The sequence below is a fragment of the Actinospineispora acaciae DSM 45401 genome (genome assembly GCF_000620785.1).
Classification (GTDB): Bacteria; Actinomycetota; Actinomycetes; order Mycobacteriales; family Pseudonocardiaceae; genus Pseudonocardia; species Pseudonocardia acaciae.
Genome location: NZ_JIAI01000003.1, coordinates 565,395 through 623,065 on the forward strand (window position 1 = coordinate 565,395; position 57,671 = coordinate 623,065).

Annotated in this window: 50 protein-coding genes (2 of these 50 cut by a window edge); 30 read left to right on the top strand and 20 right to left on the bottom strand. The window is 72.6% G+C overall.

What is annotated here, in order from left to right:
• The 3 genes in view from N912_RS0119535 to N912_RS0119545 are tightly spaced (at most 24 nt apart) and all read left to right on the top strand, a layout consistent with a single transcriptional unit that may run on beyond the window.
• On the top strand, positions 1–739 hold the 3' portion of the coding sequence (locus tag N912_RS0119535; protein ID WP_028923734.1) for an inositol monophosphatase family protein. The gene continues 71 nt to the left of window position 1, outside the view; only the last 739 of its 810 coding nucleotides appear in the window; the start codon falls outside the window, past its left edge; the stop codon is at positions 737–739.
• Positions 736–1,827 carry an FAD-dependent oxidoreductase gene (locus N912_RS0119540; RefSeq protein ID WP_037065382.1) on the top strand — a complete coding sequence of 364 codons (1,092 nt, stop codon included), beginning with the start codon at positions 736–738 and terminating at the stop codon, positions 1,825–1,827. Before N912_RS0119535 ends, N912_RS0119540 begins: the two co-directional genes overlap by 4 nt.
• A gap of 24 nt (positions 1,828–1,851) precedes the next feature.
• The gene (locus tag N912_RS0119545) at positions 1,852–2,853 is read left to right on the top strand and encodes a phosphotransferase family protein (RefSeq protein WP_028923736.1); all 1,002 of its coding nucleotides are present in this window, start codon (positions 1,852–1,854) and stop codon (positions 2,851–2,853) included.
• 20 nt (positions 2,854–2,873) lie between these two features.
• Here N912_RS0119545 and N912_RS0119550 read toward each other — a convergent pair whose 3' ends face one another.
• Entirely contained in the window at positions 2,874–4,031 is a 1,158-nt protein-coding gene (locus N912_RS0119550) for an MFS transporter (RefSeq protein WP_051580436.1), read from the bottom strand.
• Positions 4,032–4,230: 199 nt separating this feature from the next.
• Between N912_RS0119550 and N912_RS0119555 the strand changes: the two genes are divergently transcribed.
• The 8 genes from N912_RS0119555 to N912_RS0119590 all read left to right on the top strand — a co-directional run bounded on the left by N912_RS0119555 (position 4,231) and on the right by N912_RS0119590 (position 14,720).
• Positions 4,231–7,935 carry a nitrate reductase subunit alpha gene (locus N912_RS0119555; RefSeq protein ID WP_037065384.1) on the top strand — a complete coding sequence of 1,235 codons (3,705 nt, stop codon included), beginning with the start codon at positions 4,231–4,233 and terminating at the stop codon, positions 7,933–7,935.
• Position 7,936: 1 nt separating this feature from the next.
• Positions 7,937–9,610, top strand: a complete 1,674-nt coding sequence (narH, locus tag N912_RS0119560; RefSeq protein ID WP_028923739.1) for a nitrate reductase subunit beta — start codon at positions 7,937–7,939, stop codon at positions 9,608–9,610.
• Entirely contained in the window at positions 9,607–10,338 is a 732-nt protein-coding gene (narJ, locus tag N912_RS53150; RefSeq protein WP_064745324.1) for a nitrate reductase molybdenum cofactor assembly chaperone, read from the top strand. Before narH ends, narJ begins: the two co-directional genes overlap by 4 nt.
• A complete protein-coding gene (gene narI / locus N912_RS0119570) occupies positions 10,335–11,051 on the top strand; it encodes a respiratory nitrate reductase subunit gamma (RefSeq protein WP_028923740.1) in 717 nt (238 codons plus the stop codon). The genes narJ and narI overlap by 4 nt, the downstream gene beginning before the upstream one ends.
• Before the next feature lie 435 nt (positions 11,052–11,486).
• Entirely contained in the window at positions 11,487–12,704 is a 1,218-nt protein-coding gene (locus N912_RS0119575) for an MFS transporter (protein ID WP_051580437.1), read from the top strand.
• 14 nt (positions 12,705–12,718) lie between these two features.
• Positions 12,719–13,510, top strand: a complete 792-nt coding sequence (locus tag N912_RS0119580) for a DUF899 domain-containing protein (RefSeq protein ID WP_028923742.1) — start codon at positions 12,719–12,721, stop codon at positions 13,508–13,510.
• Between the two features lie 121 nt (positions 13,511–13,631).
• Positions 13,632–13,823, top strand: a complete 192-nt coding sequence (locus N912_RS53155) for a hypothetical protein (RefSeq protein ID WP_037065387.1) — start codon at positions 13,632–13,634, stop codon at positions 13,821–13,823.
• 177 nt (positions 13,824–14,000) lie between these two features.
• Positions 14,001–14,720, top strand: a complete 720-nt coding sequence (locus N912_RS0119590; RefSeq protein WP_245645337.1) for a VC0807 family protein — start codon at positions 14,001–14,003, stop codon at positions 14,718–14,720.
• A 6-nt stretch (positions 14,721–14,726) separates the two neighbouring features.
• Here the strand turns inward: N912_RS0119590 and N912_RS0119595 are convergent, their stop codons facing one another.
• The 5 genes from N912_RS0119595 to N912_RS53165 form a co-directional block, all read right to left on the bottom strand.
• Positions 14,727–15,224 carry a winged helix-turn-helix transcriptional regulator gene (locus tag N912_RS0119595; RefSeq protein WP_028923744.1) on the bottom strand — a complete coding sequence of 166 codons (498 nt, stop codon included), beginning with the start codon at positions 15,222–15,224 and terminating at the stop codon, positions 14,727–14,729.
• A 90-nt stretch (positions 15,225–15,314) separates the two neighbouring features.
• Positions 15,315–16,052: an SDR family NAD(P)-dependent oxidoreductase gene (locus N912_RS0119600; RefSeq protein WP_028923745.1), complete on the bottom strand. Its 738-nt coding sequence runs from the start codon at positions 16,050–16,052 to the stop codon at positions 15,315–15,317.
• Positions 16,049–16,993 carry a DMT family transporter gene (locus N912_RS53160; protein ID WP_245645338.1) on the bottom strand — a complete coding sequence of 315 codons (945 nt, stop codon included), beginning with the start codon at positions 16,991–16,993 and terminating at the stop codon, positions 16,049–16,051. Before N912_RS53160 ends, N912_RS0119600 begins: the two co-directional genes overlap by 4 nt.
• Positions 16,983–19,469 carry a wax ester/triacylglycerol synthase domain-containing protein gene (locus N912_RS0119610; RefSeq protein WP_084211011.1) on the bottom strand — a complete coding sequence of 829 codons (2,487 nt, stop codon included), beginning with the start codon at positions 19,467–19,469 and terminating at the stop codon, positions 16,983–16,985. Before N912_RS0119610 ends, N912_RS53160 begins: the two co-directional genes overlap by 11 nt.
• A complete protein-coding gene (locus N912_RS53165) occupies positions 19,466–20,806 on the bottom strand; it encodes a PucR family transcriptional regulator (protein ID WP_245645339.1) in 1,341 nt (446 codons plus the stop codon). The genes N912_RS0119610 and N912_RS53165 overlap by 4 nt, the downstream gene beginning before the upstream one ends.
• Positions 20,807–21,162: 356 nt before the next feature.
• Here N912_RS53165 and hpnC point away from each other — a divergent pair, with 356 nt between their 5' ends.
• The 10 genes from hpnC to N912_RS0119665 all read left to right on the top strand — a co-directional run bounded on the left by hpnC (position 21,163) and on the right by N912_RS0119665 (position 32,074).
• Positions 21,163–22,035, top strand: coding sequence for a squalene synthase HpnC (gene hpnC, locus N912_RS53170; protein WP_245645340.1), 873 nt, complete (start codon positions 21,163–21,165; stop codon positions 22,033–22,035).
• Positions 22,032–22,910: a presqualene diphosphate synthase HpnD gene (hpnD, locus tag N912_RS0119625; protein ID WP_028923747.1), complete on the top strand. Its 879-nt coding sequence runs from the start codon at positions 22,032–22,034 to the stop codon at positions 22,908–22,910. The genes hpnC and hpnD overlap by 4 nt, the downstream gene beginning before the upstream one ends.
• On the top strand, positions 22,907–24,292 hold the full coding sequence (hpnE, locus tag N912_RS0119630) for a hydroxysqualene dehydroxylase HpnE (RefSeq protein WP_051580438.1): 1,386 nt from the start codon (positions 22,907–22,909) through the stop codon (positions 24,290–24,292). Before hpnD ends, hpnE begins: the two co-directional genes overlap by 4 nt.
• A complete protein-coding gene (locus N912_RS0119635; RefSeq protein ID WP_028923749.1) occupies positions 24,289–25,323 on the top strand; it encodes a polyprenyl synthetase family protein in 1,035 nt (344 codons plus the stop codon). Before hpnE ends, N912_RS0119635 begins: the two co-directional genes overlap by 4 nt.
• A complete protein-coding gene (gene shc / locus N912_RS0119640) occupies positions 25,323–27,245 on the top strand; it encodes a squalene--hopene cyclase (protein WP_028923750.1) in 1,923 nt (640 codons plus the stop codon). The genes N912_RS0119635 and shc overlap by 1 nt, the downstream gene beginning before the upstream one ends.
• Before the next feature lie 32 nt (positions 27,246–27,277).
• Entirely contained in the window at positions 27,278–28,768 is a 1,491-nt protein-coding gene (ispH, locus tag N912_RS0119645) for a 4-hydroxy-3-methylbut-2-enyl diphosphate reductase (RefSeq protein ID WP_342670866.1), read from the top strand.
• 2 nt (positions 28,769–28,770) lie between these two features.
• Positions 28,771–29,775 (top strand): adenosyl-hopene transferase HpnH, encoded by a 1,005-nt coding sequence (gene hpnH, locus N912_RS0119650; protein ID WP_028923752.1) that lies wholly within the window; start codon positions 28,771–28,773, stop codon positions 29,773–29,775.
• A 91-nt stretch (positions 29,776–29,866) separates the two neighbouring features.
• Positions 29,867–30,370 (top strand): winged helix-turn-helix transcriptional regulator, encoded by a 504-nt coding sequence (locus tag N912_RS0119655; RefSeq protein ID WP_028923753.1) that lies wholly within the window; start codon positions 29,867–29,869, stop codon positions 30,368–30,370.
• 130 nt (positions 30,371–30,500) lie between these two features.
• Positions 30,501–31,010 (top strand): SRPBCC family protein, encoded by a 510-nt coding sequence (locus N912_RS0119660; protein WP_028923754.1) that lies wholly within the window; start codon positions 30,501–30,503, stop codon positions 31,008–31,010.
• Positions 31,010–32,074: an LLM class flavin-dependent oxidoreductase gene (locus N912_RS0119665; protein ID WP_037065390.1), complete on the top strand. Its 1,065-nt coding sequence runs from the start codon at positions 31,010–31,012 to the stop codon at positions 32,072–32,074. Before N912_RS0119660 ends, N912_RS0119665 begins: the two co-directional genes overlap by 1 nt.
• Positions 32,075–32,137: 63 nt before the next feature.
• Here the strand turns inward: N912_RS0119665 and N912_RS0119670 are convergent, their stop codons facing one another.
• Entirely contained in the window at positions 32,138–32,695 is a 558-nt protein-coding gene (locus N912_RS0119670; RefSeq protein WP_028923756.1) for a TetR/AcrR family transcriptional regulator, read from the bottom strand.
• Between the two features lie 68 nt (positions 32,696–32,763).
• Here N912_RS0119670 and N912_RS0119675 point away from each other — a divergent pair, with 68 nt between their 5' ends.
• The gene (locus tag N912_RS0119675) at positions 32,764–33,672 is read left to right on the top strand and encodes an SDR family oxidoreductase (protein WP_028923757.1); all 909 of its coding nucleotides are present in this window, start codon (positions 32,764–32,766) and stop codon (positions 33,670–33,672) included.
• On the opposite strand, the gene N912_RS0119680 is transcribed toward N912_RS0119675, so the two are convergent.
• Complete coding sequence (locus tag N912_RS0119680; RefSeq protein WP_245645341.1) at positions 33,663–34,409, bottom strand: TetR/AcrR family transcriptional regulator; 747 nt, start codon at positions 34,407–34,409, stop codon at positions 33,663–33,665. The genes N912_RS0119675 and N912_RS0119680 overlap by 10 nt on opposite strands.
• A gap of 142 nt (positions 34,410–34,551) precedes the next feature.
• Here N912_RS0119680 and N912_RS0119685 point away from each other — a divergent pair, with 142 nt between their 5' ends.
• On the top strand, positions 34,552–36,876 hold the full coding sequence (locus tag N912_RS0119685) for a molybdopterin-dependent oxidoreductase (RefSeq protein WP_028923759.1): 2,325 nt from the start codon (positions 34,552–34,554) through the stop codon (positions 36,874–36,876).
• A 43-nt stretch (positions 36,877–36,919) separates the two neighbouring features.
• Here the strand turns inward: N912_RS0119685 and hutH are convergent, their stop codons facing one another.
• A complete protein-coding gene (gene hutH / locus N912_RS0119690; protein WP_245645353.1) occupies positions 36,920–38,449 on the bottom strand; it encodes a histidine ammonia-lyase in 1,530 nt (509 codons plus the stop codon).
• A 281-nt stretch (positions 38,450–38,730) separates the two neighbouring features.
• Here hutH and N912_RS53175 point away from each other — a divergent pair, with 281 nt between their 5' ends.
• The 4 genes from N912_RS53175 to N912_RS0119710 all read left to right on the top strand — a co-directional run bounded on the left by N912_RS53175 (position 38,731) and on the right by N912_RS0119710 (position 42,460).
• Positions 38,731–39,777, top strand: a complete 1,047-nt coding sequence (locus N912_RS53175) for a class I SAM-dependent methyltransferase (RefSeq protein WP_037065407.1) — start codon at positions 38,731–38,733, stop codon at positions 39,775–39,777.
• Between the two features lie 71 nt (positions 39,778–39,848).
• Positions 39,849–40,223, top strand: coding sequence for a MerR family transcriptional regulator (locus tag N912_RS0119700; RefSeq protein ID WP_211261297.1), 375 nt, complete (start codon positions 39,849–39,851; stop codon positions 40,221–40,223).
• Positions 40,224–40,403: 180 nt separating this feature from the next.
• Entirely contained in the window at positions 40,404–41,606 is a 1,203-nt protein-coding gene (locus tag N912_RS0119705) for a Tm-1-like ATP-binding domain-containing protein (RefSeq protein WP_028923762.1), read from the top strand.
• Entirely contained in the window at positions 41,603–42,460 is an 858-nt protein-coding gene (locus N912_RS0119710) for a phosphoenolpyruvate hydrolase family protein (protein WP_028923763.1), read from the top strand. Before N912_RS0119705 ends, N912_RS0119710 begins: the two co-directional genes overlap by 4 nt.
• A gap of 53 nt (positions 42,461–42,513) precedes the next feature.
• On the opposite strand, the gene N912_RS53180 is transcribed toward N912_RS0119710, so the two are convergent.
• Both N912_RS53180 and N912_RS0119720 read right to left on the bottom strand, forming a co-directional pair.
• Positions 42,514–43,206, bottom strand: a complete 693-nt coding sequence (locus N912_RS53180; protein WP_084211017.1) for a sugar transferase — start codon at positions 43,204–43,206, stop codon at positions 42,514–42,516.
• Between the two features lie 58 nt (positions 43,207–43,264).
• Entirely contained in the window at positions 43,265–43,972 is a 708-nt protein-coding gene (locus N912_RS0119720) for a cytidylate kinase-like family protein (RefSeq protein ID WP_342670867.1), read from the bottom strand.
• Positions 43,973–44,059: 87 nt separating this feature from the next.
• On the opposite strand from N912_RS0119720, the gene N912_RS53185 reads away from it, so the two are divergent.
• Together N912_RS53185 and N912_RS0119730 are read left to right on the top strand one after the other, a co-directional pair.
• Positions 44,060–44,917, top strand: coding sequence for a helix-turn-helix domain-containing protein (locus tag N912_RS53185; RefSeq protein WP_084211018.1), 858 nt, complete (start codon positions 44,060–44,062; stop codon positions 44,915–44,917).
• Positions 44,914–45,345, top strand: coding sequence for an acyl-CoA thioesterase (locus N912_RS0119730; protein WP_028923765.1), 432 nt, complete (start codon positions 44,914–44,916; stop codon positions 45,343–45,345). Before N912_RS53185 ends, N912_RS0119730 begins: the two co-directional genes overlap by 4 nt.
• Here N912_RS0119730 and N912_RS0119735 read toward each other — a convergent pair.
• Positions 45,340–45,690 (bottom strand): nuclear transport factor 2 family protein, encoded by a 351-nt coding sequence (locus N912_RS0119735; RefSeq protein ID WP_028923766.1) that lies wholly within the window; start codon positions 45,688–45,690, stop codon positions 45,340–45,342. The genes N912_RS0119730 and N912_RS0119735 overlap by 6 nt on opposite strands.
• 119 nt (positions 45,691–45,809) lie before the next feature.
• Between N912_RS0119735 and N912_RS0119740 the strand changes: the two genes are divergently transcribed.
• Complete coding sequence (locus N912_RS0119740) at positions 45,810–46,376, top strand: hypothetical protein (protein WP_028923767.1); 567 nt, start codon at positions 45,810–45,812, stop codon at positions 46,374–46,376.
• 7 nt (positions 46,377–46,383) lie between these two features.
• Here N912_RS0119740 and N912_RS60515 read toward each other — a convergent pair whose 3' ends face one another.
• The 8 genes from N912_RS60515 to N912_RS0119780 form a co-directional block, all read right to left on the bottom strand.
• Positions 46,384–48,342, bottom strand: a complete 1,959-nt coding sequence (locus N912_RS60515) for a serine/threonine-protein kinase (RefSeq protein WP_051580443.1) — start codon at positions 48,340–48,342, stop codon at positions 46,384–46,386.
• Positions 48,343–48,379: 37 nt separating this feature from the next.
• The gene (locus tag N912_RS0119750) at positions 48,380–49,165 is read right to left on the bottom strand and encodes an FHA domain-containing protein (protein ID WP_028923768.1); all 786 of its coding nucleotides are present in this window, start codon (positions 49,163–49,165) and stop codon (positions 48,380–48,382) included.
• 76 nt (positions 49,166–49,241) lie between these two features.
• Positions 49,242–51,182, bottom strand: a complete 1,941-nt coding sequence (locus tag N912_RS0119755) for a protein kinase (protein WP_084211019.1) — start codon at positions 51,180–51,182, stop codon at positions 49,242–49,244.
• A 41-nt stretch (positions 51,183–51,223) separates the two neighbouring features.
• Positions 51,224–53,128: a serine/threonine-protein kinase gene (locus N912_RS60520; RefSeq protein ID WP_084211020.1), complete on the bottom strand. Its 1,905-nt coding sequence runs from the start codon at positions 53,126–53,128 to the stop codon at positions 51,224–51,226.
• A 36-nt stretch (positions 53,129–53,164) separates the two neighbouring features.
• Positions 53,165–53,974, bottom strand: a complete 810-nt coding sequence (locus N912_RS0119765; RefSeq protein ID WP_037065409.1) for an FHA domain-containing protein — start codon at positions 53,972–53,974, stop codon at positions 53,165–53,167.
• A 21-nt stretch (positions 53,975–53,995) separates the two neighbouring features.
• A complete protein-coding gene (locus tag N912_RS53200) occupies positions 53,996–56,068 on the bottom strand; it encodes a serine/threonine-protein kinase (RefSeq protein WP_156993772.1) in 2,073 nt (690 codons plus the stop codon).
• 123 nt (positions 56,069–56,191) lie between these two features.
• Positions 56,192–57,238 (bottom strand): NAD(P)-dependent oxidoreductase, encoded by a 1,047-nt coding sequence (locus tag N912_RS0119775; RefSeq protein ID WP_028923771.1) that lies wholly within the window; start codon positions 57,236–57,238, stop codon positions 56,192–56,194.
• Positions 57,235–57,671, bottom strand: partial view of an ABC transporter ATP-binding protein gene (locus N912_RS0119780; protein WP_028923772.1) — the 3' end only. 673 nt of this gene lie beyond the right edge of the window; 437 of the gene's 1,110 nt are visible here — the last part of the coding sequence; its start codon lies beyond the right edge, outside the window — the gene reads right to left on this strand; it ends in the stop codon at positions 57,235–57,237. The genes N912_RS0119775 and N912_RS0119780 overlap by 4 nt, the downstream gene beginning before the upstream one ends.

Consider the following 57,671-nt stretch of genomic DNA (forward strand, 5'->3'; position numbering starts at 1 on the left):
CCAGCGCTTCACCCGCGACGCCCGCCCGAACTCCCTCGAGGATGTCCTCGCCGCGCTGCGCGCCAACGACGAGGCGTCCCTGTCGCTGCTGCGCGAGCCGTTGCGCACCGCCCGCCCCGCCGCCGGCTGGATCGACGACGAACTGGAGACCGGCGCGCTCCCGGACGGCGAGTGGTGGGTGGCCGACCCGGTGGAGGGCAACATCAACCACGTGCACGGCCTGACCGACTGGTCGGTGACCGCCACCCTGGTCCGCGACAACCGCCCCGTCCTGACCGCCGTGCACCTCCCGCTCGCCGGCGACACCTACACCGCGTCCGCCGGCGGCGGAGCGTTCCTCAACGGCGCCCCGCTGCGCCCGTCGGCCAAGACCCGGCTGGACGGCGCGTACGTCGGCACCGGCCAGGCCCGCCCCGGCGACGACCCCGCCACCCTGCGGCGCCTGACCCGCTCGCTGTCCGCGATGCTCGACGCCGCCCTGGTCACCCGCTCATCGGTGCCGGCCACGCTGCAGCTCATCGAGGTCGCCGCCGGCCGGATGGACGTGTTCTGGCAGCACAGCGACGTACGCTCCGGCCTGCTCGCCGGCGCCCTGCTGGTCGCCGAGGCCGGCGGCACGGTCACCGACACCCGAGGCAACCCCTGGACCCCCGCCAGCCCCGACCTCCTGGCCGCCGCCCCCGGCCTGCACCGCGCCGCCGTCGACGTCCTCTCCGCCGCGAACGGAGCGGGCGAATGACCCGGGCGCTGGTCGCCGGCGGCGGCATCGTCGGCCTGACCACCGCGCTGGCCCTTCGCCGCGTCGGCCTGGACGTGACGGTCGTCGAACAGGCCCCCGAGATCCGGTCCACCGGAACCTCCCTGGGCCTGTGGCGCAACGCCCTGGCCGTCTTCTCCGACCTCGGCATCGCCGACCGGATCCGCGCCGTCGGCCGCCCCGCCTCGATGTACTTCCACGACGCCGCCGGCCGCCTCCTGGAGACCCCCGAGCACGGCCCCGCCGACCACGACTACTTCCTGGCCAACCGCCCCCTGCTCAACGACGTGCTGGCCGACGCCGTGGGCCGCGCCCACATCCGCCTGTCCACCCGCGTCGCCGCCTACACCGAGACCGCCGACTCCGTGACCGTCCACTTCTCCGACGGCTCCGCCGACACCTTCGACCTGCTCGTAGGCGCCGACGGCCTGCACTCCGCCGTCCGCACCCACCTGATCCCCTCCGCGATGCCCCGCCCGCACCCCGGCCACCACACCTGGCGGGGACTCCTCCCACCCGGCGCCGCCGATGTGACCGGCGCCGCCATGACCGTCGGCCACCACCGCTGCCGAGGCGGCTACGCCCGCACCCACGACGGCGGCGCCTACTGGCTGGTCTCCCAGCTCGGCTCCCCCACCCCCACCGCCGGCGCCAAGTCCGAAGCCCTCACCCGCGCCGAGCACCTCAACGACAACGGCTGGAACGACCAGCTCCTCACCGTGATCGCCGCCACCCCCGACGACCAGGTCCTGCACAACCCGATCACCATCGTCCCGCCCCTACCCCGCTGGACCTCCCACCGCGTCGCCCTGGCCGGAGACGCCGCCCACGCCATGTCCCCCCACATCACCGCCGGCGCCTCCCTGGGCATCCAGGACGCCGCCGCCCTGTCGCACCACCTCGCCGCCCACCCCGACATGCCCCAAGCCCTGGCCGCCTACGAATCCGACCGCATCCCCCACTACGCCCGCGTCCGCACCCTCTCCGACGCCGTCGAGCACTACCGCACCCCCGCCGAGTTCGCCCACCGCTACGCCGCCTTCACCCACTGGATGATCAACTCGACGTGACGCCCTCGGTGCGAGACTCGGTACGTGTGCGACCAACCAGCACAGTTCGCCGACCAGCCGGCAACCGATCCGGCGCTGCGCAGGACGCTGGCGGCCGCCGGGTTGCCGGCAACAGGGCGCTTTCTTCCCAAGGCCGGCTGGGTGAGCCGCGTGTGGGTCGGTGACGAGTACGTCGTACGGCTGAACAACAACGGACAGTTCCGCGGGGCGTATCGCCACGAGGCAACTGTCGTCAACCTGCTCGTCGGCAGCGAGGTCCCACATGCCCGGATGCTTGCCCACGGCGACGGCCCGGACGGGCCGTGGTACATCTCCGAACGCCTGCCCGGCCGAACCCTGTACGAGGCATGGCCGGCGGCGGACTCGCACACGCGCCGATCAATCATCGAGAGCCTCGGCCGTGCGTTGCGCGCACTTCACCGCGTTCCTGCCCCGGCCGACCTGCTGCCGCCCTGGCTGGCCGACGCGCTCCGCGGCACACCGTGGCCCGCGTTCCACCCACCCGTGGTGAGTGCGGCGCTCCAGCAGGTCGAGGCCGCGCGGCGACTGCCCAATCACGACTCACGTCTGCTCGCGAACGTCGCCGACTGGATCCAGGAGCGGTTGGCGTTGTTCGCTGCCGACGAACCCGTCCTCGTCCATGGTGATGTGCACGGATCCAACGTGATCGTCGACCAAGGACGCGTCACCGGTCTCATCGACTTCGCGGAGGCGTTGGCTCAACCAGCGGATGTCGAGCTCGACACCATCCTGCGCTGGTGCGCGAAAGCGCGAGAGTACCCACCCACACCCGACGAACGAGGGCTCGACGAAACCACACTCACAGAGGTCCCCGGATGGCTGCGCGGCGCGTATCCGGAGCTGTTCGAGCGCGAGCAGCTGCGCGAACGGTTGAACTTCTATGACATGTATGTGGAGCTCGCGCTGTACGCACACCACCCCCTGCCCGACACACGCGAAGCGGCGCGGGACCGCATCGCCCTCCTGCTTTCCGGCCATAACCATCTGGATGGACTCGCCTGGTAGGTCCGCCGCCGGTGCGGGGCTCAGCGCGAGCCGGCCGGAACCCGCCCCCGGACCGTGACCAACGTAAACGCGGCCGCACCCGCGGCGGTCGCGGCGAGCAGCAGGTAACCGAGCGCATACCCGCCGAGCGCGCCGTACACCAAACCCATGACCAGCGGCGGAAAGAACCCACCCAGCCCGCCGGCGGCCCCGACCACGCCGGTCACCGCACCCACCCGCTCCGGCTCCACCAGCTGCGCGACCAGGGCGAACACCGCCCCGGTGCCCGCACCCAAAGCGGCCGCCATACCCAAGAACACCAGCGTCCCGACCGGAATCAGCGGTAACCGGAACGCCGCGACCACCGCCAACCCCGCCACCGCCAGGTACGAGTACCCGAGCACCCGCACCGGCCCGAACCGATCGGACAGCCACCCTCCGGTCGGCCGCATCACCACGGCCAGCAGCACGAACCCCGCGGTGCGCAACGCGGCATCGCCTCGCGCCAGGTGATAAGCGATCACCAGATACGTCGGCAGGTACACGCTGAACGCCACGAACCCGCCGAAGGACACCGCGTACAGGAACGACATCTGCCAGGTGACCCGCATCCGCACGGTCGCGGCCAGCCCGCCGAGCACGCCGCCGGACGCCACCGCGCGCCCCGGCCGGTCCCGCAGCAACCCGGCCGCCACCCCCGCGTACACCAACAGCACGACCGCCACCAGGTCGAACGGGAAGCTCGGCGCCACCGCCGCCGCGAGCTGCACGGTGGAGAACGCCGAGATCGCCGTGCCACCCATGCCGGCGCCGAAGATGCCCAGCGCGAGCCCGCGCCGCTCCGGCGGGTACCAGGAGTTCACGAACGGCACCCCGATGGCGAACGTGGTGCCGCCCAGGCCGAGGAAGAACCCGCCGACCAGGTACCCGGCCAGTGACTGGGCGAAGTGGCCGAGGTAGAGCACCGGCAGCACGGTCAGCAGCGCCACGATCGGGAACATCCGGCGAGCACCCAGCCGGTCGGTGAGCGCGCCGACGGGTATCCGGCCCAACGACCCGACGATCACCGGGACGGCCACCACCAGCGACTGCTCGAACGCGCTGAGCGAGAGCTGCTGGCGCAGCGCCTCACCCAGCGGGGACAGCAGCGCCCACGCCCAGAACGTCAGGGCGAACCCGACGGTCGCCAGCGCGAGCATCGGCGCCGGCCCGGCGGCCCCTCGTCGACTGTCCCCGGCCACGTTCCCTCCCAGGTCACCAGTGTTATACCGCGAGCATGCGACAGGGAGGGCAAAGGTGACTCGGCCGTGTGGACCTTGGTCATCAGTGTGGACGGCAGGTCTTGCCCGGACGGGACGGGCGGAGTAACTCTGGCGGCGGTCAGAGACGGGAGCCCTGATGCCCAAGCACCGGCAGCGACATCGGCACACCGGTGGGCGGCTGGACGGGCCCGCGGCCGACGCCCTGCTCCAGACCGGGCGTTTCTTCACCCGCCGGGAGACCAGCGAAGACCTGCGCGCGGAGTTCCTGAGCGGCGGCCGGGACGGCGACGTGTTCTATCGGGACCGGTGGAGCCACGACAAGGTGGTGCGGTCCACGCACGGGGTGAACTGCACGGGCTCGTGCTCGTGGAAGGTCTACGTCAAGGACGGGATCATCACCTGGGAGACGCAGCAGACCGACTACCCGTCGGCCGGCCCGGACTCCCCGGAGTACGAGCCGCGCGGCTGCCCGCGCGGGGCGGCGTTCTCCTGGTACACCTACTCGCCCACCCGGGTGCGCTACCCGTACGCCCGGGGCGTGCTGCTGGACATGTACCGGGACGCCCGCAAGCGGCTCGGTGACCCGGTCGCGGCCTGGGCGGAGGTCACCGGCGACCAGGAGAAGCGCCGCCGCTACCAGCAGGCGCGCGGCAAGGGCGGGCACGTGCGGGTGTCCTGGGACGAGGCCGTGGAGATCGTCGCCGCCGCGCACGTGCACACGATCAAGGAGTACGGGCCGGACCGGATCGCCGGGTTCTCCCCGATCCCGGCCATGTCGATGGTGTCGCACGCGGTCGGGTCGCGGTTCATCGAGCTGGTCGGCGGCGCGATGACGTCGTTCTACGACTGGTACGCAGACCTGCCGGTGGCGTCCCCGCAGGTGTTCGGCGACCAGACCGACGTGCCGGAGTCCGGCGACTGGTGGAACGCCACCTACCTGCTCATGTGGGGCTCGAACGTGCCGATCACCCGCACCCCGGACGCGCACTGGATGGCCGAGGCCCGCTACCGGGGGCAGAAGGTCGTGGTGGTGTCCCCCGACTACGCGGACAACACCAAGTTCGCCGACACCTGGCTGCCGGCGCAGCCGGGTACGGACGGCGCGCTCGCGATGGCGATGGGCCACGTGATCCTGAAGGAGTTCTTCGTCGAGCGCACCGTGCCGTTCTTCGTCGACTTCGTCCGGCGCTACACCGACCTGCCGTTCCTGGTGAGCCTGGAGGAGAAGGACGGGGCGTACGTCCCCGGCAGGTTCCTCACCGCCGTCGACCTCGGCGACACCTCCGAGGGCGCCGCCTTCCAGACAGTGCTCATCGACGAGCATTCCGGCGAACCCGTCGTCCCGAACGGCTCGCTGGGCTTCCGGCACACCGAGACCGGGGCCGGCCGGTGGAACCTCGAGCTGGGCGAGGTGACACCGCGGCTCACCCTGCACGGGAGCGACGAGGCCGTCGAGGTGCTGCTGCCCCGGTTCGACGCCGCCGACGGCCACGGCGAGGTGCTGCGCAGGGGCGTCCCGGTCCGCCGGATCAGGAGCACGCCGGTGACCACCGTGTTCGACCTGATGCTGGCCCAGTACGGGGTTCACCGCGACGGCCTGCCGGGCGACTGGCCGACGGGCTACGACGACCCGTCCGAGCCGTACACCCCGGCCTGGCAGGAGCCGATCACCTCGGTCCCGGCCGGGCTGGCCGCGAAGGTGGCGCGCGAGCTGGCCGCCAACGCCGAGGAGTCTCGCGGCCGCAGCATGATCATCATGGGCGCGGGCATCTGCCAGTGGTTCCACGGCGACGCCACCTACCGCGCGGTGCTGGCGCTGCTCATGCTCACCGGCTCGATGGGACGCAACGGCGGCGGCTGGGCGCACTACGTGGGCCAGGAGAAGTGCCGCCCGCTCACCGGCTGGACGACCATGGCGATGGCCACCGACTGGCAGCGCCCGCCCCGGCAGATGATCGGCACCGCGTACTGGTACACCCACACCGACCAGTGGCGATACGACGGCTACCGCGCCGACGCGCTGGCCTCACCGCTCGGCGCCGGCCACCTGGCGGGCATGCACACCATGGACACGATCGCGCTGTCCACGCGGTTGGGCTGGATGCCGTCCTACCCGCAGTTCGACCGCAACCCGCTGAACGTGGCCGACGAGGCGACGGTGGCCGGCCGCGACGGCGCCGAGTACACCGCCGAACAGCTCCGGGACGGCAAGCTGAAGTTCGCCATCGAGGACCCGGACGCCCCGGAGAACTGGCCGCGCTGCCTGACGCTGTGGCGGGCGAACCTGCTCGGCTCCTCGGCCAAGGGCGACGAGTACTTCCTCAAGCACCTGCTCGGCACCCACCACAACCTGCGCGCCGAGCAGACCCCGGAGGACCGCCGCCCCCGCGACGTGACCTGGCGCGAGGGCGACCCGCCGATCGGGAAGCTGGACCTGCTGCTGTCCCTGGACTTCCGGATGACCAGCTCCACGCTGCTGTCCGACGTGGTGCTCCCGGCCGCCACCTGGTACGAGAAACACGACCTGAACACCACCGACATGCACCCGTTCGTGCACGCCTTCAACCCGGCGATCGACCCGCCGTTCCAGGCCCGCACCGACTTCGACGCCTTCCACGCCATCGCGCGGCGGTTCTCCGAGCTGGCCCGCATCCACCTCGGTAAGCGCCATGACGTGGTCGCCGTGCCGCTGCAGCACGACACCCCCGGCGAGACCGCCCAACCCGGCGGCCGCGTCCGGGACTGGAGGGCCGGCGAAGTACCGCCCGTACCGGGCAGGACGATGCCGAACTTCGTGGTCGTCGAGCGCGACTACCCCGCCGTGGCGGAGAAGATGGCCGCCATCGGCCCGCTGCTGGACACGCTCGGGATGACCACCAAGGCCGTCACCTACCGCCCCGACCGGGAGCTCATCGAGCTGGGCGCCCGCAACGGCGTGATGCTCGGCGGCGCCTCGGACGGCCGGCCCGCCATCGACACCGACGCCAAGCTCGCCGAGGCCATCCTCGCGCTGTCGGCCACGACGAACGGGCGGCTGGCCGTCCAGGGTTTCCGCGAGCTGGAGCGGCGTACCGGCGTGCGCCTCGCCGACCTGGCCGAGGGCAGCGAGGAGCGGCGGATCACCTTCGCCGACACCCAGGCCAGGCCGGTGCCCGTGATCACCAGCCCGGAGTGGTCCGGCTCGGAGACCGGCGGGCGCCGCTACGCCCCGTTCACGGTGAACGTCGAGCGTGGCAAGCCGTGGCACACCCTGACCGGGCGGATGCACTTCCTGCTCGACCACGACTGGATGCACGAGCTGGGCGAGGCGCTGCCCACCTACCGCGCCCCGCTGGACATGCACCGGCTGTTCGGCGAGCCGGTGCTGGGCGACACGGCCGCCTCCGTCACCGTGCGGTACCTGACGCCGCACTCCAAGTGGTCGATCCACTCGGAGTACCAGGACAACCTGTTCATGCTCTCGCTGTCCAGGGGCGGGCCGGTGGTGTGGATCAGCGAACCGGATGCGATCACGATCGGGGTGGCGGACAACGACTGGGTGGAGGCGGTCAACCGCAACGGCGTGCTGGTCGCCCGCGCCGTCGTCACCCACCGGCTGCCGGCCGGCACGGTGTTCGTCTACCACGCCCAGGAGCGGGTGGTGAACGTGCCGAAGTCCGAGACCACCGGCCGCCGGGGCGGCATCCACAACTCGCTGACCCGGATCCTGGTCAAGCCCACGCACCTGATCGGCGGCTACGCGCAGCTGTCGTTCGCGTTCAACTACCTCGGCCCGACCGGCAACCAGCGTGACGAGGTCACCGTGATCCGCCGCCGCGCCAACCAGCGGGTGGAGTACTGACATGAGAGTCATGGCGCAGATGGCCATGGTGATGAACCTGGACAAGTGCATCGGCTGCCACACCTGCTCGGTGACCTGCAAGCAGGCGTGGACCAACCGGGCGGGCGTGGAGTACGTCTGGTTCAACAACGTGGAGACCCGGCCCGGCCAGGGCTACCCCCGGCGCTACCAGGACCAGGAACGCTGGCGCGGCGGCTGGGTGCGCAACCGGCGCGGCCGGCTGTCGCTGCGCGCCGGGGGCCGCCTCCGCAAGCTGTTGTCGATCTTCGCGAACCCGGTGCTGCCGAACATCCGGGACTACTACGAGCCGTGGACCTACGACTACGAGACGCTCACCGAGGCCCCGCTCGGCGACGACTTCCCGGTCGCGCAGCCGAAGTCGCTGCTCACCGGCGAGCCGATGGACGTGCGCTGGAGCGCGAACTGGGACGACGACCTGGGGGGCGCGCCCGAGCACGGACCGAGCGACCCCATCGTGGAGCGCATCCGCCGCGAGTCCGAGGACAAGGTCAGGTTCGAGTACGAGCGGGCGTTCATGTTCTTCCTGCCGCGCATCTGCGAGCACTGCCTCAACCCGTCGTGCGTGGCGTCCTGCCCGTCCGGGGCGATGTACAAGCGTTCCGAGGACGGCATCGTGCTGGTCGACCAGGACCGCTGCCGGGGCTGGCGGATGTGCGTGACCGGATGCCCGTACAAGAAGGTCTACTTCAACCACCGCACCGGCAAGGCCGAGAAGTGCACGTTCTGCTACCCCCGGGTGGAGGTCGGCCTGCCCACCGTCTGCTCGGAGACCTGCGTGGGCCGGCTGCGCTACCTCGGGCTGGTGCTCTACGACGCCGACCGGGTCACCGAGGCCGCCTCGGTGGAGTCCGAGCGCGACCTGTACCGGGCACAGCTGGACCTGCTGCTCGACCCGTCGGACCCCGCCGTGGCCCAGGCCGCCCGCCGCGACGGCATCAGCGAGGACTGGCTGGACGCCGCCCGCCGCTCCCCGGTCTACACCCTGGCCAAGCGGTACCGGGTGGCCCTGCCGCTGCATCCGGAGTTCCGCACCATGCCGATGGTCTGGTACATCCCGCCGCTGTCCCCGGTGGTCGAGCGGCTCACCGAGACCGGTCACGACGGCGAGCGCGCCGGCAACCTGTTCGGCGCCATCGACGCGCTGCGCATCCCGGTGGAGTACCTGGCCGAGCTGTTCACCGCCGGCGACCCGGTCCCGGTGCGCGACGTGCTGCGCAAGCTGGCCGCGATGCGCTCGTACATGCGGGACGTGACCCTGGACCGGCCGCGTGACGAGTCGATCGCGGCGGCCGTGGGGATGACCGGCGGCGAGCTGGTCGAGATGTACCGGCTGCTGGCGATCGCGAAGTACGAACAGCGGTACGTGATCCCGACCGCTCATGCCGGGGAGGCGCACGAGCTGGAGGAGCTGGGCTGCAGCCTGGACGTCGACGGCGGGCCGGGGATGCTCGGCAGTGGGCCGTTCGGGGAGGCGTCCGGGCGGCCGGCACCGGTCTCGGTTGAAACGTTTCATGCGCTGCGGGAGCGGCAGACGGGCGAGCACGTCGCCGATCCTGGTGAGCCGGGTGCCAGGGTCAACCTGCTCAACTGGGACGGCAAGGGCCGCCCGCCCGGCCTGTTCCCGCCTCGGCGGGCGCCGGAGGCAGACCGGTGACCGGGGTGCCGGGCGAGGCCGTCGTGCTCCAGGCCGCCTCGGTGTGCCTGCGCTACCCCGACGAGTCCGTGTTCGACGCCTTGCCGCTGGTCAGCGCGGCCGTCGAGGCGTTGCCGGCCGGGGCGTCACGGGAGCGGCTCGCGGGCTTCCTGGCGTGGGTCGCGGCCATGGCGCCCGGGGAGTTGGCCCGCCACTACGTCGAGGTGTTCGACCTGCGGCGGCGATGCTGCCTCTACCTGACCTGGTGGACCGACGGCGAGACCCGGCGCCGCGGTGGATCGCTGGCCGCGCTCAAGGCCCGCTACCGGGCGGCCGGGGCTCGGTTCGACGACGCCGAGCTGCCCGACTTCCTGCCCGCCATCCTGGAGTTCGCCGCCACCGTGGACCTCGCCGACGGGCTCGCGCTGCTGGCGGAGCACCGTCCCGCGCTGGAGCGCCTGCACGACGCCCTGCTCACCGCTCGTACCCCGTACGCCGCGCCGGTCGACGCGGTCCGCGCGCTGCTGGGACCGCCGCCCGCCCGCGGGGTGGCCGGCCAGAAGTCCGAGCCACCACCGCCCGAGCTGGTCGGCCTCGAACTGAGTCCGTACCCCCTCCCACCGCTCGCACCCCAACCGCCCGCACCCAAGCCCACCGCGCACCCCAAACAGACCGACCGTCGGTCTATCTCCCGAACGACGGCGGCGACGACCGGGACGGACCTCGGCATGCCCGGAGTACGCACATGAGCTGGTTGCTCTGGGGCGCGCTGCCCTACGTCATGGTCGTGATCCTGATCGGCGGCACGATCTGGCGGTACCGCTACGACAGGTTCGGCTGGACCACCCGCTCCTCACAGCTCCACGAGTCGCGGCTGCTGCGGGTCGGAAGCCCACTGTTCCACTTCGGGCTGCTCGTCGTGATCATCGGCCACGTCATCGGCCTGGTCATCCCGAAGTCCTGGACCGACGCCGTCGGGCTGAGCCAGCACGCCTACCACCTGCAGGCACTGGTGCTCGGCGCCATCGCGGGGGCGGCCACCCTGGTCGGGGTCGGCATCCTGATCTACCGTCGGCGCACCACCGGCCCGGTGTTCACCGCCACCACCCGCAACGACAAGCTGATGTACGTCGTCCTGGTCGCGGCCATCGTCGCCGGCCTGGCCACCACGCTGCTCGGCGCGACCGGCGGCGACGAGCACAACTACCGGCTCACCGTCTCGCCATGGTTCCGCTCGCTGTTCGTGCTCCAGCCCGACGTCGCGGCGATGAGCGCGGCCGGCCCGGCGTTCCAGCTGCACACCCTGATCGGCATGCTGCTGTTCGCGATCTGGCCGTTCACCCGGCTGGTACACGCCTTCACCGCGCCGCTGGGCTACCTGTTCCGCCCGTACATCGTCTACCGCTCACGAACCGAGACGCCCGCCACCCGACCGGCCAGGCGCGGCTGGGAACGAACCTGACCGCCGCCGACATGTACCCGAAGTCCGCGCCCCAGGACGCCTCGGAGCTCGCCGGGCCACCCTGACCGCCAGATCCCAAACCCCCCGCCCGCACCCCCGCCCCAAACTGACCAGACCGACCGTCGGTCTAGCGGAAGTACAACATCATCAGGTCACCACGGTTGCTATAACACTCGCGAAACAACCATAACGCCCTGATGATCTTCAGAGCGGCGACGGCCCTCGAACGGTCACCTTCCGTACGACACGCTCACGGCGCCCCGACCGCGGACCCCCACACTCCCGCGGTCGCCCAAGATCCACCGCCGCGCCGATCGAACGTCCACTACATCGCCCTCCTTGTCGAACCAGTTGCATTTTCGATCCAGTCTCCGTACGCTCCGACAGTAGTTCGAAAACAAGAGCAGTCTCGAACACGAAGTAGAGGAGAATCCGATGTCGCCGGCGACCGACCGGCCCCACCCACCGAGCACGGCGACCCGACCGACGGATCTCCGAGCGAACCTGACCCTCGCCGCGCTGTTCCTCGCGATGTTCGTGATGGGCACCGCCGAGCTGATCGTGGTCGGGGTGCTGGACCTGATCGCCGCGGACTTCCAGGTGTCCATTCCCTCGGCCGGCGCCTTGGTGACCGTGAACGCGCTGGGGCTGGCCCTCGGCGGTCCGGCCCTGACGGCACTGACGCTCCGGCTGGACAAGCGGACGATCCTGGTCGGCGCGCTCGCGCTGTTCGTCCTGGCCAACCTGGTAGCGGTGGTGACGGCCAGCTACGGACTGTTCCTGGCCGCGCGCACGGTCGCCGGCGCGGTCCAGGGGCTGTCCATCGCCGCGGCGTTCGGGGCCGGCATCTCCGTCGTCCCGCCCGAGCGGATGGGCCGGGCCATGTCGGCGGTCATCTCCGGCGTCTCGGTCTCGGCCGCGCTCGGCGTGCCGGCGGGAACACTGGTCGGCCAGACGCTCGGCTGGCGGGGCGCGTTCGTGGCGGTGGTCGCGCTGGCGGTGGTCTCGCTGGTCGCCGCGTTGGTGCTGGTCCCTTCGGTTCCCGCCACCGGCAGGGGAGTCGGCGACCAGGCCAGGTACGCGTTCGCCCCGAGGGTGCTCGCCGCGCTGGGCCTGAGCTTCCTGGTGTTCGCGGCGCTGTTCGCGGCCGTGACGTACATCGTGCCGTTCCTGCGCGATGTCACGGGCGTCTCCGGCGCGCTGGTCAGCGTGTTCCTACTGGCCTACGGGGTGGCCACCGCGATCGGCTCGTTCGGCGGCGGGCGGTTCGCCGACAGGAACGCCGCCCGGACGCTGACCCTCGGCACGATCGGCGTGGCGGCGTCCCTGCTCGCGCTCGAGCTGTTCGGCACCGTCGCCGCGCTGGTGGCGCCTGCGCTGCTCGCGCTGGGCCTGTTCGGCATGGGCATGGCACCCTCGTTGCAGTACCGCGTGGTCAGCCTGGCCGGGCCCGGCGGCCAGCTGGCGCAGTCGCTGCCCGCCTCCGCGATCAACGTCGGCATCGCGGCCGGATCCGCCGCCGGCGGCGTCGCGGTCGGCGCCTACTCACCCGCCGCCGCGGTGGTCACCGGCATCGGCATCGCGGTCCTCGCTGTCGCGGCCGCCTTGGCCACCGGCCGACTCCGGCCGCCCGCGCCCGAACCGGCACAGTAAGGAAGGAGAAGACGATGGAGAACCTGCCCGAGGTGGTCTCGCGCGAGGAATGGCTGGCCGCCCGGCTGGAGCTGCTGGCCACCGAGAAGGAGCTCACCCGCGCCCGCGACCGGGCCAATGCCGCGCGCCGCCGGCTGCCGATGGTCCGCATCGACAAGCGGTACGAGTTCGAGGGGCCGAACGGGACGGTCGGCCTGCTCGACCTGTTCGAAGGCCGGCCCCAGCTGGTCATGCACCACTTCATGTGGATGAACGACGTGGACGCCGACGGCGTCAAGCGCCCGCGCGACACCGGATGCACGAGCTGTTCCTCGGCGGCCGACCAGATCCCGGCCAGGTTGCGCCAGCTGCACGTCCGCAACACCACGCTGGTCGCCGTGACGCGGGCGCCTTACGAGAAGCTCGCCGCGTACCGCGAGCGCATGGGGTGGACGTTCCCCTGGTACTCCTCGGCGGGCAGCGACTTCAACTACGACTTCCACGCCACCGTCGACGACCGCGTCGCGCCCGTACAGATCTTCTACAAGGACAAGGCGGGGCTCGCCGAGGCCGGGATGCCGTGGCAGGACTGGATGAACTGCGACTGGCCGGGGATCAGCGCCTTCCTCCGGGTCGGCGACGAGGTCTTCCACACCTACTCCACGTTCGGCCGCGGCATCGAGGAGTTCACCAGCGGCAACAACTACCTCGACCTCACCGCGCTCGGCCGCCAGGAGGCGTGGGAGGAGCCGAAGGGCCGGGCGACCCCGCTCGGGCTGCAGGCCGGCGGCCCCAACCTGCGCCTGCCCGACGAGTACGACACCTGAGCCAGGCCGCGCAAGCAACAAGCACTTGCATATGCACGTGCAAATGCAAGGACGGCAGGCGATACCCTTGCGCTCCGTTGAGACAAGCCCGCACGAGAGGCCTTGGCACGGAAGGCGCGAGATGCAGGACCCACCGCATGAGCCGTCCGGGATGGACCCCTACCGGCAGCAACGGCAGCCGAGCTCGGCCGCCGTGTTCCTCCAGATGTGTTCGAGCACCCTCCATCAGCGGAGCTGGATCCCCTGGCTCCGCCTCGTCGGCCTGTTGGCGCTGGTCGCGGCCGCGGTGGTGATCGTCAAAACGTATGCCTGAGGGTTCGCCTCAGCGGATGCTCAGGAACACGGCGGGAACGGCCGTCGGTCGGCGTGTCGCGAGCGCGTGTCGACCTTCGGCCCCGGTCGGGTCACTCGATCGTTCCAGCGCCGGCTGCCTGCAAAAGTAACGATTTCACACGCTGCGAGCGAAGCACCGGATAGCATCCCGTTTCGAATGTCGCCCGCAAGGGGTCCTCCCGACCCGCCCAGCTACCTCCCGCTACTCTTCGCCGCCATGCAGGAACGCCAGACCATCCATCTCGGGGAGCTCTCGAAGCACCTGGGACGCGCTGTGCTGCACCTGTTCGAGACGGTTTTCGCCCCGCTCGGGCTGTTCTACCTGCTGTTTTCCCTGACGAACCTGACCGGTGGGCTGATCGCCGCCGTGGCGTGGGCGCTGTGCGCGATCGGGTGGCGACTGGTCAAGGGCATCTCGATCCCGATGGTCCTGGTGCTGACCACGGCCCTGCTGGTGGCCCGCACCGTGATCGGCTTCGCGACCGGAAGTGTGTTCCTCTATTTCCTCCAGCCCACCCTGCAGAACTTCCTCTACGCGCTGGTCCTGGTGGCCACCGTGCCGCTGCGCCGGCCGCTGATCGCCAGGCTGGCCGACGACTTCTGCGCGTTCCCCAGCACGGTGACCAGCCGACCCGGGGTGCAGCGGTTCTTCCGGCGGGTGTCGCTGCTGTGGGCGATGGTGTTCCTGACCAACGGCGTGACCACGCTGTGGGCGCTGGCCCAGGCCTCGCTCGGCGACTTCATGGTGGTGACAACGGCGGGTTCGTACACGCTGGTCACCGTGGCGGCGCTGGCCTCGCTGGTCTGGTTCAAGCGCGAGCTGCACGGCGAGGGCATCCGGCTGCGGTTCGGCCGCGCCGCGGTCACCGTGACCTGAGGTTTCTCAGCCGACGACCGCGGTGTAGGCGTCGCGCATCTGGTCCGCGACGGTGGGGCCGTTCGGCGCCGGTGCCTGACGGGCGTGCGGGCCGAGGTGCGTCTCGCGGAGCTCGTCCATGAAGACCTCCCAGAGCGGCGGGCCACCGGCGCCGAGCACCTCGCCCCGGGCCACGAACTCCTCGCCCACCGGCAGGTAGCGGACGCCCCAGTCGCTGAGCTGGACGAACAGCGGGACCAGCTCGATGGCCCGCTCGGTCAGGCTGTAGACGACCTTCTGCTTGTGCGAGGGATCCCCGGACCTGGTGAGCAGGCCGTGATCGACCAGCACGGCGAGCCGGTCGGCCAGAATGTTCGACGAGATCCGCTCCGGGCCGGCGAGCAGCTCACGGAAGTGCCGGGCGCCGGTGAAGATGATGTCGCGCAGCACCAGCAGCGTCCACCGGTCGCCGAAGATCTCCAGCGACAGGCTGATCGGGCACCCCGACCGGACGTCCTTCCGCACCACACTCACCTCCGCACCGGTTGCACCTTGATACCAGTATGCCGCGGCGCGGGCCGGGGTGGTCCTGCCAGGGGCGGATCGGGGCAGGGTTCAGCCGAAGCGGGCGGCCATGCGGTGGAACAGCTCGGGCACCCCGCCGGCCAGCCGGGCGGGCACGGTCAGCCACCGGGGCACGAACACCTCGGGGCGGTCCCGGCGGACGGCGGCCAGCAGCGCCCGAGCCACCGCCGACGGCTCGAGCTGGCGGGGGAAGCCCCGGTCGTAGGCACGGCCGCGGCGGTCGAAGAACGGCGTGTTCACCGCGCCGGGGAACACGGTGGTCACCCCGACGCGGCCGGCGCCGATCTCGTAGCGCAGGCTGGCCGCGAACGCCCGCAGGCCGGCCTTGGTCGCGGCGTACACCGCCTCGTCGCGGACCCCGACGGTGGCGATCGAGGACAGGAACACCAGGTGGCCGCCGCCGCGGGCGAGCATCGCGGGCAGCGCGGCGCGGGCCATCCGCATCGGGGCGACCAGGTTCAGGGTGGCCAGCTCGGCGACCCGCTCGGCCGGCATCGCGGCGAACTCACCGGCGTACCCGCGCCCCGCCGAGCACACCAGCAGGTCCGTCTCGGCGGCCGCCTCGCAGCCCGCGCGCAAGCCGGACTCCGTACCCAGGTCGGCCACCAAAGGGGTGCCGCCGGTCCGGTCGGCCACCGCGTCCAGCCGGCCACCGTCCGTGCCGAGCAGGACCAGCTTGACGCCGGCGGCGGCGAGCGCATCCGCGGTGGCCGCGCCAATCCCGGAGGACGCGCCGGTGACCAGCGCGGTCCGGCCGGCCAGCCTCACCCCCACCTCACGTTGGACCGCGCGCCGGCACCGGAACCGATCGCGAACTCCAACTGGTGGCGAATCTGCGTACCGCGCCTGGCCAGCAACACGATCCCGGCGATCACCACGGCCGCCGCCATCGCCTCCCCCGCCAGCACCGGCACGGTGGTGGTGACCTCCTCGCCGAGCCACAGCACGCCGATCGCGAACGACACCAGCGGGTCCACGATCGAGATGATGGCCAGCGCGGGCGCGATGAGCACCCCCTGCTGGAAGGTGTTCTGGCTGAGCAGGAACCCCATCGGGCCAAGGAGGCAGATGATGTACAGCGACGGGTGGGTCAGCACGGACGCCAGCCCGCCGGTGCGCAGCTCCCCGGTGACCACCTTCAGCAGCCCGGCGGTCATCCCGTAGAGCACGCCGGTGGCGATCGCCAGCGCGGTGACGTGTGCGCTGCCGGAGAACCGCGAGCCGACCGCCACCACCATGCAGCCCACGATGATCACGCTCAGGCCGATGGCCAGCGGCATCATCCCGGCCAGGTTCACCATCTCGCCGCCGGTGCCGGTCGGCCGCGACAGCGTCAGGAACGCGGACAGCCCCACCACGCAGGCGGTGGCGCCGAGCAGGATCTGGCCGTCCAGCGGCCGGCGGGCCAGCATCGCGGAGAACACCGTCCCGAACAGCACCCCGGTCACCAGCAACGGCTGGACCAGCACCAACGGCCCGAACGCCAGCGCCACCACCTGTAGCGAGAAGCCCACCGCCACGGTGCCCACGCCGAGCACCCAGGTCGGCTGGCGCACCAGCGTCCAGAACAGCCTGGGATCCATCGCGGTGGTCGTCGGCACCCGTTTGGTGGCGCGCTGCTGCATGGCGCTGGCCAGCCCGAAGCTCGCCGCCCCCAGCACGGCGGCCGGCACCGCGATGACCAGCATCTCGGCCTGTTCACTCGCCATCGGTGACACCCCCGTTCACGTTTGGCCCGGCCAGCTCATGAAACACCCCGACCAGCGTTTCGGCGAACCGATTCGGATCACCGAACAGCGCGCGATCCGCGGTCACGCCCACCCCGACCACCTCACCCCAACTCAGGAACCCCACCGCGAGCCCCACCCCGTCGGCCAGCGGCAGCACCGGATACGCCGAGCCGATCCGCCCGCCCAGCGCCCGCAGCTCACGGCGCCGCCCCGGCATCACCGAGGCGATCATGCTGAAGAACCGTCCGCCGTAGACCAGCCTGGCCACCCGCCCGTGCAGCACTCCGGGCAGCGCGCCCAGCGCGCGCACCGCGAACCCGGCCGCCGCGCTCTGGCCGGAGCGCTCCAACCTGGCCAGCTCGCCGGCCACGCTCGCGATCCGCGTCCGGACGCCGGCCGGCCCGACCGGCAGGTCGAGCATGACCGCCGCGGTGTCGTTGCCGGCGGCCGCGGTCACCCCGCCCCGGCGCACCCGCCGGGTGGTCAGCGGAACGGCGGTGCGCAGCCGCCCGTTCGCCGTGGCCACCGGCGCGCCGTGCCGGTAGAGCGCCTCGCCGAGCAGGCCGAGCAGCAGCGCGGTGGTGCTGGTCCGCAACGACCTGGCCACCGCACGGACCTGGCGCGCGGGCAGCGAGGCCGCCACGAACCGCCGCGCCGGTCCGCTCGCGCCCGCCGCCACACGCACCGGACCACGCCCCGCGGTAGCCAGCCCGACCAGCCCCCTGACCAGCCGCAACGCCCTGCCCACTCGCGCCCGCCCGGCACCGGGCTCCGGCGCGCGCACCGGCGGCACCGGGCGCAGCACCGGCGCCGGGTTGTCGTCCAACAGTTCCACCAGGGTGGCCGTCACCGCCAGCCCGTCGCCGAGCGCGTGGTGCAGCGCGGCCAGCACGGCGGTGCGCCCGCTCGCCCGGTCGGCCAGCACCCGCAGCCGCCACGGCGGCCGGTCCGTCGGCAGGGCCGTGCCGAAGAACTCCTCCACGGCGTCGTCCCACTCCGTCCCGTCCAGGACGACGGCGTCGACGTGCCGGGCGGGGTCCACCTCGTTCTCGGCCAGCCAGCGCGGCCACCGGCCCGGCGTCGTCCACAGCCGCCGACGCAGCATCGGCAGCGCATAGACACGCTGGGCGACGTGCTCGCGCAGCGCGTCGACGACCCGCGCCGGGTCCAGCGGCGCCGCCACCGGCTCGAGCATGATCACCACGCCCAGTTGCTGCGGCACGGCGGCGGTCGCGGCGCCCACGAACAGCGCGTCCCCGGGGGCCAGCGGGCGCGAGCCGTGGTGGCGGGGCAGCGCGGGCATGGCGGCCACCTCGGCGCCGAAGTCCAGCGGCCGGGTGTGCTCGGTGGCCCGCCGCTCCGCGTCGGCGAGCTGCTCGGGGGCGGAGAGCAGCGCGCGCAGCGCGGCGGTCAGCGCCGGTCCGTCCGGGCACACCCGGCCCAGCCCGGCCTGCTCCATCAGCGCGGCGTTGGCCTTGCCGTGCCCGGCGATCGGCTCGAACAGCAGCACGGTGCGCCCGGTGGCCAGCGCCTCCAGCGCGGTGGCCCCGCCGGCGTTGGTGACCACGGCGTCGGCGGCGGCGGTCAGCTCGGGCATCCGGTCCGTCCAGCCCATCGGCACCAGCCGGGCCGCCGGCTCGCCGCGCGCGACCAGCCGTTCCCGCAGCGGCTCGTTGCGCCCGCAGGTGACCACCACGCACAGCGCCGGGTCGGCGGCCAGCGCCGCGGTCACCGCCCGCTCCACCGACCCGAACCCGAGCGAGCCGCAGGACACCAGCGCCACCGGCGCGTTCACCGGCAGGCCCAGCGCCGCCCGCGCCGCCTTGCGGTCCGCCGGCGCGAACGCGGACACCACCGGCGGCGCGCCGACCACGCCCTTGGCGTCCGGCTGCGCCCGGAACATCGCCCGCAGGCTCGCCTCGCTGGCCACGTAGTGCAGGTCGACCTCGGGGTAGACCCAGAACGGGTGCGGCGCGAAGTCCGAGATGATCGCGGTCAGCGGCGCGCCGAGGCCGCCGTGGCGGCGCAGCCAGTCCAGCCCGCCGGTGCCCAGCGGGTAGGTGGACACCACCAGGTCCGGCCGGTACTCCGCGACCACCGGGCGCAGCGCGCGGCCGGCCCAGGCGCCGGTGAACCGGCTGGACGCGGCGGCGAACCAGGGCCGGCGCCACAGCTCGCGGTAAAAGTAGTCGTACAGCCAGGGGGTGCGGTCCACGTTCGTCCGGTAGATCCAGCGGAACGCCGGCCCGGTGGCCCTGCCCATCAGCTCCAGGGTGTCCACCCGGCGGATCTCGCAGCCCGGCCACAGCTCGCGGGCCCGCTCCTCCACGGCGGCGGCCGTCGCGTTGTGGCCCTCGCCGATCGTCGCGCTCACCACCAGCAGCCGGCGCGGCACCTCGGAGGCCGGGCCGGCCACCGGGACGGCCGAGCCGGACTCCGAGACGTCCGCGCTCATCGCTCGCTCCGTGCGGACACGCCGGCCCCACAGTCCGGCCGGCGCGGGGACCGGATCCGACCGCCGCCGTGCGGCGCCGAGCCGTTGGTGGTCTCCGGTACGGCGTCGGCCGGCTCGGACTCGTCCGCGGCCGGCCCCCAGGCCAGCGCCAGCAGCAGGGTGGCCCGGATCGACGGGTCGTCCAGCGCCGGCCCGAACAGCTCGCGCAGCTGGGCCATCCGGTACCGGACGGTCTGCGGGTGCACGTGCAGCTCGCCGGCCATCGCCTGCCGGTTGCCCATGTGCAGCAGCCAGGAGGTCAGCGTGGTGGCCAGCCGGTCGCGGGTGGGCGCGGGCAGGTCGTCCAGCGGGGCCAGGTACTGCCGGCGCAGCGCGGCCAGCAGCCGCTCGTCGTGGTGCACGATCAGCGCGTCCAGGTGCTCGCCGACGAACAGCGGGTCGTCGGTGAGCACATGGGTGCGGCGCAGCCGGACGGCGATCTCGGCGACCCGCAGGCTGGCCGGCAGCCGGTCCAGCGGCACCGTGGACCCGACCACCGCGTCCGCCCCGCGCAGCAGGTTCGCCAGCCGCGCCCGCCGCCGAGGGCCGGACGGGTCGGGCACGATCGCGCCCACCAGCCCTGGCGCCCCGTCAGCGCTCGCACCGAGCGAACCCGCGCGCGGCCCGCGTATCCGCAGGCAGGCCGGCTCCAGCCGGGCCAGCGCCGCCCTGGCCGCCTGGTTGTCCGGGTCGACGAGGACCACGGCGGCGTCGTGCGGCAGCGGCCACTCCGCGCGGGCGGCCACGGCCCGGATCGTCGCGGTGTCCGACCTGTCCGAGAGCAGCAGCTCGGCCAGCTCCTCGCGCAGCCGGTCGCGGGCCAGCACCGACTCGGACTGCTCCTGGGCGTACCCGCGCAGCGACGCGGTGGACAGCCTGTCCACGGCGGTGAACACGGTCGAGGCCAGCCCGGCCAGCGCCTCGCTGGACGCGTCCAGCGACAGCGCCACCTGGGCCACGTGCCGCCAGGCCACGGCGGCGCCGGCCCGGTACGCGGCGAGCAGCCCGCCGAGGTCCTGGCCCTGCCGGAAGTGCTCCCTGCCGATCTCCTCGAACAGCGTCTGCTCCAGGACGTCCTCGCTGGGCGCACCGTCCGGCGCGTTCTCGGCGACACCCACCAGCCGGCTGGCGAACCCCCGCGCCGAGGCAACCACGTCGTCGAACTCCTCGGCCAGGAAGCTCGCGTAGTCGGGATGCTCGTCCGCGAGCAGGTCACGGACCTCGGCCAGGATCACCGGCAGCCGGTCGGTGATCGCGGGAACGATGTCGGCTAACCCCGAGCTAACCCGTGGATACACCGTTTTCATCCCTCCGAACACGCTCCGTACCCGGATCCCCAGCAGTATTACCTGCTACCCCGAACGGGCACCGGCGACTCGCACGCGCCCGCCCCGTTCGTGGGAACGCGCGACGGGCCGTCGCTATGCCCGCGCCCCGCACACCGACCGCCTCCCCCGCTTGCCCGTCCGCCTGCCAGCCTGCCACCCCAACGGCAGTTGAGGTCAACGTCGGAAAGGAGTTATCACACGTTCACCCATCGATTGGGGTCGTTGTGACGGTGAGGCCCGGCTGTTCGGGCATGACAACCCCGGCGACACAAAACTGACAGCTGGGCAGCAGACAGGATCGCGGCCGCGATCAGACGATGAACTGCGTGTGCGCATCCGGCTCGGCTCCGTCACCGGCCCAGTCATCGGCGGGGTCGCCGGGCCTTCGCGAGCAGCGCCACGCGGAGAACTTCCCGGTTGCGCTGCGGGTGTTGCCCCGCCGGCACCGCCGCGGCCTGATCGCCATCTACGACGTGGCCAGGACGATCGACGACCTCGGTGACGAGGCGGACGGCGACCGGCCGGCCCGGCTGGCGGAGTTCGGCCGCGACCTGGCGAGCATCTGGGACGGACGCCGGCCCGCGCACCCGGTGCTGCGCCGGCTGGCGCCCACGGTGGCGCGCCACGACCTGTCACCGGCGCCGTTCCAGGACCTGATCAGGGCGAACCAGGTGGACCAGCGGGTGCACCGCTACGCCGACTACGCCGCGCTACGCGGCTACTGCGCGCTGTCCGCGCACCCGGTGGGCCGCCTCGTGCTGGCCGTGTTCGACGCCTCCACCCCCGATCGGGAGGAGCTGTCCGACCGGGTGTGCGCGGCGCTGCAGCTGGTCGAGCACTGGCAGGACGTCGGCGAGGACCGCGCGGCCGGGCGGGTGTACCTGCCGGCCGAGGACATGGCCGCGTTCGAGGTGACCGAGGCCGACCTGGACGCGCCGGCCGCGAGCCCGCCGCTGCGCCGGCTGATGGCGTTCCAGACCGACCGGGCCGCCGAGCTGCTGGCCTCCGGCGCGCCGCTGGTCGGCGAGCTGCGCGGCTGGGCGCGGCTGGCGGTGGCCGGCTACGTCGCCGGCGGGATGGCCGCGGTGGACGCGCTGCGGCGGGTGGACGGCGACGTGCTCGGACGGGTGGCCCGCACCCGCCGCCGGGACGTGGCCCGCCACCTGCCCGGGCTGATGGCAGGGGGTGGCACGCGATGACCGAGGTGGCGCAGGGCACCGTCGGCGACGCCTACCGGCTGTGCGAGACGATCACCAGGACCGAGGCCAGGAACTTCTACTACGGCATCAGGCTGCTGCGGCCGGGGCGGCGGGCCGCGATGTGCGCGATCTACGCGCTGGCCCGCCGGGTCGACGACATCGGTGACGACGTCGACGGGGCGAGCCCGGCGGAGCGCCTCGATGCGCTGGACGCCGTGCACCGCTCGCTGGCCGACATCGCGCACTCCTCGGACCCCGTGCTGGTCGCCGTCGCCGACGCCGCGCGCCGGCTGCCCATCCCGCTGGCCGCGTTCGAGGAGCTCATCGAGGGCGTCCGGATGGACGTCACCGGACGCCGGTACGTGCACTTCGACGAGCTGGTGGAGTACTGCCGCTGCGTCGCCGGCTCGATCGGGCGGCTGTGCCTGTCCGTGTTCGACCACCAGCCGGACCCGCGCGCGCCGCTCTACGCCGACCACCTGGGCATCGCGCTGCAGCAGACGAACATCCTGCGCGACATCCGCGAGGACCTCACCAACGGCCGGATTTACCTGCCCGCCGAGGACCTGGACCGCTTCGGCGTGACGCTGGCCCTGGACGAGCACACCGCCCTGGCCGACCCCGACGGCGGCCTGGCCAAGCTCATCGGCGACGCCGCCACCCGCGCCCGCCAGTGGTACGGCGACGGCCTGCGCCTGCTGCCGCTGCTGGACCGGCGCAGCGCGGCCTGCTGCGGCGCCATGTCCGGCATCTACCACCGGCTGCTCGACCGCATCGCCGAGCACCCGGAGCGGGTCTACGACCGGCGCCTGTCCCTGTCCGGCCGCGAGAAGGCCGCCGTGGCCGCCCGCGCGCTGCTGGGACGTACCCCGTGAGTGGCAAGGGTCGCTATGACGGCCCCAGCCACTCACGGGTTGCGGTGGTCGGGGGCGGGCTGGCCGGGATCACGGCGGCGTTGCGGTGTGCGGACGCCGGCGCGTCGGTGGTGGTGTACGAGGCGCGGCGCAAGCTGGGCGGGCTGACGCACTCGTTCCGCCGGGGCGAGCTGGCGGTGGACAACGGGCAGCACGTTTTCCTGCGGTGTTGCACCGCGTACCGCGAGCTGCTGGAGCGGCTCGGGGTGGCCGCCGACGCGACGCTGCAGGACCGGATGCGGATCGCGGTGCGGACTCCGGGCGATCCGCGCACCGCCGTGCTCCGCCGGGGCATGGGGCCTGCGCCGCTGCATCTGGCCGGCTCGGTGCTGGGCTACCACCCGCTGTCGGTGGCCGAGCGGCTGCGGTTCGGCGGGGCCGGGCTGGCGCTGCGCGGCCTGGATCCGGGTTCGGCGGTCACGGACGCGCGCGACTTCGGCGGTTGGCTGCGCGAGCACGGCCAGACGGACCGGGCCATCGACGCGCTGTGGGACCTGGTCGGGATCGCGACCCTGAACGCGCGCGCGGACGACGCCTCGCTGGCGCTGGCCGCGATGGTGTTCCAGCGCGGGCTGCTCACCGAGGCGTCGGCCGCCGACATCGGCTGGTCACGGGTGCCGCTGGGCCGGTTGCACGGCGAGGCGGCGACGGCGGCGCTGGGCGAGGCCGGGGTCGAGGTGCGGATGGCCACGCCGGTGCGGCGGCTGGCCCCGGACGGCTCCGGCTGGCGGGTCGGTACGGACGGCCCGGCAGGCGACGCGTTCGACGCCGTGGTGCTGGCCGCGCCGCCGCCGGTCACCGAGAAGCTGCTCCCGCCGGGCGCGGTGGACCTGCCCGCCGGGTGGTCGGAGCGGCTGGGCGCGACGCCGATCGTGAACGTGCACGTGGTCCTGGACCGGCGGGTCACCGACGAGCCGTTCCTGGCCGGCGTGGGAGGCACCGAGGTGCAGTGGGTGTTCGACCGCACCGAACCGTCCGGCCTGCCCGGCACCGGTCAGTACCTCGCCCTGTCCCTCTCCGCCGCCGACGAGCTGATCGACCTGCCCACCGAACGGCTGCGCGAGCGGTTCCTCCCGGCGCTGGCCGAGCTGCTGCCGGCGGTCAACCACGCCGAGGTGCGCGACTTCTTCGTCACCAGGGAGCGCACCGCCACCTTCCGCCAGGCCCCCGGGTCCGCCGCCCACCGCCCGCCCGCCCCCACCGGCGCGGACGGCGTCTACCTGGCCGGCGCGTGGACCGCCACCGGCTGGCCGGCGACCATGGAAGGCGCCGTGCGCAGCGGCGTCACCGCTGCCTCCCTCGTCATGGACAAGTCCCGAGTCCGCCAAGGGGTGGTGGCATGACCACGGTATTCAGTGCAGCACCTGACATTCTGACCCGCGCCAGGGACCTGGTGGCGCCTGCCATGCGGGCCGCCGTCGGACGGCTGGACCCGGCCAACGAGCGGATCGTGTCCTACCACCTGGGCTGGACCGAGCTGGACGGCAGTCCCAGCGAGTCCGGCGGCGGGAAGGGCGTGCGCCCGGCGCTGGCCACGCTGTCCGCCTCGGCGGCCGGCGCGGACCCTCGGGTCGCGGTGCCCGGCGCCATCGCCGTGGAGCTGGTGCACAACTTCTCGCTGCTGCACGACGACGTGATGGACGGCGACACCCAGCGCCGGCACCGGGGCACCGTCTGGGCGGTCTGGGGCACCCCGAGCGCGATCCTGTCCGGCGACGGGCTGCTCGCGCTGGCCGTGGAGGTGCTGCTGGACGAGCCGACCCCGGCCGCCGCAAGAGCCGCCCGCCTCATCGCGGAGACCACCCGCGAGCTGGTCCGTGGCCAGACCGAGGACCTCGCGTTCGAGCGCCGCTCGGACGTTCCGCTGTCCGAGTGCCTGGCCATGGCCGGCGGCAAGACCGGCGCGCTGCTGTCCGCCAGCGCGGCCATCGGCGCGGTCCTGGCCGGCGCCCCCGACCAGCTGGTCCGCGCGCTGGCCCGCTACGGCACCGAGCTGGGCCTGGCGTTCCAGCTGGTGGACGACCTGCTGGGCATCTGGGGCGACCCGGTCCGCACCGGCAAGCCGGTGTACGCCGACCTGCGGGCCGGCAAGAAGTCGCTGCCGGTGACCTACGCGCTGACCCACGGCCGCGCGCCGGGCCGCGAGCTGGCCGCCTGGTTGGCCACCGTCGGGGAGAACGAGGACATCGACGAAGCGGCCGTGCTGCGCGCCGCCGAGCTGGTGGAGGCCGCCGGCGGCCGCCGCTGGGCCGCCGACGAGGCGCGGCGCCGGCTGGCCACCGCCGAGCGCGCGCTGAACAGCGTCCGGATGGACCCCACCGCCCGCGCCGAACTGCTGGACATCGCCCACTTCGTCGTGGCCAGGGAGGCCTGATGACCCAGACCGTGCCCACCCCGGCGTCCGTGACCGAGCCGACCCCGGCGCGACCACGCACCGCCGAGCAGACGCTGGACGCCGCCGTCGCCCACCTGCGCGGCCTGCAGAGCCCGAAGGGCTGGTGGAAGGGCGAGCTGCAGACCAACGTCACGATGGACGCCGAGGACCTGCTGCTGCGCGAGTTCCTGGGCATCCGCCGGGCCGACCAGACGGAGGAGGCCGCCCGCTGGATCCGCTCCCAGCAGCGCGCCGACGGCAGCTGGGCCACGTTCGAGGGCGGTCCGCCCGAGCTGTCCACCACCGTGGAGGCCTGGGTGGCGCTGCGGCTGGCCGGCGACGACCCGGAGGCGCCGCACATGCGCGCGACCGCCGAGTACGTGCTCGCCGAGGGCGGCCTGGAGCGCGCCAGGGTGTTCACCCGCATCTGGCTGGCGCTGTTCGGCCTGTGGTCCTGGGACGAGCTGCCGGACCTGCCGCCCGAGCTGATCTTCCTGCCGTCCTGGTTCCCGCTCAACGTCTACGACTGGGCGTGCTGGGCGCGCCAGACCGTCGTCCCGCTGACCGTGGTCGCCTCGCTGCGCCCGTGCCGGCCACTGCCCTTCGGCGTGGACGAGCTGCGCACCTACGCCCCGCCCCCGCCGATGGACGGCCCACTGACCTGGAGCGGGGCGTTCCAACGCCTGGACAAGGTGCTGCACGGCTACTCCAACCTGCCGGTGCACCCGCTGCGCAAGCTGGCGCGCCGCCGCGCCGTCGAGTGGATCCTGGCCCGCCAGGAGGCGGACGGCTGCTGGGGCGGCATCCAGCCGCCGTGGGTGTACTCGATCCTGGCGCTGCACCTGATGGGCTACCCGATGGACCACCCGTCGCTGCGCGCCGCCATCGCCGGCCTGGACGGCTTCGCGATCCGCGAGCGGACCCCGGACGGCTGGGTACGCCGCATGGAGGCCTGCCAGTCGCCGCTGTGGGACACCGGCCTGGCGCTGACCGCGCTGCTCGACGCCGGGGTGCCCGCCAACGACCCGGCGATCGTGAACGCCACCACCTGGCTGCTCGACGAGGAGATCCGGGTGCCCGGCGACTGGGCGGTGCGCCGGCCGGGCCTGGCCCCCGGCGGCTGGGCGTTCGAGTTCGAGAACGACGGCTACCCGGACACCGACGACACCGCCGAGATCGTGCTCGCGCTGCGCCGCGTCGACCACCCCGACCCGGCCCGGCTGCGCGCCGCCATCGACAGGGGCATGACCTGGATGGCCGGCATGCAGTCGAAAGACGGCGGCTGGGGCGCGTTCGACGCCGACAACACCCAGGTGCTGTGCACCAAGCTGCCGTTCTGCGACTTCGGCGCGGTGATCGACCCGCCGTCCGCCGACGTCACCGCCCACATAGTCGAGGCCCTCGCCGCCGAAGGCAAGGCCGACACCGTGACCTGCCGCCGAGGCGTGGCCTGGCTGCTGCGCCACCAGGAGAAGGACGGCTCCTGGTTCGGCCGCTGGGGCGCCAACCACGTCTACGGCACCGGCGCCGCCGTCCCCGCCCTGATCGCCGTAGGCACCCCCACCGACGCCCCGGTGATCCGCCGAGCCGTCCGCTGGCTGCGCGACCACCAGAACCCCGACGGCGGCTGGGGCGAGGACCTCCGCTCGTACACCGACCCCGCCTGGATCGGCCGAGGCCCCTCCACCGCCTCCCAAACCGCCTGGGCCCTCCTCGCCCTCCTGTCCGCCGGCCACCGCAACACCGACCCAGTCACCAGAGGCGTCGCGTACCTGTCAAAAACCCAACGAGAAGACGGAACCTGGGACGAGCCCTACTTCACCGGCACCGGCTTCCCCGGCGACTTCTACCTCAACTACCACCTGTACCGCCTCGTCTTCCCCACCACCGCCCTGGCCCGCTACGTCCGGACCCCCTCATGAAAACGCCACCGCGAGTCGGGGATTTTGTCAGGGTGAGTCGCGGATTTCGTCAGAAGCCCGTGCTCTACACCCCGCTACGGATCGAACACGCCGCGCTCAAAACCGCCGCCGAGTCGATGCGCCTGGTCCGCACCGGCATGGGCCCGAAACGCGCAGCCCGTGCACGGGTGGACGAAAGCTCCGCGCTGGTCGCCGGCCTCGGCGGGGCCCGCCACACCGGCATCCAACCCGGCGACCTGGTCGTGGCCGACGAGGTCCGCTCCGAGGACGGCCGCCGCGTCGAGATCCCGTCCGCGCCCCTACTCGCCGCCGCACTCCGCCGCCGCGGCCTGACCACCCACATTGGAACGTTTCAAACGGGATCGGCCCTGGTCGTCTCCAGGCAACCCGACCCGACCGGCCCGATGGTCGTGGACATGGAGACCGCCGCACTCGCCCCTCGGCCCAACGAAAACACCCCGTTCGCCGCCGTCCGCGCCATCGTGGACACCCCCGACCACCCGCTCCACACCCTCGGCACCGCACACCGAGGCGTCACGGCACTCCGCTCACTTCGCCAAGCGGTACCCGCGCTCGAACAATGGGCCGCCGCACTAGGCCCCCGCGAGGTGCACCTAGCCGCCCCGCGCTCGTTCTGCGCCGGCGTCTCCCGGGCGATCGACACCGTCGACCGGGCACTGGACCGCTTCGGAGCCCCCGTCTACGTACGCCGCCAGATCGTGCACAACGCCCACGTCGTCCGCGAGCTGGAGTCCAAGGGCGCGATATTCGTCGAAGAGGCCGACGAGGTCCCCGAAGGCGCCGTCCTGGTCCTGGCCGCCCACGGAGTAGCCCCGTCCGTACACCACCAAGCAGAGACACGCGAACTACGCACCATCGACGCCACCTGCCCCCTGGTCAGCAAGGTGCACGCCGAGGTCCGCCGCTACGCCGGCCGTGGCGAGACCGTGTTCCTGATCGGCCACGCCGACCACGAGGAAGTACAGGGAACCCTCGGCGAGGCCCCGTCCAGCGTGATCGTCGTGGAGGACGTCGAGGCCGCCCGCCGCGTCCACCCCGCCGACCCCGACAAGGTCTCCTACACCATGCAGACCACGCTCGCCGTCGACGAGGCCGAGGACATCGCCGCCGTCCTGCGCGAACGCTTCCCGAAACTGACCGCCCCCCGCACCGACGACATCTGTTACGCCACCACGAACCGGCAGCAAGCCATCCGCGCGGTGGCCGCCGCCACCGACCTGGTGCTGGTGGTCGGCTCGCCGAACTCGTCCAACTCGGTACGGCTGGTCGAGGTCGCCGAGCGCGAGGGCACACCGGCCCACCTGGTCGACGACGTCGGCGAGGTGGACCTGCGCTGGCTGGCCGGCGCCGGCCGGATCGGCATCACCGCCGGCGCGTCCGCCCCACCACACCTGGTCGAACAGCTCGTGCACTGCCTCGGCGGGCTGGGACCCGTCGAGACCACCGAGACCCGGCTCGTCGACGAGGACGTGCTCTTCACCCTGCCACGGGAGGTGTCCTAGACATGGCCATGCCACTGCGTCAGTCCCTGCGACTGGGTGGCTACCTGCTCAAGCAGAAGCTGCTCCGCAAGGAGAAGTTCCCCATGCTGGTCGAGCTGGAGCCGCTGTTCGCGTGCAACCTCAAGTGCGCCGGCTGCGGCAAGATCGCCCAGCCCGCGCACCTGCTCAAGAAGCGGATGCCCGTCGAGCAGGCGATCGGCGCGATCGAGGAGTCCGGCGCGCCGATGGTGTCCATCGCCGGCGGCGAGCCGCTGATGCACCCCCAGATCGACGAGATCGTCCACCAGCTGCTGCAGCGCAAGAAGATTGTGTTCTTGTGCACGAACGCGCTGCTGCTGCCCAAGCACCTGCACAAGTTCACCCCGCACCGCAACTTCGCCTGGATGGTCCATATCGACGGGCTTCGCGAGCGGCACGACGAGTCGGTGTCCAAGGTCGGCGGCTTCGACGGCGCCGTCGACGCCATCAAGCAGGCCCAGCGGGCCGGCTTCCGGGTGCTCACCAACACCACGTTCTTCGACCAGGACACCCCGCAGGACGTCATCGAGGTGCTGGACTACCTCAACGACGACCTCAAGGTCGACAACATGCAGATCTCCCCCGGATACGCCTACGAGAAGGCGCCGGACCAGGAGCACTGGCTGGGCGTCGAACAGACCCGCGAGCTGTTCAAGAAGGCGTTCGCGGACGGCCGCCGCAAGCGGTGGCGGCTCAACCATTCGCCCATCTTCCTGGACTTTCTGGAGGGCAAGCGGGACCTGCGGTGCACCGCGTGGGGCATCCCGTCCTACTCGCTGCTGGGCTGGCAGCGCCCGTGCTACCTGCTCGACGACGGCTACGTCGACACCTACAAGCAGCTGATCGAGGAGACCGACTGGGAGGCGTTCGGACGAGGCCGCGACCCCCGCTGCGCGAACTGCATGGCACACTGCGGCTACGAACCGACCGCCGTGATCGCCACCATGGGCTCGCTCAAGGAGACGATCCGGGCCGCCGTGAGCTCGTGAGGTGACACTATGCCGATTGAGCACCCTCAATCCGGCGACCACTCGATCGCGGTGACCCACGGATTTCTGGTCTAGTCGTATCCTATTCGGCATGAAGCGAACGTCCTTTGCGCAGTGGCCGTGCTCGGTCGCTCGCACCATGGATCTGCTGGGAGACTGGTGGACCCCGCTGGTGCTGCGCGAGGCGTTCTACGGCATCCGTCGGTTCGACGAGTTCCAGCAGGAGCTGGGCATCGCGCGCAACACGCTGTCCGACCGGCTGCAACGGCTCGTCGGCGAGGAACTGCTGGAGAAGGTGCCGTACCAGACCGAGCCGGTCCGCTACAACTACGTCCTCACCGACAAGGGTCGCGACTTCTACTCGGTGCTGGCCGCCATCGCCCACTGGGGCGACACCTGGCTGGCCGGCAAGGAGGGCGCGCCGATCACGTTCCACCACCACCGCTGCGGCAACGACACGCACGGCAAGGTGGTCTGCGCGCACTGCGGCGAGCCGCTGACCCCGGACGACACCGCGATGCGGATGGGTCCCGGGTTCCCGGCCTGGATGGCCGAGCGGCCCGAGGTCAAGCGCCGGTTCGCCCAGCAGGGCTGACGTCTCCGGGCCGGTAAGCCGGCTCCACACGATGAGTCACCTATTTGAGGTGCCTCTTCCGTTGACTTCTAAGTCTAGTTAAGCAACTCTGGCGGTCAGCGATGTGGAACGAGCAGGACCGGGGTCGGAAATGGAGTGGACCGGCGCGCGCTACGCGGACACGCCGACGGTGCGGGTGGACACCTTCGTCGGGGCGCCGCCCGAGCGGGTGTGGGAGATCGTCAGCGACATCCGGTTGATGCCGGAGCTGAGCCAGGAGCTGTGCTCGGTGGAGTGGCTGGACGGGGCCACCGGCCCGGAGGTGGGCAACGCCTTCCTCGGCCGCAACAAGCACGAGGCGCTCGGCGAGTGGGAGACCACCTCGTACGTCATCGAGTGCACGGCGCCCGAGGTGTTCGCCTGGGCGGTCACCGACGTGACGAACCCGTCCTCGATCTGGCGGTTTACGCTGCGCGCCGAGGACGGCGGCACCAGGCTCACCCAGTGGACGCAGATGGGCCCGGCCCGGTCCGGGCTGAGCCGGGCCATCGACCGGATGCCGGAGAAGGAACAGAAGATCGTCTTCGTGCGGCTGCGCGAGCTGGAGGCCGGCATGATCGGCACCCTGGCCGCGATCAAGGAACGGGCCGAGCCGAGCTGATGCGCACCGCGACGACGGTGGAGGCGTCCCGCGACTTCCGGGCCACCGCCGAGTTCGTGGTGGAAGCCGAGAAGCTCGGGCTGGACGCCTGCTTCGTCGCCGAGGCCTGGGGCGCCGACGGGCCGTCCGCGCTGGGCTACCTGGCCGCGCGCACCGAACGGATCCAGCTCGGCTCCGGGATCATCCAGCTCGGCACCCGCACCCCGGTGGCCATCGCTCAGGCCGCGCTCACGCTGGCGCAGCTCTCCGGCGGGCGGTTCGTGCTCGGGCTGGGGGCGTCCGGGCCGCAGGTGCTGGAGGGCCTGCACGGGGTGCCGTTCGAGCGGCCGCTGGCCCGGATGCGGGAGACGGTGGAGATCGTCCGCAGCGCGTTCGCCGGCGAGAAGATCAACTACGCCGGCGAGCGGTTCCGGATACCGCTGCCCGGCGGCGAGGGCCGTCCGATGCGCCTGGCCACCGAGCCGAACCCGGACATCCCGATCTACCTGGCCACGCTGTCGCCGAAGATGCTGGCGCTGACCGGCGAGGTGGCGGACGGCTGGCTGGGTACGAGCTTCGTGCCCGAGGGCGCCTCGGCCTACTTCGAGCACCTGGACGCCGGCCTGGCCCGCGCCGGCCGCACCCGCCGTGACCTGGACGTCTGCCAGGGCGCCGAGGTGGCGTTCGCCGACGACGAGGACGCGCTGCGCGGCATGCTGGCCGCCCGCCGCAAGGAGCTCGCGTTCAGCCTGGGAGGAATGGGCTCGGCCCGTACGAACTTCTACAACGACGCCTACAGCCGCCAGGGCTGGTCCGAGGTGGCCGCCGCCGTCCGCGAACGCTGGCAGTCCGGCGACCGGGACGCCGCCGCCGCCCTGGTCACCGACGACATGGTCCTGGCCACCACCCTGATCGGCACCGAACCCATGGTCCGCGACCGCCTCCGAACCTGGCACGAGTCCGGGGTCAACACCGTCCGCCTCTACCCCGCCGGCACCACCGTGGAGGCCAAGCTGACCACCCTCGCCCGCGCCCTAACCCTGGTCCGCACCCTCCCGCCCGTACCCTCCCCCGGCGCCGCATAGCTTGTCGGGGCGTCGCACATGGTGCGGAGTGTGCGGTCCCCCAGGTAGGTATGCGACGCGGCCTCACGCCCGGACGACGGCGGACACGAACTCGGTGAGGTGACTGCGGACGTAGTCGTCCACCGGGACGTTCGGCTGGAAGCTCCACCACAGGAGCGCGCCCTGCCACTGCGCGATCATGATCCGCCCGATGCCGGCCGGCGCCCCCGGTGCGCCGGCGAAGCACTCCTCGATCGCCCCGGCCAGCACCCGCCCCCACGCGGCGCCGCGCGCCCGCGCGCCCGGATCGCGCAGGTCCTCGCGCAGGATCCGCAGCCCGTCGGCGTAGGCCTCGATGTCGCCGTACCCACCGGACAGCGCGACCAGGATGCCGACCGCACCGCCCGGGTCGCGCGGGGCCGCCGCGACCGCCGCCGCCGTCCGCCCGTCCAGGTCGTCCCACGCCTGCGCGAGCGCGCGCCTGACCAGCTCGTCCTTGCTCCCAAACCGCTGGACCAGCGTCGACGCCGACAGCCCGCACCGCCCGGCCAGCGCCGCCAGCGTCAGCGAGCCGTGCTCCATCAGCAGCGACCGCGCCTCGGCGAGCACCTCGTCGTCCGGCCGCGACTTAGGCCTCGGCACGACACGCCGCCGCTCGTGTATAAACGAACATGCGTTTATATTAGCGGCACGGACGAGAGGGAGACGACGTGGCACTTTCCGGAACTGTGGCGTTGGTCGCGGGCGGCACCCGGGGCGCGGGCCGGGGCATCGCCGTCGAGCTGGGCGCGGCGGGAGCGACCGTCTACGTGACCGGCCGCACCACCCGCGAGCGGCGCTCCGAGTACGGCCGCCCGGAGACGATCGAGCAGACCGCCGAGCTGGTCACCGAGGCCGGCGGCAACGGCATCCCGGTCCGGGTCGACCACCTGGTTGCGTCCGAGGTCGCCGCCCTGGTCGCGCGCATCCGGGAGGAGTCCGGACGGCTGGACGTGCTGGTCAACGACATCTGGGGCGGCGAGTACCTGGTCGAGTGGAACAAGCCCGTGTGGGCGCACGACCTGGAGCGGGGCCTGCGGATGCTCCGCCTGGCCGTCGACACGCACCTGATCACCGCCCACCACGCGCTGCCGCTGCTGATCGAGCGCCCCGGCGGCCTGCTGGTCGAGGTCACCGACGGCACCGAGGAGTACAACCGGGAGAACTACCGCCTCTCGCCGTTCTACGACCTGGCCAAGACCGCCGTGACCCGGATGGCCTGGGCGCACGCCCGCGACCTCGCGCCGCACGGCGCCACCTCGGTCTCGCTCACCCCCGGGTGGATGCGCTCGGAGATCATGCTCGACGAGTTCGGCGTGGCCGAGCACAACTGGCGGGACGCGACGGAGCGCGAGCCGCACTTCGTCGTCTCCGAGACCCCGCGCTTCGTCGGCCGCGCCGTCGCCGCGCTCGCCGCCGACCCCGACCGGGCACGGTGGAACGGCCGCTCCCTGTCCTCCGGCGACCTGGCCCGCGAGTACGGCTTCACCGACCTGGACGGCTCGCAGCCGGACTGCTGGCGCTACCTGCGCGAGGTCATGGACCCCGGCAAGCCCGCGGACGCCACCGGCTACCGCTGAGCCCCGGCCGCGCCGGCCCGCCGGACGGCGACCGCCACCCCGTCCAGGATCGCCTCCAGCCCGAAGGCGAAGTCGCCGTCCGGCCCGCCGCCCTGCTCGAACACGGTGGAGGCGAACAGCTTGGCCGCCTCGGGGAAGCGGTCGGCGGTCACCAGCGCGGCCAGCGCGCGCCCGTAGCTCCGCTCGGCGCCGGCCTGGTCCAGGCCCCGCTCGCGGCCCGCGGCCAGCTCCCGGGAGAGCGTCGCGGACTGCCGGACGTACCCGCCGACCAGGGACATCACCCCGACCTTCGCCCCCCAGTCGAGCCCGGTGCCGCGCATGGCCACCAGCGCGGCGTCCATCCAGGCGATGTGGTTCGGCCCGGCCGGCGGCCCCGACACCGGCACCCGGCACAGCCACGGACGACGCCGGTGGACCTCGCGCTCGGCGTGCGCCCAGGTTCGCAGGCCCTCGCGCCACGGCATGCCGTCCAGGTCCGGGGGCGAGCCGATCGCGGCGTCGGCCATCAGCACCAGCAGCTCATCCTTCGACCCGACGTAGCGGTACAGCGACATGCTGGTGAACCCGAGCGCCTTGGCCACCTTGGGCAGCGTCACGCCGGACAGGCCGTCGCGGTCGGCCAGCTCGACGGCGGCGCCCACCACCCGGCCGACGTCGAGCTCGGCGGGCCGCCCCAGCCGCGAGGGCTCCGTGATCCCCCACAGCCTGAGCAACGCCGCCGGCACCTCCTTGGTCACATCGAATAGTTTGCCTGATACACAAACGAAACATCGTTTCGAATCGCCCATTGACAGGCTGGGTTCCTGTGCGCAACCCTGGCCGGGTAGCTGAGTCCAGTCATGGAACTCTGGTGTTGGGCGGGACGGCGGGAGCGCACAGGTGACCGAAACGATGGCGTCCGACTGGCACAGGACGGCGTGCAGCCTGTGTTACCTCAACTGCGGGCTGGAGGTGCGGCTGGACGGCCGCGCGATCACCCGGGTGCGCGGCGACAAGGCGAACCCCCGCTCCGCCGGCTACCTGTGCCAGAAGGCGCAGCGGCTGACCTGGCTGGGCAACCACGGCGACCGGCTGACCAGCCCGTTGCGCCGGCTGCCCGACGGCGGGCACGAGCCGGTCGACTGGGACACCGCGCTGACCGAGATCGCCGGGCGGCTGCAAGCGGTCCGGCAGGCGGACGCGGACGCCGGGCGGCCCGGCTCGTTCGCCTATGTCGGCGGCGGCGGGCAGGGCAACCACTCCGGCGGCGGGTACGGCACCGCGCTGATGCGCTGGATGCGCTCGTCGCGGTTCTTCAACGCGCTGTCCCAGGAGAAGGGCGGTGACTTCTGGGTCAACGGCAAGCTGTTCGGGGCGCAGAACTGCCACACCGCCGAGGACGTCGAGCACTGCGACCTGCTGCTCGTGCTGGGCTGCAACCCGTGGCTGGCGCACGGCTTCACCAACGCCCGCTCCGAGCTGAACACCATCAAGAACGACCCGGACCGCAAGATCATCGTGATCGACCCCCGGCGCACCGAGACCGCCGACGTCGCCGACCTGCACCTGCCGCTGCGCCCGGGCACCGACGCCTACCTGCTGGCCGCCGTGCTCGCGCTGCTGCTGCGCCGGGGCGGCGCCGACGAGGCGTTCCTGGCCGCGCACACCGAGGGGTTCTCCGAGGTGGCGGCGGCGTTGAGCCGGGTGCCGGTGGACGAGTGGATCGCGCACGCCGAGGTGGACCGCGCCGACGTGGACCGGGCGGTGGACATGGTCCTGGCCGCGGGCGCCATGACCGTCCGGGTCGAGCTGGGCATCCAGCAGGGCCGGCACTCCACCCTGAACAGCTACCTGGAGAAGCTGCTCTACCTGCTCACCGGCAACTTCGGCCGGCCGGGCACGAACGCGCTGCACTCCTGGCTGCACCCGCTGATCGGCAACTCCTCCGGGCAGCGCTCGGAGATCACCGGGTACGAGTACATCGGCGGGCTGCTGCCGGCCAGCACGATGGCCGAGGAGATCCTCACCGACCACCCGAACCGGGTGCGGGCGCTGTGGGTGGAGTCGTCCAACCCGGCGAACACCTACGCCGACACCGCCGCCGTGGAGCGCGCGATCCGGGAGTGCGAGCTGTCGGTGGTGGTGGACGTGGCGTACACCGAGACCGCCGCGCTGGCCGACTACGTGCTGCCGGCCGCCTCCCAGCACGAGAAGTGGGAGTTCACCCTGTTCACGCTGGAGTGGCCGACGAACTACGTGCAGGTCCGCCGGCCGCTGTTCGACCCGCTGCCGGGCACGCTGGCCGAGGCGGAGATCTACGCCCGGCTGTTCGAGGGGCTCGGCGCGCTGCCGCCCGCGTCAGAACTGGCCTCGGCCGCGCGGATGGAGCGTTCGGCGCTGCCGGCCGCGCTCGCCGCCTTGGTCAAGCGCGACCCCGAGCTGGCGGCGCTCGGGCCGGTGCTGCTGTACCGGACGCTGGGCGCCAGCCTGCCCGACGGCGCCGCGGCGATGGCACCGCTGTGGGCCGGCTGCCACCGGGTGGCCGCGACCATGACCGTGCCCGTCCAGCGCGCGCTCGGTTCTCAGGCGGAAGGCGCCGAACTGGGCGAGGAGCTGTTCGAACGGATCCTGGCCAGCCCCAGCGGCATGCCGTTCACCGTGCACGAGTACGACGAGGTCTGGACCCTGGCCCGCCGCGACCGGATCCAGCTGGCCGTCCCGGAGCTGCTGGACTGGCTCGGTTCGCTGGATCCCGCCGCCGAGCGGCCCGACCCCCGGTACCCGTTCTCGCTGGTCGCCGGCCAGCGGAGGTCGCACAACGCGAACCAGATCCTGCGCGCGCCCGCGTGGCGGCGCACCGACCCGGACGGCGCGCTGCGCGGGCGCGCCGAGGACCTGGCCTCGGCCGGCGTGGACCCCGGCGACTGGGCGGCGGTGGTGACCGCGACCGGCCGGATCGTGGTACGGGCCGAGGCGGACGAGAGCCTGCGCCCGATGCAGCTCGCGCTCCCGCACGGCTACGGCATGTCGTACCCCGACGGCCGAGGCGGCCGGGTCACCAACGGACCGAGGCTGAACCTGATCACGGACGCCGCCGACCGCGACCCGATCGCCGGCACGCCGCACCACAAGGACATCCCGGTCCGCCTGGAACCGGCCACTAAGTCCGAACGCGCGGTTGCCGAGGCCGACAGCGCCCGCGTCCGCGAGCTGATGACCCCGTGAGTGGCTAGGGGTGCTATGGCGCCCCTAGCCACTCACGGGTTGGCTAGGCCAGCGGGCCGAGGACGGACTCGGCGGCGGTCACGAGCGCGCCGGAGCGGGCCAGGTCGACCACGGCGGCGATCTCGGGCGCGAGGTGGCGGTCCGGGCCGGGGCCGTCGACCTTGGTCCGCAGGACATCCCGCACGGCGGCGGTCGCCGGCGACGGGGCCAGCGGCGCGCGCAGGTCAAGGGCGCGCGCGGCGGTCAGCACCTCCATGGCGAGCACCCTGGTCAGGCCGTCGATGGCCCGCCGCAGCTTGCGCGCCGCGTGCCAGCCCATCGAGACGTGGTCCTCCTGCATGGCCGAGGACGGGATGGAGTCCACGCTGGCCGGCGCGGCCAGCCGCTTGAGCTCGGCCACGATCCCGGCCTGGGTGTACTGCGCGATCATGTGCCCGCTGTCCACCCCGGGGTCGTCGGCCAGGAACGGCGGCAGGCCGTGGCTGCGGGCCACGTCCAGGAACCTGTCGGTGCGCCGCTCGCTCATGCTGGCCAGGTCGGCCACCACGATCGCCAGGAAGTCCAGCACGTACCCGACCGGCGCGCCGTGGAAGTTGCCGTTCGACTCCACCCGCCCGTCCAGCGTCACCACCGGGTTGTCGATGGCGCTGGCCAGCTCCCGGTTGGCGACCACCTCCGCGTGCGCGAGCGTGTCCCGGGCGCCGCCGGCCACCTGCGGCGCGCACCGCAGCGAGTACGCGTCCTGCACCCGGTTGCAGTCCGGGCCGGCGTGGCTGGCCATCACCCCGGAGCCGGCCAGCAGCCGGGTCAGGTTGTCCGCCGAGGACGCCTGGCCTGGATGCGGGCGCAGCGCCAGCAGGTCGGGGGCGAACGCCCGGTCGGTCCCCAACTGGGCCTCGACGCTCATCGCGGTGGCCACGTCGGCCAGGGTGAGCAGTCCGCGCAGGTCGTGGCAGGCCAGCACGAGCTGCCCGAGCATGCCGTCGGTGCCGTTGATCAGCGCCAGCCCTTCCTTCTCGGCCAGCTCGACGGGACGCAGCCCGGCCGCCGTGAGCGCCGTCTCGGCGGGCATCAGATGCCCGGCGGCGTCGCGCACGGTGCCCTCCCCGATCAGGGCCAGCGCCACGTGGGCCAGCGGCGCCAGGTCGCCCGAGCAGCCCAGGCTGCCGTACTCCGGCACCACCGGGGTGATCCCGGCGGAGAGCATCGCGGCGTAGCCCAGCGCGGTGTTCACGCTCACCCCGGTGCGCCCGGTGGCCAGCGTGGACAGCCGCAACAGCATCAGCGCGCGCACCACCTCCCGCTCCACCTCCGGGCCGGACCCGGCGGCGTGCGAGCGGACCAGCTGGCGCTGCAGCTTGGCCCGCTTGTCCTGGGGAATGTGCTTGGTGGCCAGCGCCCCGAACCCGGTGGACACCCCGTACACCGGCTTCGGGTCGTTCGCCAGCGCCTCGATGTGCTTGCGGCTTTCCGAGACTGCCGCAACAGCTTCGTCGGACAGCCGCACCGGCACGCCCTCCCGGGCCACCCGGACCACCTCGGCGGCGCCGACCGGCCCGACGCCGACCACCACCTCCGCGGTCGCGTCCCCGGAGAAGATCGCCGTGCCCTGAATGCTGTCCTGTGTGTGGAAACTCAACCCGCTCCCCCTTACGTCTGCCATGCTTGACCGAGGGCGGCTCCCGACGAACCACCTCCGCACAGCGTGGCCCTTCTGCCGTTGTTATACCGCTTTCCAGTCCCGGAATTCCGGTAACCGGAATCGATTCGGATGCCTGTGACATCGAATCCGACATCTGTCGAGTGCCGTCGGTGTATGTCCGCTGCAAGCGCTCGCGGCTAACCTGACGGCCCATGCGACTCGGCCTCGTCGCGGGCAGCCCCATCGAGTGGCTGGCCGTCCGGCTCAACCTGGTTCCCCGCCCGCTCATGGACACCCAGGTGGCGTTCACCCTGGCGCAGGTCATCATGGTGGCCAGCAAGATCGGCCTGTTCGACGCGCTGGCGTCCGGACCGGCCACCGCCGAGCAGCTGGCACGCCAGTGCGCCACCAACCCGGCCGCGACCGAGAAGCTGCTGCCCTCCCTGGTCGCGTCCGGCTACCTGCGGGCGCGCGCGGGGCGCTACGAGCTGACCGGGCTGTCCCGCAAGTGGCTGGTGTCGAGCAGCCCGCGCTCGCTGGCCGACAAGCTCGCGCTGCAGTTCCAGGAGTGGACGCTGCTGGAAGGCTCCGAGGCGTTCGTCAGGTCCGGAACGCCCGTGGACGTGCACGACACGCTCTCGGACGACGAATGGGGCCTCTACCAACGCGGCATGAAGGCGCTGTCCGGCAGCCTGACCGGCCCGCTGGCCAAGGCCGTGCCGATCCCCGCCGGCGCCACCGACCTGCTCGACATCGGCGGCTCCCACGGCGCCTACGCGGTGGCGCTGTGCCGGCGGCACCCGGGGCTGCGCGCGGTCGTGCTGGACCTCCCGGAGGCGGTGCGGCACGCGGCCGGGCTGCTCGCCGCGCAGGGCATGGGCGAGCGGGTCCGGCACCGGGAGGGTGACGCGCTGGCCGACGACCTGGGCGAACGGTGCTACGACGCGGTGACCATCATCGGCGTGGTGCACCACTTCACCGACGAGCAGAACCGCGCGCTCGCCGCCAAGGTGGCCCGCGCGCTGCGCCCCGGCGGGACGTACACCATCGCCGACTTCTTCCGGCTGGACGACCCGGGGCGGGCCGATCAGGTCCCGGCGCTGATGGACTTCTACTTCGCGCTCACCAGCCGCTCCGGCACCTGGCCGCCGGACCGGATGGCGGACTGGCAGCGCGAGGCGGGGCTGGCGCCGGCCAAGCCGGTCCGGCTCGCGGCGAGCGGCGGCGTCGGGCTGCAGTCCGCGACCAAGCCACGCTAATGTGACACCTCGACGTCGACCGGGGCGTCGACTTGACGTAAATGCGCTCCCTACCCCTTGAGACTGCACAGGTGGATGACGGTCTAACAATTGCCGAGCTCGCGCAGCGGACCGGGCTGACCACACAGACGCTGCGTTCGTACGAGCGGTCCGGGTTGCTCGCCCCTGACCGCTCGTCGAACGGCCGGCGCCGCTACAGCGAGGACGACCTGGCCAGGATCCGATTGTTGTCCCGGCTGCGCGCCACCGGCATGACCGTCGCGGACGCGCGCGACTACGCCGAGCTGGCCAGGTCCGAGTCCGAGACCGCGGCGCGCCGCCACGAGGTGCTCGTCGCCCACCGCCAGCAGGTGCTGGCCCGGATCGACCGCCTGCACGACGACCTCGCGCTCATCGAGTACGAGATCCAGCGCCTGTACCCGCACAACGGCTCGCGCCTGCGGTGACCACCGCGACCCGGGTGTGCTGAGACGCCCGACTCGGTGTGCTGAGACATTGGCTCGCTCGCAAGCTCGCTCGCTGGAGGTCGGTCGCTGCGCTCCCTCTCTAACGCCCGACTCGCGGACGGGTGGGGGCGGGCGGTAGGACTGGGGCGCGGACTTGTCGGACGGTGTGGGGAGGCGGGCGTGCGCGGGAACGGCTATGTGGTCGGTACCTTCGACACGAAGGGCGCCGAGCTCGGCTATGTCGCGGAGCTGCTGCGCGCGGCCGGGATCCAGGTCACCACCGTGGACCTGTCCACCACGGACGGACGGCAGGAGCACCCGCCCGACGTCACCGCGCGCGAGGTCGCGGCGCACCATCCCGACGGGGCGGACGCGGTGTTCACCGGCGACCGGGGCAGCGCCGTCACCGCCATGGCCGTCGCGTTCGAGCGGTTCCTGACCGGGCGCGACGACGTCGGCGGGGTGCTCGGACTGGGCGGCTCCGGCGGCACCGCGTTGATCACCCCGGCGTTGCGCGCGCTGCCGGTCGGGGTGCCCAAGCTGATGGTCAGCACGGTGGCCGGCGGGGACGTGTCCGGCTACGTGGGCGCCAGCGACATCGCCATGCTGCACTCGGTGACCGACGTGGCCGGGCTGAACCGGATCTCCCGACAGGTGCTCGGCAACGCCGCGCACGCGCTGGCCGGCGCGCTGGCCCACGAGATCCCCGCCGCCGAAGACAGACCGACCGTCGGTCTAACTATGTTCGGCGTCACCACCCCCTGCGTCACCGCCGTCGCGGCCGCCGTCGCCGAGCAGGGGTACGACCCGCTGGTCTTCCACGCGGTCGGCACCGGCGGGCGGGCAATGGAGAAGCTGGTGGACGACGGCCAGATCGGCGCCGTCCTGGACATCACCACCACCGAGGTCTGCGACCTGATAGCGGGCGGCGTGTTCAGCGCCGGCGAGGAACGGCTGGACGCGATCGCGCGCGCCGGCGTGCCGTACGTCGGCTCCTGCGGCGCCCTCGACATGGTCAACTTCGCCGCGCCGGAGACGATCCCGCCGCGCTACCGCAACCGGCACTTCTACCGGCACAACCCGCAGGTCACGCTGATGCGCACCACCGAGCAGGAGTGCCGGCTGATCGGCACCTTCATCGCCGGCAAGCTCAACGCCTGCGAGGGGCCGGTGCGGTTCCTGCTGCCGGAGGGCGGGGTGTCGATGCTGGACGCGCCCGGCCAGCCGTTCCACGACCCGGCCGCCGACGAGGCCCTGTTCGCCACGCTGGAGAACGAGGTGCACCAGACCGACCGGCGGCGCCTGCTGCGGGTGCCGCACAACATCAACGATCCCGAGTTCGCCGAGGTGGTCATGACAGCGTTCCGAGAGGTCACCCGATGAGCCGACACTCCCGGCACGAGCTGGTCGAACGGTTTCAGGACATGGCGCGGCGCGGCGAGCCGATCGTCGGCGGCGGGGCCGGCACCGGGCTGTCCGCCAAGTGCGAGGAGGCCGGCGGGATCGACCTGATCGTGATCTACAACTCCGGTCGGTACCGGATGGCCGGGCGGGGGTCGCTGGCCGGCTTGCTCGCCTACGGCAACGCCAACGAGATAGTCGTCGAGATGGCCGCCGAGGTGCTCCCGGTGGTCGAGCACACCCCCGTGCTGGCCGGCGTGAACGGCACCGACCCGTTCCTGCTGCGCGGGCGGTTCCTGCGCGAGCTGGCCGAGCTGGGCTTCGCCGGGATCCAGAACTTCCCGACCGTCGGGCTGATCGACGGGGTGTTCCGGGCCAACCTGGAGGAGACCGGGATGGGGTACGGGCTGGAGGTCGACCTCATCGCCGCCGCCCGCGAGGCCGACCTGCTCACCACCCCGTACGTGTTCGGCGCCGACGACGCCCGCGCCATGACCCGCGCCGGCGCCGACCTGATCGTCTGCCACATGGGCCTGACCACCGGCGGCGCGATCGGCGCGGAGACGGCGAAGACGCTGGACGACTGCGTCGAGCTGATCGACGAGTGGGCCGCCGCCGCGCTGGACGTCCGCGACGACGTGCTGGTGCTCTGCCACGGCGGCCCCATCGCCGAGCCGGCGGACGCCGCCCACGTGCTGGCCAACGCGCGGCACTGCCACGGCTTCTACGGCGCCAGCAGCATGGAACGGCTGCCCACCGAGCGGGCGCTCACCGAACAGACCCGCGCGTTCAAGGCCGTCGGTAGGCGCTCTGACGAAATCCGCGACTCACCCTGACAGCGTTTCTCCCCCGCCTCCCCAGCCACCACGACCCGACTCGCGGACGGGTTTTAACGCGCGCTGCGGTCCCTGATCATGGACGGGATCGTGCGGACCAGGATGGACAGGTCGGTGACCAGGGTGCGGGAGCGGACGTAGGCCAGGTCCAGGTGCAGCATCTCCAGGGTGCCCATGGTGGAGCGGCCGGAGACCTGCCAGAGGCCGGTCAGGCCGGGGCGGACGGAGAAGCGGGGCTGGAACTCGGCGGGGAACATCCGGGCTTCCCACTCCAGGCAGGGGCGGGGGCCGACCAGGGACATGTCGCCGAGGACCACGTTGATCAGCTGCGGCAGCTCGTCCATGCTGGTCTTGCGCAGGAACTTGCCGATCGCGGTGACCCGGGGGTCGCTGTCCAGCTTGTGGCTGCCGTTCACCGAGGTGTCCTCGCCGCGCAGCTCGGCGGCGATCAGCTCGCGCAGCAGCTCGTCACCCACGCCGTTACGCATGGTGCGGAACTTGTAGATGGTGAACGAACGGCCACCCAGCCCGACCCGCCGCTGCTTGAACAGCGCGGGGCCGCCGCCGGAGGAACGGATGAGCAGCCCGACCACCAGCATCGGCACCGCGAGCACGAGCAGGGCCAGCGCGGCGGCCGTCAGATCGAGTACCCGTCGCGCGACTGCCTCCCAGGTCAACGTGGGCAAGCCGGCGTAGAACACGTCGCGGGCCGAGTCGGCGTGTGGGTCGGCTTCAAGGGGGTGCATCGCATTTCTCCCGGGATCCATGGCAGCACCCGGGGTATCGAGCGACGGCCCGCTTCCGTTACCCGTTCGAGTGATCCGCTGCCTTGGCTGTGGCGGTGATCAAGTCTATGCATGTGTCCAGTGACAGCCGGGTGCTGTCCAGCAACAGATCGTAGTGGCTCGGGTCTGTGGGATCCGCGCGGTAGTAGTGCCGCACGTACGTGGTGCGCGCGCTGTCGTTGCGACTGAGGGCTTCCCGCGCCTCGTCCTCGGAGATGCTTCCCATGCTCATCGCCTGCCGCACCCGGCGCTCGGGATCTCCGTCCAGCCGGACGTGCAGCGCGGTCGGGTGGTCGCGCAGGACGATGGCGCCGGCGCGCCCCAGGATCACCCCGCCCTTCTCGCCGACCGCCTTGCGGATCGCGGTCTCGGTGCACGCGACGAACTCGCTGTCCGGCAGCAGCACGGTGCGCGGCGGCGCGTACCCGATCATGAAGTCGCTGGACATCGGCGCGGCGGCGGTCAGCACCCGCTGCAGCCAGCCCTTGCACTGCTCGTCGCGGGCCAGCGCGTCCTCGTACGACACCCCGAGGTCGGTGGCCACCTGGGCCGGGATCGCCCGGTCGATGAACGGCACGCCGAGTCGCTCGGCCACCGCCGGACCCACGACCCCACCACCCGCGCCATATGCGGCGGACAACGTCACGACATACATTGCCCCGCCTCCCATCTCAAAAAATACGTTGACAGATCGTAGACGAGTGTGGGTCCAATCACGAGGCCACATACGGCGAGTACGACCGAACGGCGGTCACTCGCGGTAGCGAGCCGTAGGTCACACCCCCCGACACCGCAACGGTCGCAGAATGGCCTGGTGGGTGTGCCATTGCGGGCCTCGGCGGTGCGCGAGCGGGCGGACGGGCGGCTGTGGTCGCGTTACCGCCCGTACCTGCCGGACGGGTCGGTGCGCGCGTTCGGCGAGCGGGGCTGGCGGGGGCACGGCGGCTGGGACCGGTCGCTGCGGGTGCTGCCCGACGGCCGCATGGACCTGATCGCCCGCGAGGACCGGCTGGTCGTGGTGCTCCCGGCGGCGGAGGTGCGGCGCTTCGAGGTGCGCGCGGCGGACCGGCCGGTCGGGCTGCGCATCCGCTGCGGCGCGGCCGGCGCGCTGCTCGGCTGCGACCTCACCGAGCTTGCCCCGCTGGCCGGGCACACCGGGGAGATCGACCTCGCCGACCTGTCCGGCGAGCTGGCCCGCGCCGCCCGCGCCGCGCTCGGCCCGGGTGGAACGCCGCGCCCCGACACGCTCGACGCGCTGGTGCGGGCGCTGCAGCGGGCCGGGCGGCGGCCGGACCCCTCGGTGCTGCGCGCGGTGCACCTGCTGCGGGCGCCGGGCAGCCGGGTGGACCGGGTGGCCGAGCGGCTGGGCCTGACCCCGCGCACCCTGCACCGGCGGGTGTGCGCCGAGGTCGGCTTCGGCCCCAAGCGGCTGCACGCCGTGTTCCGGTTCCAGCGGTTCCTGGCCAGGGTGCCGGCGCTGGCCGGGCGGGAGGCGAACCTGGCCGGCCTGGCCGCCGAGCTCGGCTACGCCGACCAGTCCCACCTGGGCCGCGACTGCCGGCTGCTGGCCGGCACCAGCCCCGCGCGGCTGGTCGCCAGCTGGACCCGCGGGGGCGCTGTCCGAAACGTTCCAGACGCGGCGGCGGATGATCAGCCATTCTCCGACCCGTGAGCACACCACCCGTCACGTTCCGCACCAGCACCGGCGTCCGCCTCGACGACCTCGACACGAACTGGCACGTCAGGGGGCCGGCGCTGCTCGCCTACGCCGACCATGCGCGCTGGGAGTGCGTGCGGGCCGCGGGCATCGACCTGCCCGACCTGATGGCCCACCGGATCGGCCCGGTCAACCTGGAGACCACCATCCGGTTCCGGCGCGAGCTGCGGCCGGGCGAGCGGGTCGAGATCTCCTGCGCGTTCGAGTACGGCGACGGCAAGACCTCGCGGGTGTTCCAGGAGCTGCGCACCCCGGACGGCACGCTGGTCGCCGAGGTGTCCAGCGTCGGCGGCCTGCTGGACCTGGACCGCCGCCGCCTGGTCGAGGACCCCGGCGCCCGCTGGCGCGCGATCGCCACCGACCCGTCGCTCCTCGGGTTATGAGCGCAACGGATAGGTGTCGAACACCAGCGTGTCCGAGGTGATCTTGCCGTCCTCCACCACCAGGTGGTCCACCGCGCGGATGGTGCCGAACGGCCCGGTCGCCATGTCGTAGATGATCATGGCCTGCCGTTCGTCGCCAACCGCCGCGATGATCGTCACCCCGGTGACGGCGCCGGCGAACTCCGCCACCGCGGCCGCCACCTCGTCCGCGCCCCTGACCGCCGCCCGAGGGCTCTCGAACACCACGTCGTCGGCCAGGTAGCCGCGGATCGCGGCCAGGTCCCCGCGCCCGAACGCCTCGATGTACGCCGTCGCCACGCCCGCCGTGGCACCCTGCTCGCCCACTGTCGTCCCTCCGTCGGCTGGAAGCTCCCCCGTACAGACCGGCGAGCCCGGCCGGACTCATCGCTCGCCGTTCGATCGGTTCGGGAGGGGTCCCAGCCGCGCCCGGCGACGATTGCCGCATGACACGACTCAGGCGCGCCGTCCGGGGCGCAACGACGCTGCTCGCCGCGCTGGTCGCCGCCGCGGCGCTGTCCGGCTGCACCGTGAGGTTCTCCACGTCGGGTGCGGGCACCCAGCGGTTCCACCACCCCGACTACCAGATCACCTTCGACTACCCCAACACGCTGCGCGAGACCGACGACGTCAGGTTCGACGTGACCGCCGGGGGGCGGAGCACGCGGGACAAGGCGGTCGCGCTCTACCTCGACAACGACAACATGATCGTCGTGGAGCGCGCGACCCTGCGGGGCTCGATCACCAAGGACAACCTCGCCGAGGCCCAGCGGGAGGTCGAGGAATTGGTCCCTCAACTGGGCACCCTGTCGGAGCCCGGCAAGCAGGTCGAGCGCGCCGGGCTCCCCGGTCTCGAGTACAGGCTCACGCTGCGTTCCGGGAAGCCGAGCCACATCCTGTTCCTCTTCGACGGCACCGTGTACTACAGGGTCGTCTGCGAGTCGACCGACCAGCGCCGCCAGCAGATCACCGAGGCCTGCGACATGGTGCACCGGACCCTCGCCCACACCTGACGGTCCTTCAGCGGAGCTTGCCGAGGGCGGCGACCGCGAGTTCGGTGGCGCGGGCGCAGAGCTCGGGGCCTGGTTGTGGGCCTTCGAGGGACAGCTCGAGCACCTCGACGTCGCCCTGCGCGGTGGGCGTGGGCCGGGTCGCAACCATGGCCATGCATCGCTGGGCGGCCCGGGTGCCGGGCACGAGCTTCGTCCAGGCTCGCCGGCCGGCGATGGTGGTGGGTGCCCCGACGTCGGTCTGGTCGGCCTCGAACAGGTTGAACAACGTGTACACGCTCGGGCCGCCTTTTTTCGTCGAGTCCCAGGTACAGCTCCAGTTGGCGAATCCCGGAACACGGTTGTACGGCTCGAGGTCGGGCACGGTGGCCAGGGTCGAGGGGTCGAGAAGGGCGCAGGCGTCGTTGTCGGCGATGCGCCATTGGGCGGTGCGGCCGGGGCGATAGACGACTCCGTCGCGGTCGAGTACGTTGACCGCCGCGCTGATTCCGACCCAGGCGGCCGCGCACAGGTCAGGAAAGCCGGCTCCGACCGCTTGGACGACGATCTCGGAGCGGTCGGACAATATGATGTATCCGCTGCAGTGCACCGCATAGAAGCCGGACTCAGGGGTGCGGCGATGCACAACTGTTATGTCACCGACTCGCTGTTTCTCGCCATCGCGATCCGACACCGAGGATACGGGTTCGCGATAGGAGACGAGGAGACGACTGTCTTGTCTGCCGACTCCTATTCCCGCTTCACATGACTGCAACGCGCCCTTTCTCACGCGGACGGTCACGGGCTCGCCGAACTGGCGTAGCCAGGTGGGGTCGATGAGCGCGCAGGGGTCGGCCGCACGGGGGTCGCCGGACAGGGTGATGGGCCGGATCGCGGCGGGCAGCGGCGGGGCGCCGGTGGGGGCCGTGTTGTCGAGGAGTCGCGGCAGCGCGACGGCCAGTCCGGCGGCGAGCGCGAAGGCGGCGATCGCGGCCACGGCCATCGGGCGACGGGGCCGGCGGGCCGGGCGCGGCTCGGGCGGGCCCGGTGGCTGGCCACCGAGCGTCGGCGCGCCCGGGCCTGCCAGGGCCGTTGGCCTGCCACCGCCGAGCGTCGGCGGGCTCGGGGCGGGCACCGGGTAACGGGTGCGCAGGGTGCCCTCCGAAACGCGGCGGGCGAGGGCATGGAGCTGGTCACTGACGGTGGCGGCGTCCGGCCGGGTGTTGGGGTCGAGCTCGAGCAGCCGCATGATCAGCGAGGTGAGCGGGGTGCGCGTGGCCGGCGGGTTGATGGGGTAGGTGGCGACGCGGAGCAGCATCCGGCGGGGGTTGGGATCCTCGCCGTACGGCGGGGCACCCTCGATGGCGCGGTAGAGGGTGGCGCCGAGGGAGAAGATGTCCGAGGCCGGGGTCGGCGGCTCACCCCGGGCCACCTCACGGGCCATGTAGGCGGGCGTGCCGGACACCGCGTTGTCGCCGGTGAGCAGCTGATCGTCGGCGGCGGCGTGGGAGAGCCCGAAGTCGGTGAGCTTGACGGTCCGCTGGTCGACGCCGATCAGAATGGTGCCGGGCCTGATGTCGCGATGGATGACGCCACGGTCGTGGGCGGCGGCTAGCGCGTCGGCAACCGCCGCCCCGATGCGCGCAATCTCGATCAGGCTCATCGGCCGGCCATCGGTGAGCGCCTCGGTCAGGCTGGCCGCCGGCACGTATTCGAGCACCAGCCAGACGTCGCCGTCGGACTCGATGACGTCGTAGATGGTGACCACGTGGCGGTGACCGCGCAGCTGGGCGGCCATCCTGGCCTCGCGCAGGATGCGGGCGCGGGCCAGTTCGGCCTGTTCGGCGGGCAGGTTGGCGAAGCTCACGTGCTTGAGCGCCACGCGTTGGGCGAGCAGTAGGTCCTCGGCCTCCCACACCGTGCCGGTACCGCCCCGGGCGATCGAGCGCACCAACCGATACCTGCCGAACAGCCGCTCGTGCCCCTCCATCTGCCCTCCCCCGTAGTCCGTCGCCGGCACGTGGTTCCTAGCCCGTGCCCGGAGGGTTGCCAAGCAGCCGCAGGTCGGGCGGCACCACGGTGGTGTCGACCAACAGCTCCACCAGAAGGTTGTGGTTCAGCGTGTCATCATCCTGCCCGGCGAGCTGGTCACGGGTGAGTCCGGCGACGGTGCGGGCCAGTCGGGCACGGACCTCGCGCACCGTGTCTTCGGCGGCCCCAGGCGTCCATCGTTGGTCGGGTTGCAGCTCGGCGAGCTGTTCGGCCACCTGGTTCCAGGTCCGCGGTTGGGGGTTCGCCTCGTGGCGCAGGTAGCGCTGGCCGAGCGCCACCAGGACGAGGCGCTCCCGGGCGGTGAGCTCCCAGGTCGCGGGCCGGCCGGCGGGGTCGGCCGGTGGTGCGGGCGGCGGTGCGGGCGGTCCCGGTTCCGCCGGGCTCGCGACGCGTATCTCGAGCAGGTGCTCGCGGCCGGGTCCGGTGCGGATGAACACCGGGGTGTAGCTGACCGGCAGCGGCTGCTCGTGCCCGGACGGCAACAGCTGCGAGCCCGGCAGCCGGATCGGGACGACGCCGGTGTTCCGGATCGTCCATCGCTGCCCGTCACAGTGCAGCAGGCCGTGCCGCCGGCTCACCCGGGGGTCGTCCTCGCCGACGGCGATGTGCACCCCGGGTTCGTCCCGGCCGAACAGCAGGTCCAGCCCGGCGGCCGGGGCCGCCGCGACGCCGCCGTGTGCACCGAGCGCGACCAGGCTGCCGGGTTCGCACTCGGGCAGGCCTCGGGCCAGGCTGGCGGTGTCTGGAGGGAGCTCTCGCACGGAGCCGGCTCCTCGGCCGGTCTCGACCTGGGTCATGGAGGTCCCTTCGGTGGTGGGCCGGGGGCGTTCGGCGCGGTCAGCCCGCCGGGGGCAGCTTGGGCGCGACCGCGTTGGCGACGGTCACGGCCTGGGCGCAGGACAGGTCGGCGTTGGGCTGTGGCCCCGCGTACGCGGTGACCGCGAGGTACTCGTCGAGCCTTTCGCCGCTTTCCGCGACATAGGTTCGATGGTGCAGGTAGAGGTAGCACGCCGTCGGAAGGGTCAGACCGGACGCGTCGATGCTCCAGGCTCGCCTGCCCCCGATCGGCGCGATTTCGCGTGCCGTGGGGGGCGCTCGATAGGCGACGATGCCCAGCACCAGCCCGGGCGCTCCCGCGTCGCCCCGACCCCATATGCAGGACCACGCGTTGAGTCCTGGTCTTCGCCTGGCCGTGTCGATGCCCGGTATCGCGCTGAAGGTGGCCGGGTCGGCCAGCGTGCAGAAGTCGACGGTTGTCAGCGCGTTGGCTGGAACGGCGAGTGGACGCCTGCGGACGGCGTGGTTGTTCAGCGCCGTCATGGCGACGGTCATCGCGGTCTCGGCGACCGCGCACAGGTCGGTGAGGGCACCCTTGCGGCTCTCGGCGCGGATCTCGACCCTCAGTTGGTCGGGTAGCACGATCGTGCGTTGGCACTCCCCGACCCGGACGGGTGTGCGAAGGATGCGCAGCCCGTCGACCTGCTGGACGTTCTCCCGAGGATCCGCCTCTTCGGGGGTGTCGAACTCGACGGTCAGGACGACGAACCCGGGGCTGACCGTGACCTCCACACCGCACGCGGCGGGTGACAGGTAGTCCGGATGAACTGTGCCCTTGCCCAGCGGCCGGACCGAGTCCGGCGAGACCAGGCTGCACGGGTCCGCCGTGCGCGTGTCCCCGAGCAGCGACGGTGGCGCCGGCGGACCGGCGGGCGGGGGCACGGGCCGGCTCGTGGCGTTCAAAACGATCACACCCGCCCCGGCGAGCAGCGCGAACACCGCGATCACAGCGAGCGCCACGCGGCGACGGCTCGTTGCCGGTGGGTGGGGTGGCCAGACCTCCGGCGACCAGCCGGTCGGCGGCGGTCCGATCGGCGGTCCGGTCGGCGGCGGTCCGGTCGGCGGCGGTCCGGTCGGCCGGTGCGGCGGCGTTCCGGCCGGGGGCATGACCGGGCCGGTGTGGCGCTCGGACGTCGGCGTCCCCGCCTCGGCGGGCGGTGCCGGCGGCCCGGCCCAGGCCAGGTGGGCCGGTGGCGCCGACGGCCGCGCCGTCACCCGGGCCGTCAGCAGGGCCGTCAGCTCGCGGGCGGCGGTGGCCGCGTCCGGCCGCCGGGCCGGCTCGGGGCTCAGCGCGTGTCCCAACAGGTGCTCCACGAGCTCCCCGCCGCCGTGACCGTCCCCGGCGTGTTCGAGGGCGGCTCGCACCATGGCGGCCCACCCGAACACATCACCGGCCGGCGAACGGGTGCCGCCGGCGGCGAGCTCGGGTGCACCGTGATGCGGCGGGCCGCCAGTGCCCAGGTCCGGATGGGTCAATGCCAGGCCGGCGAGGCGCGCGTGGCCGTCATCGCCGAGCATCACCAGGCCGGCGTGCACATCGCCGTGCACCACACCCGCGCCATGAGCCGCCGCCAACCCGTCGGCCGCATCGCGCCCCCAGCTCAACACGTCCGAGACGGTGACGCGATACGCCTGGAGAACCCCGCGCAGGGTGCGCCCCGCCAGTCCCTCCGAGACCAGCCACACCGTTCCGGCGTCCGCGATCGCCGCCCAGACCCGCACAAGATGATCACTCCGTACCCGCGACGCGATGCTCACCTCGCGCGCAACCCCCGCGTACACCGCCGGGTCGAGAACTCCCTGGACCCGGCCCGGCACCTCGAACAGGCCGACCTGCCGATCCGACCACTCGTCCAGCGCCCGCCACACCGATCCCGCCCCGGTGTCCCGGACCTGCTCGAGCATCCGGTAGCGGTCAGCTACCAGTCGATGCGTCCGCATCCGTCTTCCCTAGCGCGGCCATTGCACTTCTCGTCCGCCCATCAGTGCAGCTTGGTGAGGGCGGTTGCCGCAACCTCGCTGCCGCGGGCGCAGAGCTCGGCCGCGGGTTGTGGGCCTTCGAGGGAGAGCTCGAGCATCTCGGTGGCACCCATCGCGGTTGGGGCGGGGCGGGTTATCACGTACAAGTGGCACTTCGCGGGGTTTTTGTCGCCGCGGCTGATTTTGGTCCACGCTCGCCGGCCCGCGATGGTCGTGTCGTTGCCGTAGTCATCGACACGCACGTTATCAAGGCGGAAACCCATATACAGTCGTGAAGCATCTTTCTGGGTCGCTCCCCAGGTACAAGACCAATTCCCGAAGCCTGGAAAGCGGATGTTCGTGTCGAGGCCGGGAACGGCGGCCAGGGTGGCGGGGTCGAGGACCGCGCAGGCGTCGTTGCTGGTGATGAGCCATTCGGCGGTGCGGCCGGGACGGTAGGTGATTCCGTCGCGGGCGAGCCGGTTCACCGCGACGGCCGTGGCGACCTCGGTCGCCCCGCATATGTCGGAGCCGTCCGGCCCGTTGGTTTCGAAATAGATCGCGGTTCGATCGGCCAACAGGATCACGCTGTCACAGGACGTGACGAAAAGTCCGGTCTGGACGGAGCGGCGCACGATGGTGAGGTCCCCGAGCTGCTGTGGCTGGCCGCCCAGGTCCGACACCGTCTTGGGCGTGTTGAACTTGACGTCGAGGACCATGTCGCCGTTGGGAACGGTGATCCGCGCCTGGCACGCCTCAGGGGTGTAGCTGATGTTGGTGGTGATCACGGGTTGGCCGAACTGGCGCAGCCAGGTGGGGTCGATGAGTGCGCAGGGGTCGGCCGCGCGCGGGTCACCGGACAGGGTGATGGGTCCGACGGCCGTGGGGAGGGGCGGGACGCCGGTGGGAGGCCCGTTGTCCAGGAGCTTGGGCAGCGCGACGGCCAGCCCGGCGGCGAGCGCGAAGGCGGCGATCGCGGCCACGACCAGCCATCGGCGCGGCTTTCGCGGCGGTCGCGGTGCGGGCAGCGGCGGCGGCCGGTGGCCACCGGGTGGCGTGGTCGGGCCGTAGTGCTCGTCGAGCGGGGGGTAGGTCGCCTCGGCGAGCCGGCCGGAGAGGACGTGGAGCTGGTCGCGCGTGGTGGCGGCGTCGGGCCGGGTGCTGGGGTTGAACTCGAGCAGCCGCATGATCAGCGGGGTGAGTGGGGTACGTGTGGTGGGTGCGTTGATCGGACCGGTGGCGACGCGGAGCAGCAGGCGGTTGGTGTTGGGGTCCTCGCCGAAGGGTGGGCTGCCCTCGGCGGCGCGGTAGAGGGTGGCGCCGAGGGAGAAGATGTCCGAGGCCGGGGTCGACGGCTCACCCCTGGCGACCTCGCGGGCCATGTAGGTGGGGGTCCCGGAGACGACGCCGACGTGGGTGAGGGCGTTGTCGTCGGTGGCGGCGTGCGAGATGCCGAAGTCGGTGAGCTTGACGGTGTGGTGGTCGGCGCCGATGAGGATGTTGCCGGGTTTGACGTCTCGGTGGACGATGCCTCGGGCGTGGGCGGCGGCGAGTGCGTCGGCGACCGCCGCCCCGATCCGGGCGATCTCGGCCGGCCGGAGGCGCCGGCCGGTGGTCAGGGTCTCGGTGAGGCTGGCCGACGGCAGGTATTCGAGGACCAGCCAGACGTCGCCGTCGGACTCGATGACGTCGTATATCGCTATAACATGAGGGTGACCGCGCAGTTGGGCGGCCATTTTGGCTTCGCGAAGGGTACGGGCGCGGGTCAGTGCGGCTTGTTCGGCCGGTAGGTCAGCAAAGCTGACGTGTTTGAGCGCCACGCGTTGGGCGAGCAGTATGTCCTCGGCTTCCCACACCGTTCCCATTCCGCCCCGGGCGATCGAGCGGACCAGCCGATAACGGCCGAACAGCTCCTCACCCGCCTCCATGCTTTTCTCTGTGCGCACTGGCCGCCGGTTCCATTTCTAGCGTGTTTCTGACGAGGGGTCGAGCAAGCTCAGGTCGGGCGGCACCAGCGTAGTAGTGACGAGAAGCTCCGCCAGCAGGTTGTGGTTGAGTGCGTTGCCCACGGGTTCGCCGACCTCGTCCCTGGTGAGCCCGGCGACCGTGCCGGCCAGCCGGGAGCGGACCTCACGAACGGTGTGCTCGGCGATCTTGGGCGTCCACCGCTGGTCGGGTTGCAGCTCGGCGAGCTCTTCGGCCACCTGGTTCCAGGACTGCGGTTGCGGGTGGGCCTCGTGTCGCAGGTACCGCTGGCCCAGCGCCACCAGCACCAGCCGCTCGCGGGCGGACAGCGCCCAGGTCGCGGGCCGGCCGGTGGCGTCATCGTGGCGCGCCCACATCCCGTCCGAGGTGGCCGAGGCGACCCGGAGCTCGAGCAGGTGCTCGCGGCCGGGCTCGGTGCGGATGAACACCGGGGTGTAGCTGACCGGCAGCGGCTGCTCGTGCCCGGACAGCAGCAGCTGTGAGCCCGGCAGCCGGATGGGCACCACCCCGATGTTGCGGATCGTCCACCGCCGCCCGTCGCAGCGGAGCACGCCGTGGCGACGGCTCACCCGGGGGTCGTCCTCGCCGACCGGAACGTGCACCTCCGGTTCGTTCCGCCCGAACAGCACGTCGAACCGGGCGGCCGGGTCGACCTGGATGCCGCCCCTGCGGGCCAGCGCGAACAGCGTGCCGGGCGTACAGCGCGGGACGCCTCGTGCCAGGCTGCCCGTGTCGGGGGGCAGCAGTCGCGCCGACGTGCTCGTCGAACGGCTGGGTACGGATGTCATCGATCGTCCTTTCCGAGCCGGTCAGGAGGGCGGGGGCAGCTTGGGCGCCACGGCGTTGCCGATGGCGGTGACCTGTGCGCAGGCCACGTCGGAGTTGGGCTGCCGCCCCGCGTAGACGGTGATCTGCAACAGCTCTCGAAGGGCGCTTCCGTCGGGCGTGACGTACGGGCGGTGGTAGATGTCGAGCGTGCACGAGTTCGGCATCGACGAGTCGTAGTTCGGCCGCAGTCGTGCGTCCCTGCCGCCGACCGAGATGGGTCGCTCGTCCGCCGGCGGCATGATCAGGGTTATCACCTCCACCTGCGGAGCGGACGGATAGGTAGGGCTGTAGCCCCATTGGCAGGACCATCCGTTGAGCCCCGAACGCCGCAAGCTGGTATTGAGCCCCTGGACCGGCGCGAGCACGGCCTGGTCGAACAGCGCGCACTGGTCGATCCGGGTCAGCGTGTTCGGAGATTCGACGAGTGTGCGGTGGGTGACCGCGTGGCGGTTCAGCGCCTCGACGGCGGTGGCCGTTCCGATGTCCGCCACCGCGCACAGGTCGGTCGTCGCCGTTCCGAGGACGACGTGAGCGTCGATCATGACTCGCAGGTTGTCGGGCAGCACGACCGCGCGGGGGCACCCGCCGTCCTCCGGACCTCGGCGGTAGACACGCAGCTCACCGACCCGTTCAGGAGCCTCGCTCGGACTCTCGTGAAAGGCCTCGGCGAGTCGGGCGGAGAGCACGACCCGCGCCGGGCTCGCCGGGTTGACCTGAATCGAAATGCCGCAGCTACCGGGCGTGAGGTAGTCGGTGTGACGCTTCAGCGCGCCGAGGTGTCGAACGGATTCCGGCCTGAGCAGGCTGCACGCGTCCGCCGTGCGCGTGTCACCGAGCAGCGACGGCGGCGCCGGCGGTGGTGCCGGGGCCGCCACCGGCGGGGCGGACGGGGACGGCGCATCGAGCGACTTCCCGACGAGCCTGTACCCGACCACGACGAGACCGGCCAGCAGCGCGAGCACGATGACCGAGGCGACCACCAGGATCGTCGTGCGGCGGGAGCCACCGGGGCGCGGCGGCCGGCCCCCGTGCGGCCAGCCGGGCGGTGGACCGAGCGGTGGGCCGAGCGGAGGTACGGCGGCCGGGGGTGCGGCGGCCGGGGGTGCGGCGGTGAACGCGGGCGCGGGCCGCCGGGGTGGTGGGACCGGGCCCGGTGGGAGTCCGCGAGGGGGAGCCGGCGCGTGGTTCGCCGGCCTCGGCGCCGGACCCGCCGGCTGGATCCGCCGGTGCGGCGGTGCGGGCGGCACGGTGACGACGTCGGTGGGGCGTTCGGCGACCGGGGCGGGCGGCCCCTGACGCGCCCCGGACGCCACCGTCATGGCCGTCATCGCCCGCTCCAGCCGGTGGCCGGCGGTGGCCGCGTCCGGCCGCCGGGCCGGGTCGGGGTCGCGGGCCTGCCCGAGCACCTCCCAGATGCCGCCGCCGTCATGTGCCACGCCGGCGGCGGCCAGCGCCGTGCTGATCATGGTGGCCCAGGCGAACACGTCGGCCGCCGGTGACGGCGGCGCGCCGAGCTGGACCTCCGGGGCGGGGTGACGCGGCGGGTCGGCGCCGTCGGGTCGGCCGGTGGGCGTGGCGCCCAGCCCGGTGAGGTGCGCGGCGCCGTTCTCGTCGACCAGCACCAGCCCGGCGTGCACGTCGCGGTGCAGCAGCCCGGCGCCGTGCACCGAGGCCAGCGCGCCCGCGACCTGGCAACCCCAGCGCGCGATGTCCAGCGGCGCGACGGGCGAGTACTCGAGGACGGCGTGCACGGTGTGCGCCGCATGCCTGCCCGGGTCCTGAGACACCACCCACAACGCCTCTGGGGTAACGGCCAGGTCCGTCACCCGCGTGAGGTGGGGGCTTCGCACCGCGCAGGCGACCGCCACCTCGCGGGCCACCAACGCGCGGGTCCCGCCCGGATCGTCGGCGCCCGGAGCCGTACCGGCCGCCCGAGTCAGGATCACCTGCCCGTCCGCCCACCGATCCAGCGCTCGCCACATCACGCGGCGCTCGGTGTGCCCGACCAGTTCGAGAAGCCGATACCGGTCGTTCCTCAACTGGGGTGCCTGCATGCCCCAATTCCTAGCCCCCCGCGCCCGGGAACCCTCCCAACGCGCCTACACCCGCCCTGACCACCTCAGACTCTAAGGGCACCGAGCGCCCACGCGAAGCGCATTTATCCGCGCCCGGGTCGCTCACGCGGTCGGCAGGGCCTCCGGGTTGGCGCAGTGGGCGGGGCGGCGGCCACGGAGCACGGCGGCCACCTCGGTCGCGATGCGCGCGGCCGACTCCTCCGCGACCTGACGCGACGCCCCGGCCAGGTGCGGGGTGGCGAACACCTGCGGGCGGGCCGGCAGCGGGTCGCCGGGCGCGGGCGGTTCCGGGTCGAACACGTCGAGCACCGCGCCGCGCAGGTGGCCGGAGGCGAGCGCGGCGTCCAGCGCGGCGGGGTCGACCAGCTCGCCTCGCGCCGTGTTGACCAGCAGCGCGCCCGGGCGCATCGCGGCCAGCGCGGCGGCGTCGATGATCCGGCGGGTCTCGGCGGTGAGCCGGGCGTGCAGGCTCACCACGTCGCTGCCGGCCAGCAGCTCGTCCAGCGTGACCAGCCGGGCTCCGACCCTGGCCGCCTCCTCGGGCGCCGCGTACGGGTCGTGGGCGAGGACGTGCGCGCCGAACGCGGCCAGCAGCTCGGCCACCCGCAGCCCGACCGCGCCCAGCCCGACCAGCCCCACGGTGGCCGCCCGCAGCTCCAGCCCGACCCGGTCGAAGCGGAACCCGGTGCCGTCCCAGCGGCCGGCGGCCAGCTCGGCGGCGGCGACCGGCAGCCCGCGCATCGCGCAGATCATGGTGCCGACGCAGTACTCGGCGACCGCGCCCAGGTTGCGCCCCGGCAGGTGCACCACCGGGACGCCGGCGCGGGTGGCCGCCGCCAGGTCCACGTTGACCGGCCCGCCCCTGGTCACCCCGACCACCCGCAGCGTGCCCTTCCCGGCCTCCAGCACCTCGGCGGTGACCGGCGCCAGGTGGGTGACCAGCGCGTCCGCCCCGGCCACCAGCGCGGCCAGCTCGCCGGGGTCGCCGGCCGCCTCGCGCACGCCGTCCCCGTCGTCGAACGGCTCGCTCGGCCAGCGCGAGTCGGTCCGGACGGTGGTGACGCCGTCGATCGCCCCGGACACGCGCGAGGCCAGCAGCGCGCCGGAGATGAACTGGTCGCCCGCGCAGACCACCCTGGTTCCGGTCACCGCAGCCGACCGCCGTCCTCGGCGCCGAACAGGTACACCCGCTCGGGCGCCGCCGTGATCACCACCGTGTCCCCGGAGGTGAGCGGTTCGCCGGGGTCGACCTGCACGACCACCCTCCTGCCCACGCCCGCGAGCGCGACCGTGGCCAGCCCGTACTCCAGCAGGTTCTCGTACACCTGGACCGTCGCGGTCAGCGAGTTTCCGGACGAGCGGTGCACCCGGCAGTCCTGCGGCCGCAGCCCGACCGTCACCTTCGCGCCGTCTCCTGCCCCGCCGCCGGCGACCGGGAGCACGCCGGCGTCGCCGATCCGTACCCCGTCGCCGTCCATCACCCCGTCCAGCAGGTTGATCGGCGGCTCGCCCACGAAGTCGGCCACGAACCGGCTGGCCGGGTCGTCGAAGATCTCGTCCGGGGTGCCGAACTGGCGGATCT

Excerpts from the sequence above, each read along its gene's own strand:
- N912_RS53180 (WP_084211017.1), bottom strand. The coding sequence starts at position 43,206 with ATGCACCCCCTTGAAGCCGACCCACACGCCGACTCGGCCCGCGACGTG.
- N912_RS0119590 (WP_245645337.1), top strand. The coding sequence starts at position 14,001 with ATGTCGCCCGCAAGGGGTCCTCCCGACCCGCCCAGCTACCTCCCGCTA.
- N912_RS0119710 (WP_028923763.1), top strand. The coding sequence starts at position 41,603 with ATGAGCCGACACTCCCGGCACGAGCTGGTCGAACGGTTTCAGGACATG.
- N912_RS0119550 (WP_051580436.1), bottom strand. The coding sequence starts at position 4,031 with ATGCTCGCGCTGGCGACCGTCGGGTTCGCCCTGACGTTCTGGGCGTGG.
- N912_RS0119755 (WP_084211019.1), bottom strand. The coding sequence starts at position 51,182 with ATGCGGACGCATCGACTGGTAGCTGACCGCTACCGGATGCTCGAGCAG.
- N912_RS0119555 (WP_037065384.1), top strand. The coding sequence starts at position 4,231 with ATGCCCAAGCACCGGCAGCGACATCGGCACACCGGTGGGCGGCTGGAC.
- N912_RS0119575 (WP_051580437.1), top strand. The coding sequence starts at position 11,487 with ATGTCGCCGGCGACCGACCGGCCCCACCCACCGAGCACGGCGACCCGA.
- N912_RS0119580 (WP_028923742.1), top strand. The coding sequence starts at position 12,719 with ATGGAGAACCTGCCCGAGGTGGTCTCGCGCGAGGAATGGCTGGCCGCC.
- hpnH (WP_028923752.1), top strand. The coding sequence starts at position 28,771 with ATGGCCATGCCACTGCGTCAGTCCCTGCGACTGGGTGGCTACCTGCTC.
- N912_RS0119740 (WP_028923767.1), top strand. The coding sequence starts at position 45,810 with ATGACACGACTCAGGCGCGCCGTCCGGGGCGCAACGACGCTGCTCGCC.
- N912_RS53175 (WP_037065407.1), top strand. The coding sequence starts at position 38,731 with ATGCGACTCGGCCTCGTCGCGGGCAGCCCCATCGAGTGGCTGGCCGTC.
- N912_RS53155 (WP_037065387.1), top strand. The coding sequence starts at position 13,632 with ATGCAGGACCCACCGCATGAGCCGTCCGGGATGGACCCCTACCGGCAG.
- N912_RS0119540 (WP_037065382.1), top strand. The coding sequence starts at position 736 with ATGACCCGGGCGCTGGTCGCCGGCGGCGGCATCGTCGGCCTGACCACC.
- narI (WP_028923740.1), top strand. The coding sequence starts at position 10,335 with ATGAGCTGGTTGCTCTGGGGCGCGCTGCCCTACGTCATGGTCGTGATC.
- N912_RS53160 (WP_245645338.1), bottom strand. The coding sequence starts at position 16,993 with ATGGCGAGTGAACAGGCCGAGATGCTGGTCATCGCGGTGCCGGCCGCC.
- N912_RS0119635 (WP_028923749.1), top strand. The coding sequence starts at position 24,289 with ATGACCACGGTATTCAGTGCAGCACCTGACATTCTGACCCGCGCCAGG.
- N912_RS53200 (WP_156993772.1), bottom strand. The coding sequence starts at position 56,068 with ATGCAGGCACCCCAGTTGAGGAACGACCGGTATCGGCTTCTCGAACTG.
- N912_RS60515 (WP_051580443.1), bottom strand. The coding sequence starts at position 48,342 with ATGGAGGGGCACGAGCGGCTGTTCGGCAGGTATCGGTTGGTGCGCTCG.
- N912_RS0119665 (WP_037065390.1), top strand. The coding sequence starts at position 31,010 with ATGCGCACCGCGACGACGGTGGAGGCGTCCCGCGACTTCCGGGCCACC.
- N912_RS0119655 (WP_028923753.1), top strand. The coding sequence starts at position 29,867 with ATGAAGCGAACGTCCTTTGCGCAGTGGCCGTGCTCGGTCGCTCGCACC.
- N912_RS0119720 (WP_342670867.1), bottom strand. The coding sequence starts at position 43,972 with ATGTGGCCTCGTGATTGGACCCACACTCGTCTACGATCTGTCAACGTA.
- N912_RS0119610 (WP_084211011.1), bottom strand. The coding sequence starts at position 19,469 with ATGAGCGCGGACGTCTCGGAGTCCGGCTCGGCCGTCCCGGTGGCCGGC.
- hpnD (WP_028923747.1), top strand. The coding sequence starts at position 22,032 with ATGACCGAGGTGGCGCAGGGCACCGTCGGCGACGCCTACCGGCTGTGC.
- N912_RS0119765 (WP_037065409.1), bottom strand. The coding sequence starts at position 53,974 with ATGACATCCGTACCCAGCCGTTCGACGAGCACGTCGGCGCGACTGCTG.
- N912_RS0119660 (WP_028923754.1), top strand. The coding sequence starts at position 30,501 with ATGGAGTGGACCGGCGCGCGCTACGCGGACACGCCGACGGTGCGGGTG.
- narH (WP_028923739.1), top strand. The coding sequence starts at position 7,937 with ATGAGAGTCATGGCGCAGATGGCCATGGTGATGAACCTGGACAAGTGC.
- N912_RS60520 (WP_084211020.1), bottom strand. The coding sequence starts at position 53,128 with ATGGAGGCGGGTGAGGAGCTGTTCGGCCGTTATCGGCTGGTCCGCTCG.
- shc (WP_028923750.1), top strand. The coding sequence starts at position 25,323 with ATGACCCAGACCGTGCCCACCCCGGCGTCCGTGACCGAGCCGACCCCG.